This window comes from Dokdonia sp. (assembly GCF_039945015.1).
Lineage (GTDB): Bacteria > Bacteroidota > Bacteroidia > Flavobacteriales > Flavobacteriaceae > Dokdonia.
Genome location: NZ_JBDUXP010000013.1, coordinates 1 through 46,037, shown reverse-complemented (window position 1 = coordinate 46,037; position 46,037 = coordinate 1). Strand labels below are relative to the sequence as shown.

Below are 46,037 nucleotides of genomic sequence, written 5' to 3'. Positions count from 1 at the left end.
TCATTACCAAATCACTACATTATTTCTATGAACTACCGCTCTGTTATTCTCTCTACAAATACTCCCTCTCAAAGCGGGTGCAAATGTACAACTATTTTTTCCTACCAAACAAACAAAAAATAAAAAAAATTAATCTTTTTTCTCCTACTCATTCAACATTCAAAACATCAATACAAAGAACTCTTTTCCCGAAAGCGGAGTGCAAAGATAACACGCCTTTTTTAATTAAAAACTAAAAAATAAATCTTTTTTGAAAAAAAATGCAAACACCTAAAAAACAAGCCCGTAAAGATGTTAATAATTATAGATTAAAACGGCATATCAGAAACACTCAAAAGACTCTTTATTTTACAATGATCACAACACTAACTAGAGTCTACTGTTCAATACCCTGTGCTTGAAAAGATTGCAGTTCTCCCTGATCAAAACCAATTGATATTTGAATAGGATTACAACACACTTCACAGTCTTCTACATAGGAAGTACTCACCGAAGGGTCTAGAAGCATCGACACTTCTTCCCAACAATATGGACATTGAAAAAAGTGTTCTATCATTATATTAAAACGCTATATTCAAGAGTTGCCCTGTAAGCTGCAACACTTGTAGCTCAGTTAATTTTGCTGTGTACTTTGCAGCATTCTTTGTTACTTGAGCATTTAATAAGTTTAATTGCGCTTGTCTAAACTCTACACTTGTTATTTGACCAAGTTTTAAACGCTCTTGAGAACGTTTAAAATTATCTTCATTGGTAAGTACATTTTGCGTTTGCAAAGCATAGATCGCAAGGGCGTTCTTATAATCTCCTTTTGCATTTGAAATATCACGTCGTACTTGTTGTTCTAATTGTAGTTTTAAAAGCTCCTGACTCTCTCTAAAAATCTTAGCATTTTTAAGAGCTACAATAGATCTTCCTCCATCAAAAATATTCCAACGTAAACTCGCTCCTGCTGTCAGCGAGTTTGATGTAGCTGTTGTACTAGGAAAAAACGCAGATGCAGGATTATTAGAACGATTCCAACCATAACTTCCTGTAAGTCCAATTGTAGGAAGAAACAAAGCCTTTGCGCCCTTGATCTGATAATCACTTATTATGATATCTTGCTCCGATTGCTGTAAGGTCACATTATTCTGAGGCGCTTGTTCTATATAACCATCTATTATAAGTTCATTTATAAAAGTAACCGTTGTATCCGTTATAAAGGTATTTTCTAAATCTCTATTAAGAACAACATTAAGATCTCTTTGTGCATTACGAAGATTTTGACGCGCATTGAGTACATTAATACTATCTGTTGTAATATCCACTTCGGCATTTAATACTTGTAATTTATTTACTTGTCCATAATCAAATTGATATTGGGCGCGTATCGCTCTATCTTTACTTATACGCAATGCCTGCTCAAGCACTCCTACATTTTCTTCTATACGCGCCACTTCATAGTATACAGAAAAGAGTTGTAACATAGTATTCTCTATTGTCTCCCTAGCTTCAAGTTGAGTTAAATTATATTGTTCTTGTAACTGCTTGTAATTGTAGTAGCGCCCTAATCCATCAAAAAGTGTATAATCTAAATTTATAGATGCGTTATAACGTGTTGTCTCAGCTGCATCTATCTCTATATTAGGTCTTGGGTTTCCATCTGCACCTGTTGCGCCACCAAAATCTGTGGTACTCGAAGTACGATCAAAGTTTGTTCCTGCATTACCAGTTAAACTAGGAAGGTATCCAGCGTTTAAAATGCTTGTGTTATTTTCTGAAATTGCTACTTGCTTTTCAGCTAATTGAATTCCAAAGTTATTTTCAAGCATTAAGGATACTGCTTCATCTTTTGATAATGTTTGACGCGGTATTTCTTGTGAGTACGCTTTCGCGAAAGCGGAAACAACAAGAAGAGCAACTATAATTATTTGTTTACGATTCATAAACGGATTCTTCTGACTGCAATTCTTCATTAGTTTTAAAAGCTTCTTCTAAATCATCTTCTGTGGGCAGAAAATGACGTTCTTCTTTTTGTTCTTTTATAGCTCGCTCAACTTCTTCTTTTGAGACTTTTTTGTCTGAATTGAACAACACTAAATTGTACGTCCACAGAGTATGTTTTTTCACCCAATTACTAAAGGATAGGAAAATAGGTAGCATGACTAATGTTAGAATTGTAGCAAATCCAATTCCATAAGCAATAGAAATCGCCATAGGCTTCAAAAATTGTGCTTGCCTACTTGTTTCAAAAATCAGAGGTGCCAATCCAGCAATCGTCGTAATAGAAGTTAAGAAAATAGCTCTAAAACGAGAACGTCCTGCCTCATAGATAGCATTATCAAATGTCATTCCTGATCGTAAATTACTATTAAATCTTCCTATAAGAACTAATCCATCATTTACCATAATCCCAATAAGTGCTATAATACCTAGCATAGACAAAATATTAATCGGAAATCCATGAATCCAATGTCCCCAGGCTACCGCAGGCAAACTAAATGGAATAAGCAGCAACAACATTAACGGCTGACTATAACTTCTAAAGGTAAATGCTATCGTTATGTATATAAGAAGCAATACTGCTAACCCAACTGGTTTTGCCGATCTTATTAATTTTCCTGCTTCTCTATTTTGCCCTTCATAGGATGGCGTCACTGTAGGATATTTTGACAAGATTTCTGGCATTACTACATTTTGGATTTCTGCCATCACATCTGTCGCGCTGGTTGCTTTTGGGTCTTTAATATCTGCCGAGACCTGTATTTCTCTACGTCCATCCAAGTGGTTTACCGCTACATCTCCTCGTTCTATAGTATAAGTAGCAATTTCAGACAATGGGATAAGGTCTCCAGACAAAGTAGAGATACGCATATCATCCAGATCATTAATAGATGATCTATTATCTCTATCATAACGCACCCATACCCGAATTTCATCCTGCCCTCTTTGAAAACGCTGTGGTTGTATTCCAAAAAATGCAGATCGAACCTGAGACATTACATCTCTTAAATTCAACCCTAGTGAATATGCATAATCCTTAAGTTCCAATCGAATCTCTTTAATACCAGCAGGATCATTATCTGTTACATCTTTTAAGAGTTGGTTACTTTCTAAATTTTGTTTTAACTCTGCTTTGACTGCTTTTAACTCTGAGATATTATTTCCAAGCAAAGAAACAGAAACTGGCCGTCCTCCAAAGTTCCCTCCCGTTCCGTAAACTAAACTCTCTACTCCAATGACTGGTCCTACTTTTTCGCGTAAGCGATTTGTAACTACATCTGATGTAATCTCATTAGGCCTTTTTTCTCCAGGAAGTAAATTAATAGTTAATGATGCAGTTGAAGCTCCCGGACCTAAGTTTTTAATGAGATTTTCTACAAGAACCCTATCATCATTTCCCGTAAAATATTCTTGAGATAACTCTTTATTTACTTCTACCGCTTTACTTTCTATTAAAGAAATAATACTATCGGTCACTCTCTCATTTGTTCCATTAGGCATTGCAAGAGTAATTCTAATCTGATCACTCGCTATCTGCGGAAAAAACGCTCCTCGTATAATTCCCGCATCTAGACTCCCTTTTGTTAACATCATAAAAACAATGAAAAGAGTGAAAATAAAAAACTTATATTTTAGTGAAAAACGAAGTAAAGGGCTATACAATGTATCTCGCAACCAACGCATAATTGCGTCACCGAATGTATTGACATATCGTAATTTTGAAAACAATCTTCCTATTGCCGACTTCGGTTTTTCTTGTTTCCGTAATGCCTTAGAATGCGCAAGGTGTGCTGGAAGAATAATGAGTGCTTCTACCAAAGAAACAACTAGTGTTAAAATAACAACTACTGAAACTTCTCCGAAGAAATCTCCTATACGTCCATCTAGAAACAAAAATATTCCAAATGCCAATATTGTTGTAATAATAGCTGAAATAATAGGAGGAATTACCTCCATCGTTCCATCTACTGCAGCTTGAATAGGTGTTTTACCTCTCTCATAATGCTGGTATATATTTTCAGCAATCACAATACCATCATCTACTAAAATTCCAATAACAATAATCATCCCAAATAGAGACAATACATTAATAGTCACGTTAAAGTAACTAGCAAACATGAACATTCCTAGAAATGCTACTGGGAGGCCAAAAGCAACCCAAAAAGCGAGTCTTGTATTTAAGAAAAGAGATAAAAAGATAAGCACCAAAATCATCCCTATAATTGCATTTTCCGTAAGCAATTCAGTACGTTGCACCAGTGTAATAGAGAGATCTGTTACAACATTTAATTCTACGTTGTTATATTTCTGATTAAACTCTTCTATATATTCTTTTGCCTTTTCTGCCGATGAAATAAGGTCTTCTGTATTAGTACTTGTAATTGTTACATTTACCGCAAGCTCTCCATCATAAAAATTTGCATTGGGTGTCTCAGCAAAACGATCACGTACAATTGCCACATCTTTTAAACGAATAGTTCGTCCTGTAGCATCTGCTCGCACAACAAGGTTTGACAACTCATTTCCATAATATGAACGATTGTTTGCTCTGATCAAATACTCTTCTGCCTCTGTCTTAATTGTTCCTCCAGTAGTTAGAATATTTGCTCTTGCTACAGCTTGTGACACTTCATTAAATGATAAGTTATAAGCGAGTAAGCTATTTTCATTTACGGCAATTTCTATTTCTTCTGCAGGATATCCTGTAACATTAATCTGAGAAATTCCATCTATCCCTCGCAAATCATTTTCTACCTGTCGTCCTATTTGTTTAAGTGTAGGTAGTGGGATATCGGTTCCACTTATTGCAAACGATATTGTTTGTCGTATTGCTTCTTGCTTTGCTACGACCAGAGGTTCCATTCCTACTGGGAAAGATGGAACTCGATCTACAGCGTTCTTAATTTCAAGAAGCATAAAATCGATATTCTTTCCTTTTTCAATCTCTACATTTATGTTTCCACTATTTTCTCTTGATGTAGACGTTACCCGCTCTACACCATCTAATCCCTTAAGATTATCTTCAATCTTAAGCACAATCCCTTCTTCGACTTCTAAAGGAGAAGCTCCGGGATATGTCACATTGATATTAATATTTTTTGACCCTACTAAAGGAAAAAAGGAAGATTTAAGAGCTAACGCTCCTGCGATACCAAATACAAAAAATGTGAGTACTACAACATTTACTGCGACATGGTACTTAATAAAGTAAGTAATAAGTTTACGCATAATTATTGAAGTATTTCTCCTGATTTATCAAGCTGTGTTTCTTTTATTGTTACCCCATTCTTCTCTCGATATATTTGAACCAACATTCCCGCATATGCACCAGGTATAGGTTTACTAACAATTGTTGTCCCATTAGGAATCCCTTTAACAATCATTGATCTTTCTGAAAAATAAACAGGTTTTACATCTATAAGATCCAATATAGAATCTCTTACTACAAATAATTGATCATTAGGTTGCAAAAGAGTTCTATTTAAATTTACCGCATTTGCTTCTTCTTTTGCGTTTAAAATTGCCTCTAAATACATTCCTTCTCTTAAGTTTTCACCTCTTACTTCTATATATGCATTGATCGTTTGCGAAGCTTGATCTATATTTCCATTAATACGAGCCACTGCTCCTTCATATCTCCTTTCTCCATCAATTGTTCTCAGATCCACTTTCTTTCCTATTTGCAAAAGATCTGCATATCGTTTACTAATAGCAACTTCAAGTTCATAAACTTTTGTATCGATAAACGATCCTAACTTTTGCCCTGGTCTTACTAGAGTTCCCTCTGTAACTAATGCTTCTGTTAAAATTCCGGTGAAAGGCGCTGTAATTCTATACTTACTTAATCGCTGCTCTAGATTCTTTACATTATAATAGTTTGTAATAATATTACGTCCTGTGATAAAATAATTTTCCTTATCAGAACTAGCTTTAGGAAGCGAAGGAACTGCTTTATTTATATCAAAATTAGCAAGGTACATTTGCCACTTTTCAAAAGCTTCTGGATAATCAAGACGTAAATCTGGCATTATTGCCGTGATTTGATTATAAAGATTACTTTTTTGAGATTGCACAGTAGCATAATATTCTGCACTGTTTAGTCGCAGTAATGTTTGCCCTTTTGTATATACTTGACCAGGTTTAAATAACTTCCCTCCTTTTTGAAGCACTCCTTGTACTTCTGAGAAAAGCTCTAAACGTCTTTGTGCTACTAGATTTCCGTTTGCTTCTATTTCTATAGGAACCATTCCATTCGAAATGGTATCTATAAAAACAGTCTTGACAACTTTTTTAGGTTTTGGACGTTCTTTCTGATTACTTTCTATAATTTTTTGAGATGCAAAATAAGCTCCTACAACAAGAAGCACTCCCAACAAGGATAATATAGCTTTACGCATGAAATTTGAGTTACATTGGAATTAGAAAGCAAACTATCTTTCTAATTGTGCAAAGCTATAAACCGCAATATAGAGAAACGTTAAAAAACTGCTAAATTTAAATGCAGAAAAAAGACTATGTAAGCGCGTCAATTTGCTCAGAAGTTACCTCCCAATCTTCCATTAATTGATCGAGTTCTTTCTTTTTATTTTGATAGTTATCAAAAAAGTCAGGTTGCGCGACTGTCTCATCATAATTGACTTCCATTTCTATATCAATAGCCTTAATTTCTCGTTCAAGTTTATTGATTTGAGATTCAATTTTACTGAGTTTATTATTAAGTCCTTTAAGTTTCTTTTGATCTTCGTACGATTGCTTATTATCTTTCTTGACCGCCGTTTTAACAGGTTGATCATCTCTTTTTTCAATTTCGCGTAAGCTTTCAACTTCACGTGCATCTAGATAGTAATCTATATCTCCTAGATATTCCTTAACACGATGGTCTTTAAATTCATATACTCTATCTGTGAGTCCTTGTAAAAAGTCACGATCATGAGATACTACAATAAGAGTTCCTTCAAAACTCTTTAATGCAGCTTTAAGTACATTTTTAGATTTAATATCTAAGTGATTTGTAGGCTCATCCATCACCAACACATTAAAGGGTTGCAACATCATTTTTGCAAGTGCCAGTCGATTACGTTCCCCTCCAGAAAGCACACGCACATATTTATCTACCTCTTCTCCTCTAAAGAGAAAAGATCCTAAAATATCACGAACTCTTGGTCTCGTTTTCTCATCGGCAGCATCAATCATAGTATCTTCTACCGTCTTACTACCATCTAGATACTCTGCTTGGTTTTGAGCAAAATATCCTATTTGTACATTATGACCGAGTTTGAGTTTTCCTTTATGCTCTAATTCACCTACTATAATTTTTGCTAGTGTAGATTTACCTTGTCCATTCTGACCTACAAATGCAGTTTTTGTATCTCTCTCTACCAATAAATCTATTCCTTGAAGCACTTTCTTTTCTCCATAATTCTTTGCAATAGCATCAGCTTCAATAACTACTTTACCAGGTGTAAGAGATATTGGAAACTTAAGCGTCATTACACTATTGTCATCTTCATCTACTTCAATACGATCTATCTTATCTAATTTCTTGATAAGTGATTGTGCCATAGTCGCTTTAGAAGCTTTTGCCCTAAACTTTTCAATAAGCTTCTCAGTTTGCTCTATCTGTTTCTGTTGATTTTTCTGTGATGCTAGTTGTTGTTCACGTAATTCTTGGCGTAAAACTAAATACTGACTATACGGTTTGGGGTAATCATATATACGACCTAGTGAAATTTCAATAGTACGATTTGTCACATTATCTAAAAACATTTTATCATGAGATACAATAGCAATAGCACCTGAATAGTTTTTCAAAAAACCCTCTAACCAGATAATAGATTCTATATCTAAATGGTTTGTAGGCTCATCCAGCAATAAGATATCATTACTTTGCAATAATAATTTTGCCAATTCTATACGCATACGCCATCCTCCAGAAAAAGTATCTGTAAGCTTATTAAAATCTTCTCTTTTAAATCCTAGTCCCTGAAGAATACGCTCTGTATCACCTTGATAATTATACCCTCCATGTATTTCATATTGATGCTGTATCTCATTAAGGTCAATCATCAATTGATTATAACTCTCGCTTTCATAATCGGTACGTTCAGAAAGCTGTGTATTTGTATCTTCTAGTTGTTTTTCTAATTGTTTTATTTCTGAAAAGGCTTCATATGATTCTTCTAAAACTGTACGACCTTCTATAAAATCAATATCCTGTTTAAGAAACCCAATTTTAATTTCTTTTTCAATAGCAATAGATCCTGTATCATATTCTTGTTCTCCAGAAATGATACGTAACATAGTAGATTTACCTGCTCCATTTTTACCTACAAGCCCAACTCGATCACCTGTGTTAAGTCGATAGGTTATTTCTTCAAAAAGATATTCTCCTTGAAAGGATACTGAAAGATTATGGATGTTGAGCATTTCTTAACGCAGTTTTGCTGCAAAGATGCTTAAATTTGTATTGTAAATCAACTTCCTCATGGCATTTTTAAAAGGAACAAAAATGAATAGTATTTTATTAGGTAAATGTCCTGTTTGTCATAATGAATCTATGTACAAGCAATCCAATCCCTACAAGCTCTCCCAAACATTAGAAATGCATGAACGTTGTTCTCATTGTAATACAAAATATAAAATTGAGCCTTCTTTCTTTTATGGAGCTATGTACGTAAGTTATCCTGTAGGGATTATTTTTGCTGGAATTGCTTTTGCTATTACTTACTTCTTTTTTGAAGCTACCTTAGTAAATACTTTTTTGACTATTGTAGGTACTATGGTTATTTTTCTACCAGTGATTATGAGACTTTCACGAAACATCTGGATCAACTTCTTTATGAAGTATGACAAAAGCAAAGATCAGTTTATTGAGTCTTAAACTTTTTAGGAAATCTTTTTATATCAATTTCTTTTGGTAGCGCAATATCATTTTCCAAATAGTCAAAAAGATATCGAGCAAGCATAGGTGACATCATAATACCTCGTGTCCCTAAGCCATTAAATAATACTAACTGCGAATATTCTGGATGCACTCCCAACAATGCTCTACGATCTCCTACCGTAGGTCGCATACCCACTTCTTGATCTATAATTTCATAATCACAAGAAATAAGTCCCGAAAGCTTATCGACAAGTTCTTCTCTAGCTTCATTACTAGGAATTGTATCTTTATCTACCCAATTAAAAGTAGCTCCTACTTTATACAGATCATTCCCTAAAGGGACAATAAAAAAAGAAGTTTTTATCGCAGCAGTTAATCTAAGTTCTGGGGCTTTGATAATAAGATATTCTCCTTTATTTCCAACAAGAGGAAGTTCTTTAAAATAAGGGTTATCTTTCATTCCGTACCCTTCGGCAAAAACAATCTTCTTTGCTTTTATATCTTTATATAAAACTCCATTTTTAATAATTTCAATTTCCGAATGGTCAAATGCCGCTTTCGCGAAAGCGTTCTCAGTAACAAGATATTCTTGATACAATCTTTGCAATTCTTTAATGTCTATTCTACCTGTACCTTGAACTTCACCATAACTATAAGGTGCTTTAATATATGCATTTGTATCAGGAATCAATACAGGGGAAATAAAACGTTCTAGTTCGGGTTTATCTGAAGCTGTAAACCAGTTATTTTGATCCTCGACAGAAAAAAACACTTTCCGAACGGGCATTTTATAAATAAAACTTGCCTTTAATCTCTCTTCTAGGTTTTTAAAATACGGGATTGCTAAATCCAATTGCTCTACTGCTTTCCAAGGCAATGTATAGCGTTTTAAAATTACAGGGTTATATAATCCTGCTGCAATACGACTAGCTCCATCCCCTCCTTGATCATAGACCATAAAAGATTTATTTGCTTCTTTTAATTGCTCACAAAAAGCAATTCCAGCCAGCCCTAATCCAACAATAATATAATCTACTTCTTGCATACAGCAAAGATACTACCTATAAATTAGCAGTATAGGGCGACAAATATTTATTTTAAAATTAAGGCATAAAAAAACCACTTAGAATATCTCTAAGTGGTTTTTTATTTTCTATACTAAAATTACATTAGTAATTCCAAAGATCTTGTTCAAGATTACGAATCGTTTCCTTAATACGAGTAGATTCTAATAATTGCATCATTGCATTATTATTAATATACTCCTTTACTTTACGATCTCCCTGCACATTATCTTCTCTATAAATAATACCACTAAAACGTCTACTATTTAATAAGTGATCAAATGATATAGGCATCGAAGTATTTTTCCTATTAAAGGCTTTTGCTTCATGTAATATCTCTCTTGCACCTGGAAACCAAACCCAGAATAATTCTAAAGGCTCTTGACCGAATTCATCTTCTGATCCTATAAAGTTAATATCTGTTGAAACTGGCGCAATACCTAATAAACGATATTTTAATTCACCTTGACGTTTATCAACATACCAATACCCTCTCATATGATATGCATTGATATCTTGAGCAGTTATTGTTCTAGTCTCTATATTATAATCAGAAATAGGCAATCCTTCATTGAGCTCTCTATAACCATCTTGAGCAGTATCTATCACTTTTAATGCTGCAGAGATATCATCTAATGTAATTTTATTTGTAAAATATGAATCATCATAGATTGCATCAATTTCACCATTCTTAATGTTTTTCATTAGGACTTGGTATAATGAGCGTCTATCCGCACCTATGTTTATCGTATCGATAGGGTAATACAATGGAAAGTTTACTCTTTCATCAAGATCAACTACTTCCCAGGTATTTTTAGCCCAAAGAACATCTCTCTTTTCTACATATCCATATGGAAGTGGCGCATCATTGTCATTTGCCTTTTGTTCATCTGTAATTTCGAACATTTCATCCGGAGTCTTTGCATTAAGGATATTTCCTTGCGCATACACCGACGATGTCATTACAAAAGCAAATGCTATTAGAACTAGATTCTTAAGATTCATAATTATAAAATTATTAGTTTGTTAACTCAATAAGAACAGGAGAAACTTTCCCCATTTTATATCCAGTATTTCCTTGTATTTGAGCTTTAATTTCAAATATTTGGACTGTCGATCCTCTTTTTGCTTTGGCAAGAGCAGCTTTTGCTTGAGCGTTTAATTTTGTTCCTTGTACTAATACTGTTGCAGAACCAGGAGCTTTAAATTTAAAGCTACTTACCTTAAGGTTAAGCTCAAAATCGAAATCTGGTAATGCAGCACCTACAGGCGCTCCACCTACTGCTTCTCTAGTCATTTTTAATGCTCCAGAATCATCATTACGCATGGTTCCAACAGGGCGAGGAATATTCTTAATACGGAACGTAGCCTTATCACTTACAGTACCTCCTCCATCAGGAAGTGTTGCTGACACATTAATAGTAACTTCTTTTCCAGTACCTGGTGACATCATATATTTAGATCCACTCACTGGTCTAAGTCCTGCTCCATTTGCTTTCACTTTATTATCTGCAACACCTGCAAATGTAATTGTCATTGGGTTTTGTACCCCACGATAAACAACATTCATTTTATCTGCAGCAATTGTCGCCGAATTAGGTTTATTAATCGTTGTGAATTTCTGATCTACCACTACCTCAATCTCCTTACCATCTTGTGGATAAAATAAAGATCCAGTAATATTATGATCACCAACTCCTCCTGTACCAACTCCTAAAACTAGCTTACCACCGTCAAAACTAATTTTGTCACTAGGTATAGCGCGACCATCTAACTTAAGCTCAACACGAGCTGGTTTTGTAGATGCATCTACACGACCTAAAGAAAGTACTCCATCAAAAGTAGAACCAGTATAATAGGCTCCTTTTGAAGTAGTCATAACAGTCTCATAGTTATCTAACTTTGCTAATTCCTTAAGATTACCAGAAAGCAATTTAGATAACAACTCATTTTCAACAACTTTGATATCATTTTGAATTTGAGTCATCTTTGTAAGTGATGAAATTGTTGGAAAACCAACAAAATTATATTCTAAATAGTTCTGTTTTTTATTGTCTCTATTTAGTATATCACCTGTACTAAAATCTGCAGCAATTTGATCTGCTAATTTTTTGTTACTATCTCCTATCAAAGATATCATACCATTACGATACGTATCCATTTGATCCAAAAATTGTTTTCCTTCAGGAGATACCTTCCCACCTCTATAGTAAGTTTTAGCTAAGAAAGTAGTTTTATCCATAGACTCAAAATCCTTTCTATCCTCCACTTTGTTACCTTCAAAAATCATCTCTTTTTGAGATTCTAGATAATCGTAAAAAGTCTTGGAAAAGTTAGAAGCGTTTTGAGCTGTTGCAGCAGCAGCTGCAAACTCATCATTCTCCCCCGCTTTTTTCTTCAAGTCATTAAGAGCTAGATCATTTTTAGTATTAAAACTATTATTAGCTCTATCCAATTTTGTGTTTATCGACCCGAATGCCGATAGCACTTCTTTTGACATATTTAGTGCTAGCATCGCTATAAACACTAAATACATTAGGTTAATCATTTTCTGCCTTGCAGATAATTTTCCACTTGCCATGTCTTTATATTTTTTAAGATTTAGTTATTAGTTATAGTAACTAACTTAAATTATTTAGACATTGCAGATAACATACCTCCATACACTCCATTAAGAGAAGAAAGGTTTGTCGCAAGACTTTCCATTTGTTCTTTAAGCTTCCCAGCATTTTGGGTTACTTGCTCATTGATCTCAGCTTGGCGGCTAGAAGATTCAACTTGTACTTTATATAAGCTGTTTAATGATTCCATTTGAGCTGCAGCAAGTGCCATCTCTTCGCTATACTTTTTAGTAGAATTCATTGCCTCTACCGTAGGAGAGATTTCTTTTGCTGCTCCTTCAAAGTTACGGATACTACTTCCTAAGCTTGCCATTAACTCACCGTCAATTTTAGCTTCTTTAAGCATTGTATCTAATTTTTGAGAAAGAAGACCTTCAGCATCTTTTGGAGCTTCTTTTTTTCCTTTTGTTTGACCTCCGGTTAATTCAGGGTACACTAATGACCAGTCAAGATCTTCATCTACCGATTCAAAAGCTGAAACAACAAATACTCCTGCTTCAGTAATAAGACCTATAATAAGCATTAAATCTCCATAAGGCCAGTGCATTATTTTAAAAAGTGCGCCAATAATTACAACTGCTGCTCCTAGTCCGTAGACCATGTTCATCATTTTCTTACCAGTTTTTGTTTTTGCCATGATAATTTAGTTTTTTTAGTTAAGGTTTAGATTTAGTTAAATATAATTTGGGGTAATAAATAAAATACTATTTAGGTGCTTTACGCAAGTTCACCTTTTCATCAAGTCCTAAGAAATCCTGCACTGTTCTGAAACCAATGTAACTACGCGCTGAGTCTTGGTATTCATAATCACGAGAACTTACTTGAAGAAAATAAGCTACATCTTTCCAAGAACCACCACGTATTACTTTTCTTTTATTAGAAATGTCATTTACATTAGGGTTCATTGTAGACATATACTCATATGAGTTAGGGTCATAAGAAGACGCTACCCATTCTGATACATTCCCTGCCATATTATATAGGTTATAATCATTAGGGTCATATGCATCTGCCTCTACTGTATAAAGTGCTTGGTCTGCACCATAATCTCCACGTAAAGGTTTAAAGTTTGCTAAGAAACATCCTCTATCGTTTTTTGCATAAGGACCTCCCCAAGGGAAATCTCCTCCTTCAAGTCCACCACGAGCAGCAAATTCCCACTCAGCTTCACCAGGAAGTCTAAAACGATTTACAAATTGTCTTTTCTTAGTTTTTTGATATTCATTTTTGTATAGTGTTCTCCACTCACAAAAAGCCTTTGCTTGCATCCAGTCTACTCCTACTACAGGGTAATCACCATAAGCATCGTGCCAGAAATAATCATTATGCATAGGCTCATTATAAGAATATGCAAAATCTTTAATCCAAACAGTAGTATCAGGATACACTTTCACACGTTCTGTTTTGATATAATCTTTACGTTTACCTCCTTTAACCCTTGCAGCTGCCTCTATATCTAGATACGTATATCTAAATTCAAGCTTATCCACATCAATGGTACGTTGCCCATTATATGCTTCTTCAAGAGGAATGTACATCGTATCCATTACTTCCGTATAGTATTCATCTGGGTAATCATTTGTATCCCAGATGATATCTATATTTTTATTAAGCTTACGACCTTCAAAGCCAGTCTCGCCTAATCCATAATAGTTATCATACATGTATTGTTGGTAAGGATTCAGATTATCTGTATCTCCATCTGCAAATGCAAAATCTCCGACACCTCCACTTCCTGGAGTTTCGCCTAGATCATCTGCCATAATTGCAAGTTTTGTACGTATTGTTGAGTCTCTAACCCAATATACAAACTGTCTATACTCTGAATTTGTAACTTCTGTTTCATCCATATAGAATGAACGAACAGTAACTGTTTTTGTAGGGGCGTCTTCTACAGCGGCGATATCATCGTCACTTTTTCCCATTATGAACGCGCCTCCTGAAACAAGAGTCATTCCGAATGGTTTTTCTGGATGCCAGCTCTTGCCTTTAACTCCGACAAGCTCTCCTCGATCTCCTTTGCCACAACTGTATAACAAAGTCATTATCGCAATAAATGCAACACACTTTTTCATAGGATATAGGTTAAGTATTCTAGATTTTAGGGAGTAAACCTATTTATTTATTTTGAAATAAACAATTTATTTTCCTAAAACCTTTCATTCTATTTTTAGTTAGTACTGGTTATACCTCATTCTTCTTACGCGCTTTAAACCATCTTTCGGGGATATTTTGATTACAACCGTCTAAATAGTCTTGATGCGTGCAAGGTAATAACGTATGCCTTTTTAATTTATTATTCAAACCTGAAATAAATGGTATTTCTATCCACCATCTTTCAGTCTTCTCACTCTTATAAAATGTAAGTACCTCATCATCAACTGGTACTTGATAAGTAATAAAATTACCCTTTTCTACATCTAAGTCTTCGTTTGTTCTATAATTAACGCCTTCTATAAAATACCAAAGCATTTGAGCCACAAGCACAGCAGCAGTTTCTTCCTGCGAATCGTTCTTGTATTCAAAAATACCAAAGGCACTTACTTTATCACTAATTCCTGCATAACGACAAATTGCACAAACTTCTTTTCCTTCAAAACCATTAGGCGTTTTATTATGTCTATAGCTTAATTCGCTACTTTTTATAGATCCCATATCTACCGACACAATATCTGCATCTCTCATTACAGGCTCTACACTCTTAATGTGAGCTGTTACATTCCCTAAACGATAAGCGTCAAAATGGAGGCGCTCCATCAAGTCAATCTCTTCTTGAGGATTAAAATAGGTCTGAAAGCCAATATTACTATAATTAAAAAGATTATAAGGCTGATCTACAATAATTCTACCTACATATGAACGATGTTGTAATGGTTTACTTGTGTCTCCTAGATCAAAACGGCTATCTACATTTACCAAATTCACCATTTGATCTAGTTTATCATATGATCTATAAATAGGGTATACTAAATCTTGACTTCCTCCCAAAAAGATAGGAATAATTCCTTTTTTAACGAGCGTTTCTGTAATAGTTCGTATTGCAAAATAGGTGTCTTCTACACTTTCTCCTTTATCTATATCTCCTAAATCTGCTATAGCTGTATACCAATTTCCAGGAAATAATTCATAAAAAGCTCTTCGTATTTCAGTAAAAGACAGAGATTCCCCTAAATGATCTTGATCTCTTCTATTTTCGCGCAAGCCAACAAAAGCAATCTTAACATCATTTAAATCTGGAAAACCATGCTGCTCACTATGGACTCTAATTGTATTCCCTATACATTGATGATGAAGCAATTGAATATGTGCAATAGCCACATCGGCAACAGGCAATAAAAAGTCAAAAGCCATAATTTATTTCTTTTTTGCAGTTGCTTTTTTACGAGTCGTTTTCTTTTTAGGCGCTTGTTTTTCGATGATATCCTGCACTTCTTCTAAAGTAAGTTTTGCTGCATCGACTGTTTTAGGTAATTCAATTTTAATCTTACCTTTTATAATATTTGATCTACCCCAACGCGCTTTTTCTACACGTATCCCTTCTGCTTCAAAATTATGGATTACTTTGTCAATTTCTTTTTGCTTCTTATCTTCAATAAGCTGAACAATATCTGCATCAGAAAGATTATCAAAATCATATTTCTTATTGACATTGATAAACATTCCATTCCATTTTATAAATGGCCCAAAACGTCCTGTTCCTTTTTGAACTGGTAAATCCTCATGTGTATATATAGGGGCATCTGCTGCTTGTTTTTCTTTTATATATACTATAGCTTCATCTAGATCAACATCCATAGGATCTCTACCTTTAGGCAATGAAACAAATACTTTTCCAAAACGCACATATGGACCAAAGCGTCCATTATTAACTTGCACCTCTTCTCCTTCGTATACACCTAGATCTTTAGGTAATTTAAAAAGGTCCATTGCCTCTTCATAGGTAATACTACCTAATTGTTGATCTGGTCCTAGACTTGCAAATTGAGGTTTTTCTTCGTCCTCCACAGTACCTATTTGCACCATAGGTCCAAATTTACCAAGCCTAACACTTACAGGTTTTCCAGTCTTAGGATCTGTTCCTAAAACACGCTCACCTACTTCTCTATCTGCATTTTTCTCTACATCTTTAACGTGGGGATGAAAGTCTTTATAGAAGTCTTTCATCATTGTAGTCCACTCTTGTTTTCCTTCGGCTATATCATCAAAATCTTGTTCTACTTTTGCTGTAAAGTTATAATCAAGAATATTCTCAAAATGATTTACTAAAAAGTCATTTACAACCATTCCCACATCGGTAGGTACTAACTTCCCTTTATCAGAACCAACTGTTTCTGTATGTTTCTTTTCTGAAACTTTTCCCTGAGAGAGTGTCAACACGTCATAAGAACGTTCTTTTCCATCAACAGTACCTTTTTCTACATATTTACGATTTTGTATTGTCGTAATGGTAGGTGCATAAGTGGATGGTCTTCCTATACCCAACTCTTCAAGTTTCTTCACTAGAGATGCTTCTGTGTATCGGTATGGAGGTCTTGTAAAGCGTTCTGTGGCCGATATATAATTATTTGAAAGTGCCTCACCTTCTCGCAAAGCTGGTAATAATCCTGCTTCCTCAGTGTCTTCATCATCATGTCCTTCTAAATATACTTTTAAGAACCCTTCAAATTTAAGTACTTCTCCATTTGCTGTAAGATTATCAGTCCCATTTGAAGATGCTATTTGAACATTTGTACGTTCTAGTTTTGCTTCGCTCATTTGCGATGCTATAGCTCGCTTCCAAATAAGTTCATACAACCTCGCTTGATCTCTATCAATATTAACAGTATGGCGAGAAAAATCTGTTGGACGTATTGCTTCGTGAGCTTCTTGTGCTCCTTTTGATTTTCCTTTATAATTACGTTCTTTACTAAAACTTTCTCCGTACGCCGATATGATTTCTGCTTTTGCTGCATTTTTTGCATCAACAGATAGGTTAACACTATCGGTACGCATATATGTTATTAATCCTGCTTCATACAATCGTTGTGCAAGTGTCATTGTCTTACTTACCGAATAATAAAGTTTACGACTCGCTTCCTGTTGCAATGTAGATGTTGTAAATGGAGGCGCTGGAGATTTTAAAGCTGGTTTTGTTGTAAGTGATGCTACTTTAAATTGTGCTGTAGCATTTTTTGAAAGAAAATCTTGTGCTAGACTTTTTGTTGTAATATTCTTAGGCAGTTTTGCTTTTAAGGATTTTCCGTTCTCATTTACAAATTCTGCATCTATTCTATAAGAGGCTTCTGCTGAGAATTTTTGTATTTCTCTTTCTCTCTCTACTATTAAACGCACAGATACAGACTGTACACGACCTGCAGAGAGCCCTCCTTTTACTTTACGCCATAATACTGGAGATAACTCATATCCCACAAGACGATCCAATACACGTCTCGCTTGCTGCGCATTAACAAGGTGGTAATCTATTTTACGAGGATTTTCTATAGCTCGCTTAATAGCGGTCTTTGTAATCTCATGAAAAACGATACGTTTTGTACGTTCTGGAGTTAATCCAAGTTCTTGCTCCAGGTGCCATGCTATAGCCTCTCCTTCACGATCTTCATCACTAGCAAGCCAAACCATTTCTGCTTTTTTTGCAAGGTCTTTTAGTTTTTTGACTACTTTTTTCTTATCGTCTGAGACAATATAATTTGCCTTAAAATCACCATCTACATTAACGCCTAATTCTTTAGAAGGTAGATCTGCAATGTGACCAAAACTACTTTCGACTTTATAGTCTTCTCCTAAAAATTTTTCAATAGTTTTAGCCTTTGCTGGTGACTCCACAATGACGAGATTCTTTGCCATACTTTCCTTTTTTGGGATTACAAAAGTAGATTAAATATTTAATTAAAATTTTCAACTGCACTAATTCTTTAAAAAATACACAAGAAAATAAGTTCAAAAATACTTGTTTATCAGTTAATTACGCTTTCGCGAAAGCGTATAAAAAGAAATTTTTAAGCTCCTATTTGAGCAATTACATCCTCATCTTCGTAAAAACCAACAACTTCTTTATATATTATATATCCAGGAAGGTATACAAATGAGATCGTAAAATAGATTCCTATAACGCAAGCCAATAATCCAACCAAACCTGCTAAAATACCCGAAACCAACATCAATCCAAAAGCAATACCCCATTTGGCATTTCCTAATTTAAAAGCTGCTTTATAAATATCATTAATGCTTAAGTCTGGATAAAACGCAAAAATAATAATAGCAAATTGCAAAGGAATTAGAACATAAAAGATAGGGAGAATACAAAGCATTACTGCGAGTATTGAGATTCCTATATGCGCCATAGATAATATAAATATCTTTTTAAGGTGTTTCTTCTTAAAAAACATTCCAAAATTAACTCCTTTTTCCGTTTTCTTATTTCTGTCTTTCATTCTAACGATTCTATAAAAAGCAGCTTGAAGTCCAAAATTAAATGTTGCTAAAACAACGATCATCACTAAATACATCACAACAAATACTATCAAAATAAATATACTTGCACCATTAAGATCTTCTCCTGGTTGGTCTGGAGCTACAAACCCTAATACAAGTAGTGGTATATACAGAATCATAGACATACCATACTGAACGAGAATACCTAATAATTGCAATAGTAATCCTTGAAGCCATACCTTCTGATATAAATTAAAAGCATCACTAAATACATTTCCAAAATCTACAGATGGATTTCGTTGTATTTTTTCTAAGAGTTGTGGAAATGTCATGAATTCTTTTTTTGAACAAAAATAGCAGAATTAACAACATATTAAATACTTTACTACATATCGCATTAATTGATGATAGCCGCTATCCTTAGAAAGATCTTTTTATAATCATTGCCGCATACTGTAGCCGTCCTTCTCTAGCAGTTTCTTTTGTACTAAAATTATACTCTATACTATATGTCGTACGACCTCCCCTATATACTATTCCCGATTTCAATCTACCTATAGATGACAATGCATCTAGAGTAAATGGAGAATCATCTCCTAACGGATTCCCTTCTATTAAGGCATTATTAATCACATATCTATATGCAACACCTGCATATCCATAAAATTCATGAGTACTTCCTATACGATTAAAAGCTGAGCTCGAACTGATAGAAGCTCTTTTCCCGATAAAGGCACGCACTTCCTGTTCTATGTATGATAATCTTGTTCCTAAAGATATTGTGGATACTAAAGCAAGATCTTTAAAGAGAGTAGCTTTATCCAAATGAATATCTGCAGCATAACTTCCTTTAAAATTAAAGTGTACGCTATTTGCTATTTGGCCTTCCCAAACAGGAACAAATGTATCTATAAATTTGTGGTAAGCAATCTGTATATCTCCTGCTAATGATTGAGGACCCGCTAGACCAAACTCTCCTTGTAGTGACCAAAGATGAGTCTTTTCTGTTTTAGATATTTGTCCAGACACAAATAGATAACCAGCATATGGCCGCTCTAACAAATCAAAGTTCCTCTCAAAAAGTTCTCTCGGGGTGTATGTTTCTTGCCCTAATCTTATATCCAACTGTATTGGAGTATCCTTTCCTCTTTTAAAAAGAAAGTCACCTTTGAGTAAACGACTATATCCTATAAAAGTCCCTGCTGTATAATACCGATCAATAGCAAAAATAAAATCATTGTCATGTTGCAATGAAATTTCTTGAGTATAGGTTTCCTGAGACAAGAGAGAAAAACTACATAAAGAAAAAACACATAGTAGTATTATACTTCTATAATGGGGTAGACGCTTAATAAATACATTCATACAATAGGTAACGTTTCCCATATAGTTTTTGAGTCAATAACGCCTTAGTCGAAAAAAAATATTGACCTTATTTATAATAACATATTTTTAATTCTTCCCTTGATTTGCAAGAAGTGTATCTATGTGAACAAACTCATAATCTAACGGTTTATCTTTTCTTTTTGAAAAAAGTAATACTTTATTCCAATCCTTTGGATACCATAGTCCATTCCCTAAAAAAATAATCCCTTGATCATCTACATATTCAAATTCAGATGTTTTATATCCTAAGTCTCCTCCAACCCAAGTTACCTGAACTCCTCTGTTTTTCAATTCTAAAAGCTTAGGGTAAACCTCTTTCTGGAAGTTATTCGGATTATGGCAATGATAACAATCTCCTTTATTTGCATTACAAACTTTAGGTATTCTAGCATCTAACACTGGATGATCATTCATAAAAATCAATTTATGACTCATCAACAATACAGAAGATGTTTGCAATGTATCTAACACAGAAAACAAAAAATCTTTCTGTTTACCTACAATAGAGCTTAAGCTGTCTTGAGAGTTTAGGGTTATAAAAGTAACATCATCTCTTTGATATGCATGATATTTTTCTCTTAATGTTGTAGCATAAAACTTTTTATCAGAGGTATTATCATGATTACCTACACTCCATAATGTGTTAGGGTTTTTAAAATCAAAAATACTATCTAGATGAGGAGTTATTGTTTTTCCAGAAAAAGAACTCCAAGCTAAATCCCCTCCTAAAAGAGTCATATCGTATTTTGAAAAATCGATATCGTATACTTTCTTATACACACTATCATTAGTTTTAACACGTGTGTGTGCTATATATATAAAGGAACTGGAAGTCTCTACAGAAGGTTGCTTACAGGAAACCACAACGAGCATAAAAACAATTAAAAGAAAACCTTTATTCATAATACGATTGTTTTAAAAATTATCACTTTTCAATGAAGACCGAATGTAATAAAACTAAAGATAAACCAAAACTAAAAATTAAGACTGCCACTTTGTCACAATACACTGGAAACTGTATCTTTGCACGATCATTGACAATTAATACAGGAGTCAATCAATAGAATGGAGAAAATAATAGACGAAAATAAACAAGGAGAAACATTAACTGTAGAGGGAAATGTAAAAAATACTAAAAAGCTTTTTATAGAAAGCTACGGTTGCCAGATGAATTTTTCTGATAGCGAAGTTGTTGCTTCTATACTTGCAAAAGAAGGATATAATACAACACAAGATCTTGAAGAAGCAGATCTAGTCCTTGTAAACACTTGTTCTATACGAGAAAAAGCAGAGATTACCGTACGTAAACGTTTAGAGAAATACCAAGCTGTTAAGAGAAAGAAAAACTCTAAAATGAAAGTCGGTGTTCTAGGATGTATGGCAGAACGTTTAAAAAGTAAATTTTTAGAAGAAGAGAAGATTGTAGACCTTGTTGTAGGACCAGATGCCTATAAAGACATTCCCAATTTATTAAATGAAGTAGAAGAAGGTCGTAATGCTGTAAATGTTATTCTTTCCAAAGAAGAAACATACGGAGACATTTCTCCAGTACGACTACAAACTAATGGAGTAACCGCTTTTGTATCTATCACTAGAGGATGTGATAATATGTGTACTTTTTGTGTAGTTCCATTTACTCGTGGTCGTGAGCGTAGTCGTGACCCTCAATCTATTCTAGAAGAAGTACAAGATCTTGTTTCTAAAGGATATAAAGAAGTAACCCTACTTGGGCAAAATGTAGATTCTTATTTATGGTATGGTGGCGGACTCAAAAAAGACTTTGAAAAAGCTAGCGAAATGGCAAAAGCCACTGCTGTAAACTTTGCTCAGCTTATGGATATCGTAGCAACTACACACCCAAAATTACGTATTCGTTTTTCTACGAGTAATCCGCAAGACATGACCCTAGATGTTATTGAAGTCATGGCAAAGCATAAAAACATATGCAACTACATACACTTACCCGTACAAAGTGGAAGCGACCGTATTCTAAAACTCATGAATCGTCAACATACAGCTGCCGAGTACAAAGAGTTAATAGATAACATAAAACGCATTATCCCAGATATTGGAATTAGTCAAGATATGATCACTGGGTTTCCTACAGAAACAGAAGAAGATCACCAAGACACACTAAATCTTATGAATTATGCAAAGTATGATTATGGATTTATGTTCTATTATTCAGAACGTCCTGGAACACTTGCCGAACGTAAAATGGAAGATGACATTCCTCTAGAAACAAAAAAACGTCGCCTACAAGAAGTGATCGATCTACAAAGAGATCTTTCAAGAGACAATTTAAAAAATTACTTACACAAAACCATTGAAGTTCTTGTTGAAAGACAATCCAAAAAGAACACAGACGAGTGGAGTGGTCGTAATGATCAAAATATTGTCGCCGTCTTCCCAAAAGGAAACTATAAAATAGGTGATTATGTAGATGTCAAAATCACAGAATGTACCACAGGAACACTTATAGGTGAAACTGTAGGGTATTCACAATATTGGCAAGAATAACGAATAAGAGTACGCTTTCGCGAAAGCGTATACAACAACATTCCCATATTTATGGGCATTACATATGGAAAGTATTCAAGCAATAAAACAACGATTTGGTATTATAGGAGATGACCCTAAACTAAATCGTGCGACAGAAAAAGCAATTCAAGTAGCCCCCACAGATATCTCTGTATTAGTTACTGGGGAATCTGGTGTTGGTAAAGAAAGTATTCCTAAAATCATTCATTCATTATCACACAGAAAACATAATAAATACATCGCAGTAAACTGTGGAGCTATTCCAGAAGGAACTATAGACAGTGAACTTTTTGGTCATGAAAAAGGCGCTTTTACAGGTGCTACACAAACACGTAACGGATATTTTGAAGTAGCAGATGGCGGTACGATCTTCCTAGATGAAGTTGGGGAACTACCCTTACCTACTCAAGTACGTCTATTAAGGGTTTTAGAAAATGGTGAATTCTTAAAAGTAGGATCTTCCAAAACGCAAAAAACAGATGTGCGTATCGTTGCTGCAACAAATGTCCACATGTTTGAAGCTATCAAAGAAGGAAAATTTAGAGAAGATTTATATTATAGATTAAGTACTGTCGAAATTAATTTACCTCCATTACGTGAGCGTAAAAACGACATTCATTTGCTATTTAGAAAATTTGCGTCAGACTTTGCTATGAAGTATAAGATGCCCACCATTCGTCTTGATGAGCAAGCTATACAATTACTATTACAATACAGATGGTCTGGTAATATTAGACAATTACGTAATGTAGCAGAACAAGTCTCTGTTTTAGAACAAAATCGTTCTATCAATGCAGACACTATCCGTCATTACTTACCAGACACAGGGAGCAAATTACCTGCTGTTATAAATAAAAAAGAACAATCTGATTTTTCTAATGAACGTGAGATTTTATACAAAGTTTTATTTGATATGAAGTCTGATCTCAATGATCTTAAAAAGCTTACACTAGAGCTTATGAAAAGCGGCAACACGGCAGATGTAAGAGAAGAAAATGAGTCGCTTATTAAGAAGATTTATAGTGAAGATACTGAAGAAAACACGTATGACTCGACAGATTCAGTAATGGAAGTATTACAGATTTCTGAACAAGCTACTCCAATTACTCCAACCATCCAGCCCGAATCCAAAGAAGATCCATATCACTTTGCTGAGGAGATTCAAGAAGAAGAAACACTCTCATTACACGATAAAGAATTAGAACTTATCAAAAAATCCTTAGAACGTCATAAAGGCAAACGTAAAGCTGCCGCAGATGAACTAGGAATAAGTGAACGTACCCTATATAGAAAGATCAAACAATTTGACTTATAATTTTATAAGATCATTGTATATTGCTTAACCAATTTTAACATACACTATCCGTTGTATTAGTATGAAAAAAACAATTACTATTCTATTTGCACTTAGCTGTTGCTTTATTTTTCAAGGATGTGGTATATACTCATTTAATGGAATTTCTATAGATCCAGAAATAAAAACATTTCAAGTAAACTTTTTCAGAAATGAAGCCCCTATTGTAGAGCCTGGTATAGATAGAACATTTACACTAGCATTACAGGATTTAATTCAAAATCAAACAAATTTAAGCCTTGTAAGTAACAATGGAGAACTTCTCTTTGAAGGAGAAATCACAGAATACTACATCGCTCCTCAAGCCTCTACATCACAAAACACAGCCGCTCAAAACAGACTTACTATAAGTGTAAACGTACGTTACTACAACAACAAAAAAACAGACGGTGAAGATGATTTTGAAAAACGTTTCTCTTTCTTTTCGGATGTCCCAGCGACAACACAATTAATAGGAGGCCCTCTAGATACAGCACTAGAAGAAATTTTTGAACGTATTACACAAGATATCATAAATGAATCATTAGCAAAGTGGTAATGAAAACACAATCATTTACATATCTGTTAGAACATCCAGAACAAATTACAGCATCTCAAACAACTGATATTCGAGCTATTATTGACGAATTTCCGTTTTTTCAAAGTGCCCAAGCATTATACCTTAAAGGGCTTAAAAATCAAGATAGTTTCACCTACAATAAAGCATTAAAAGTAACAGCTGCCCACACAACAGATAGATCTGTATTATTTGAATATATCACTTCTGATATCTTTATTCAAAATGACATAAGTACTCAAATCAAAAAACAAGATACCCATCTAAGGAATTTTGATATAGAAGAGATGCAAGACGTCTCCTTACAAGTACAAGAAGAAGAACAAGACAAAGCTTCCCAGATACTTGACCCAAATCTTTTTGTAGAAAAAGAAAACTCAGAAATTACAAAGCAAACACCACAAGAAGTGCTCTCAGTTGGGAAACCACTCAGTTTTAATACAAATGAAGCACACTCTTTTAATGAGTGGCTACAACTTTCTAAATTTACATCTATACATAGAACTTCCTCTTCAGAAATAGAAGAAGATACCTCTACCTCAACTCCTGATACTATTCATAAAACCGAATTTTCTAAAACTATAGAGCGTAAAGATTCGACAGATGACATTAAGAAACGTAAGCAAGAAATTATTGACTCTTTTATAGAGACCAATCCAAAGATTGATTTCTCACCAGCATCATTTAAAGAAAAAAAGAACTTCGCAAAGGAATCACTCATTTCTTCTGAAGCCCTAATGACAGAGACTTTAGCACGTGTTTATGTAGAGCAAAAAAACTTTAAAAAAGCAAAGCAAGCCTATCGCATTTTAAGTTTGAAATATCCAGAAAAAAGTGGTTTCTTTGCAGACCAAATTCGAGCAATACAGCAATTAGAAGAAAATAAAGAATAAAGAATCATGAGTACCACATTTTATATATTTTTAGCATTAATCATCATAGTAGCCTTTTTACTAGTTGTAGTAATTATGGTACAAAACCCTAAAGGAGGAGGATTATCTTCTTCTTTTGGAGGAGGAGGAACACAACAAATGGGTGGTGTTCAAAAAACAACAGACTTCCTAGACAAAGCAACTTGGGGATTAGCAACATTATTATTGGTACTTATTTTATTAAGTAACATCTCTATCTTTGGATCTAGAGGAAACACAGAGTCTCAAGTATTTGATGCAGATGCTGTAGAAACCACAACTCCTTTAGAAGTACCCGTAACAGATGACCCAGCTCCGACTACTCCAGAAAATTAGTAGTCTTATAAAATCTAACAAAATGCCAACTTTTTCAAGTTGGCATTTTTTGTTTATCAACCATCTGCTGTAAATTTGTCAGCACATAATAACTGGCATAATTTCTGTCTTTTACTCAAACATAAAAAATAACTTATTTAACCTTAATAAATACGACTCAAAAAATGGCTTTAAACATTAAACCACTTGCCGATCGTGTAGTAATAGAACCACTACCAGCAGAGACTCAAACCGCATCTGGATTATACATTCCTGATTCGGCTCAAGAAAAACAACAAAAAGGAAAAGTTGTTGCTGTAGGCTCTGGCAAAAAAGACTATGATATGACTGTAAAAACAGGAGATACTGTTATTTATGGGAAGTACTCTGGCACCGAACTTAAACTAGACGGAAAAGATTATATGATCATGAAGGAAGAAGACATCCTTGCCATTGTATAAAACCCATTAACTACAAAATCTATATCATAGATACGTAGTACGCTTTCGCGAAAGCGTATAAATCGCAAATCAAACAAAACAATAGTTAGAATAACCAATAAATCTTCGCAATGCGGAGATGACAATCTAAAAAGATTATCATGGCAAAAGACATAAAATTTGACATCGAAGCACGTGACGGTATAAAGCGTGGCGTAGATGCACTCGCAAATGCAGTAAAAGTAACATTAGGACCAAAAGGGCGTAATGTCATTATAAGCAAATCATTTGGAGCACCTCAAGTAACGAAGGACGGGGTAACTGTTGCAAAAGAAATAGAACTAGAAGATGCTCTTGAAAATATGGGAGCACAAATGGTAAAAGAAGTAGCTTCAAAAACAAATGACCTTGCTGGTGACGGAACAACAACCGCAACAGTACTTGCACAAGCGATCGTAAAAGAAGGACTTAAAAACGTTGCTGCTGGAGCAAATCCAATGGATTTGAAACGTGGTATTGATAAAGCAGTACTTGCTATCACAGAAAATCTAGAAAAGCAAACCACAAAAGTGGGGAACTCTTCAGAAAAAATTAAACAAGTAGCTTCTATCTCTGCAAATAATGACAATGTCATTGGAGAACTTATTTCTGAAGCATTTGGAAAAGTAGGAAAAGAAGGTGTAATCACTGTAGAAGAAGCAAAAGGAACAGAAACCTATGTAGATGTTGTAGAAGGAATGCAGTTTGATCGTGGATTCTTATCTCCATATTTTGTGACTAATAGTGAGAAAATGCAAGCTGAACTAGACAGCCCATACATCCTACTTTTTGACAAGAAAATTTCTTCTATGAAGGATTTACTTCCTGTATTAGAACCTGTAGCACAAACAGGAAAACCACTTCTTATCATTGCCGAAGATGTAGACGGAGAAGCACTAGCAACTCTTGTTGTAAACAAACTTCGTGGCGCTCTTAAAATCGCTGCTGTAAAAGCACCAGGTTTTGGAGATCGTCGTAAAGCTATGCTAGAAGATATCGCTATCTTAACTGGAGGAACCGTAATCTCTGAAGAGCGTGGATTTACATTAGAGAATACAACAATAGATATGCTTGGTACTGCTGAGACAGTAACTATAAACAAAGACAATACTACTGTTGTAAATGGAGCTGGAGACAAGAAAATGATCAAAGCACGTGTAGGAGAAATAAAATCTCAAATAGAGACAACTACAAGTGATTACGATAAAGAAAAACTACAAGAGCGTCTTGCAAAACTTGCAGGTGGTGTTGCTGTACTTTATGTAGGTGCTGCTTCCGAAATCGAAATGAAGGAGAAAAAAGATCGTGTAGATGACGCATTACACGCAACTCGTGCCGCTGTAGAAGAAGGTATTGTTGCTGGTGGAGGTGTTGCACTTGTACGTGCAAAATCAGCACTTGAAAAAATAAAAACTGAAAATGCAGATGAAGCAACAGGAGTACAAATTGTAAACCGTGCTATAGAAGAGCCATTACGCACCATCGTTTCTAACGCTGGTGGAGAAGGATCTGTTGTGATTTCAAAAGTAATGGAAGGCAAAAAAGACTTTGGTTACAATGCAAAAAATGGAGAATACACAGATATGATTAAAGCTGGGATCATCGATCCTAAAAAAGTAACTCGTGTTGCTTTAGAAAACGCAGCTTCTGTATCGGGTATGATTCTTACTACAGAATGTGCACTTACAGACATTAAAGAAGATGCTCCTGCAATGCCTCCAATGGGAGGTGGCGGAATGCCAGGCATGATGTAACAGTAGCGTGGCAAGTAACTTTTTAGCTACTTTCGGGTAGACAACTAGTTAGTACATATTATAGAATAAAAAGGTCTTTGTTTCATTACAAAGACCTTTTCTTTTTTGATCAAATGGATAAATTTATGATATCGTATCTTTTCTTTGTATGCTTTCGCGAAAGCGTATAAAGACACTTCATAATTCTTATCTAAAAAGCCGTACATTACAAACTCAAAACAGTATTATATGCTTACCAAACTGATTGTCTTAGGATTATATTTTGCCATTCTTGTAATTATTGGTGTTGTTGCATCTAGAAAAGTAAAAGGCGTAAGCGATTTTTATGTAGGAGGTAAAAAACTAGGGTATTGGGCTGTAGCCTTCTCAGCAAGGGCCACTGGGGAATCTGGATGGCTTCTTTTAGGACTTACAGGAATGGGAGCTATTGCGGGGTTTTCGGCATATTGGGTTGTTCTTGGAGAAGTATTAGGAGTAGGGATTTCTTGGTTTTTTATGGCCAAACGCTTTAAACGAGCTACAGACAAATATGACTCGATTACTGTACCAGATTACCTAGAAAGCCATTTTAATACTGGGAGTAAAACCATACGTAAAGTTGCCGCAACTGCACTCTCATTATTTGTGGTTATTTATGTGAGTTCGCAAATAGATGTTACTGGAAAAGCATTTGAATCTCTATTAGGAATTAACTACTTTACTGGAGCCATTGTAGGCTTTATCATTGTGATGGCCTATGTATATGTAGGAGGATTTCTAGCAGCTGTTTGGTCTGATTTCTTTCAAGGTGTACTCATGTTCTTTGGACTCGTATGTTTGCCATTTATTGCGTGGTTATCTATTGACGATGGAGGCAGTATTGTAGAAGGTCTTACGCAGATAGATCCAAATCTTACCAGTATTTGGGGAGATACATCAAACCTAACACTTACGGTATTTACCATCTTAGGATTTGCAATGATAGGCTTAGGTTTTCTAGGATCGCCTCAGATCTATGTTCGATTTATGGCTGTAAAAAATGAAGCAGAAATAGATAAAGGAAAATGGGTAGCAATTATATTTACATTACTTACAGACTTTGCTGCTGTCACCATTGGTTTATTAGGCCGTTATTTATACACTTCTGTAGGACAAGATCCAGAAGCTATTCTTGGCCCAGCAGGAGAAGGAGTATTAATTATGTTGATAGAAGGTTTATTACCACTAGCTATTGTAGCAATCTATATTGCCATTGTATTATCTGCAATCATGTCTACTATAGACTCTCTTATTGTTGTTGCTTCAAGTGCATTATCTAGAGATTTTTATCAAAAAATCATCAATCCTGATGTAGCACAAAAGAGACTTACTAAAATCTCAAGATTAATAACATTGGCATTAGCCTTAGTAGCCTTAATTATCGCATTATCGGTCGCCGTATTATCACCTGATCGAACTATTTTCTGGTTTGTTATTTTTGGGTGGTCCGGTATTGCAGCTACTTTTTGCCCTGTTATTATTCTGTCATTATTCTGGAAACCGTATTCAGAAAAAGGAGCGCTCGCTTCTATGATTACTGGATTTTTATGTGTGCCTTTATTTAAGTTTGTAATTCAATCTATAGATGGTATTGGGATTTATTTTGAAAAACTAGATGTGCTTGCCCCCTCTTTTTTATTATCGATAATAGCTGGAATCATTTTTACTAAGTTATTTCCAAAAACCAAATAGCATTTATTACCAGTATTAACAAGGGTTTTCCGTATGGTTTTATTTATTTTTGCATCTCAATGAAAAAGAAGCTTTTATATCTAATCATATCCTTGTTTTGCCTTACTGCTTGTGAGGAAGCTCTTGTAGCAATACCAGATAGCAGAATAAACGATTACGCATTATATGATGCACAAGGAGGATTCCATAGACTTTCTACTTATAATGATAGTAAAGCCATTGTACTATTTGTTCAAGGCAATGGATGTCCTATAGTACGCAATGCATTATCTGATTTTCATAAAATTGTTGACGATTATCAACCTAAAGATGTCACTTTTTTTATGATCAATAGTAATATGCAGGATTCTAGAAATACGATTGCAAAAGAAGCTAGTGATTTTAATCTTAAAGTTCCTGTGTTACACGATGCAACTCAACTTATAGCCGATGCATTAGATATTTCTATTACAGCAGAAGCAATCATACTAGATCCTACTACAAGAGAAATTATTTTTAGAGGACCATTAAACAACAGACTTGATTATGAAACTCAAAAATCTAAACCTACCGAAACTTATTTAAGAGATGCGCTAGATGCAATACTAATAAATCAAATCCCTGTAAGTAAACAAGAAGTTACAAGAGGTTGTAGAGTCACTAGACGTCATACTATAGAAAAAGACACCCTTACATTTACAAAAGACATTGCTCCTATCCTAACAAATCATTGTGTACGTTGTCACGTAGATGGAGGCGTTGCTCCTTGGTCTATGACAGATTATGATAAAATTGTAGGATGGTCTGCTATGATCGAACAAGTTATTCTAAGTAAACGGATGCCACCTTGGAAAGCAGATCCTACTATTGGCACTTTTAAAAATACATTTGAAATTGCAGAAGAAGATCGCAGAAAGCTAGTGCGTTGGATCAAAAATGGAATGTCTTATGGAGAAGGAAATGACCCTTTAAAAGCGTTAGCTCCTAAGGACGCTCTTGTTTTAGAGACGACAATGGTTCCAGACACGACAATTGTTCTTAAAAAAGAAATCATTCCTGCAAATGGATTTATAAATTATCGTCACCAAAAAATTAAACTTGATTTCCCTGAAGGAAAGTGGCTTGCTGGTGTTACTATAGAAGCTGGCAATAATAAAGTAGTACATCATTCTACATTATCAAGTTCTATCAGACCCAAACTAGCCGTTGATCGTCCGGAAAGACCTTGGATAGACAATTTAATTGCAGTCGTTTTAAGCGGAGCTTCAAACACCATTATTTACCCAGAATCATCTGGAGTTTACATTGCTCCTGATAATACATTAATTGTTCAAACACATTATACCACCACTGGTAAAAAAGAAGAGGATATTACTAAAATCCATCTTTATTATCACAAAGAGAAGCCTAAAAAGCAATATTTTCCACTCGCAATTTCTACATACGATTTTAAGATTAAACCTTTCTCAAAAAATACTCAAATAGTTGCCCAAGATAAGATCACAGAAGATATATTTGTTCATAGTGTGCTTCCTCATATGCATTATAGAGGAAAAAGCATGAAACTGACAGCTACCAAGCCTGATGGGGAAATTATAGATCTGATTTCTGTTCCTGATTACAACTTTAACTGGCAATTATTATATACATATGAAGAACCACTATTCTTACCTAAAGGGTCTATTATAAAAGCAGTAGGTTTTTATGACAATTCTTTTCAGAATCCCTTAAATCCTGACCCTACAAAAGAATTATCATTTGGATATCAGAGTACAGACGAAATGTTTAATACTTCTGTAAATTATACTATTGCAGATGAAATACCTGTTTCTAGTACAGATACAATAAACAATACATCTTACAAATAATGAAAATAAATAAACTCGCATATTTAATTGTAGTACTATTTGGTTTATTTTCTTGTAAGGAAATCCCTGTATCAATACCAGATGGCAGAATAAATGATTATGCATTATATGATACACAAGGAGGGTTTCATAGGCTTTCTACCTATAATGACAGCAAAGCTATTGTACTATTTGTTCAAGGCAACGGGTGTCCTATAGTACGCAATGCTTTATCTGATTTTCATGAAATTGTTGACGATTATCAATCTAAAGATGTCACTTTTTTTATGATCAATAGTAATATGCAGGATTCTAGAAATACGATTGCAAAAGAAGCTAGTGATTTTAATCTTGAAGTTCCTGTGCTTCATGACAACGCTCAACTTATAGCCGATGCATTAGATATTACTATTACTGCAGAAGCGATTATACTAGATCCTACTACAAGAGAAATCATTTTTAGAGGACCACTAAACAACAGACTTGATTACGAAACTCAAAAATCTAAGCCTACCGAAACCTATTTAAGAGATGCGCTAGATGCAATACTATCAAATCAAATAGCTATAAGTAAACAACAAGTTACAAGAGGCTGTAGAGTCACTAGACGCCGTACTATAGAAAAAGATACACTTACATTTACAAAAGATGTAGCTCCTATTCTAACAAATCATTGTGTACGTTGTCATGTAGATGGAGGTGTCGCCCCTTGGTCTATGACAGATTATGATAAAATTGTAGGATGGTCTGCTATGATTGAACAAGTCATGCTAAGCAAACGGATGCCACCTTGGAAAGCAGATCCTACTATTGGTACTTTTAAAAACACATTTGAAATCGCAGAAGAAGATCGCAGAAAGTTAGTGCGTTGGATCAAAGATGGAATGTCTTATGGAGAAGGAGACGATCCTCTAAAAGCATTAACCCCTAAGGAAGCACTCGTCCCAGAAACGACAATGATTCCAGACACTACAATTGTTCTTAAAAAAGAAATTATCCCTGCAAATGGAGTTATAGATTATCGTCATCAAAGAATTAAGCTTAACCTTCCTGAAGGCAAATGGCTTGCAGGAGTTACTATTGTACCCGGCAACCCAAAAATAGTACATCACGCTACGCTTGCCAGTTCTTCAAAACCTAAACTTGCGGTTGACCGTCCAGAAAGACAATGGATAGACAACCTAATTGCCGTTGTAGCTAGTGGCACATCAAAATCTACTATTTTTCCTAATGGTTCAGGGATTTATATAGATAAAAATATTGAATTAATTATACAAACGCATTATACAACTATTGGAAAAGAAGAGGAAGATATTACTAAGATCCATCTTTATTTTCATGATGAAAAACCTGAAAAAGAATATTTTTCTTTAGGTGTCTTTTCTGATGATTTTAAAATAAAACCCTACGAGAAAAGCACTCCTATTATTGCTGAAGATAAAATCACAAAAGATGTTTATGTACATAGTATTTTTCCGCATATGCATTTTCGTGGGAAGCAAATGAAAATTATTGCTACAAAACCTGATGGCTCTGTTATAGATTTAATTTCTGTTCCTGATTTTGATTTTAACTGGCAACTTGTTTATAATTATAAAACTCCTATTCTTTTACCTAAAGGAACGGTTATAAAAGCGGCTGGTATATTTGATAATTCTTTTCAAAACCCATTAAATCCAGATCCTTCTAAGGAGGTCATATTCGGATATCAAAGTAGTGATGAGATGTTTATGGGGCTTGTAAATTATACCATTGCAGATTAGAAATTATAAAGGTACTAGATCATTTTCATACATGTACGTAAGTTACTTTATAGTGTCTACACTAAGAGTATTGTATAACCCGTTAGCCCTATATTATGAAGTTACAACAATACCTCTTTCTCGCTAGTTTATTACTATTATTAAACTCATGTCACGTAGGGCGTTTTTTTTATTGGAACTTTGCCGATACTGGTGATCTAGATAGATTTGATAGTGTTCCTATAGAAAAAGGAGATACTCCCTTTTATTTTAAAGAACCATCTATAGATCAACACAATCTTGTTCCTGAAACGGTATCATACAAAAAAAAGACTGCCGTTCCTTTTGAAGAAGTGCTAGAAAAAAGTGGCACAACCGCTTTTCTAATCGTAAAAGATGATCAAATCTTATATGAAAAATATTTTGATGATTATACAAAAGCAACAGATCATCCTTCCTTTTCGGTTTCAAAATCATTTATCTCTGCGTTAATAGGTATTGCTATAGAAGAAGGCTACATAAAATCACTAGATGATCCTATTAGAAATTACCTGCCAGAACTTGACCCTTCTTTTGACCCTGTTACCTTAGCACATGTAATTAATATGCAGTCAGGAATAAAGTTTAGCGAAGGTTATTTCAATCCTTTTGGGGAAGTAGCAAAGTTTTACTATGGTACAGATTTAAAAAAATATGTCAATAAATTAAAAGTAAACACAACACCTGGAGAAACCTGGAAATATAAAAGTGGAAATACGCAACTATTAAGTCTTGCTTTAGAAAGTGCCACACAAAGACCTTTACAGGAATATTTCCAAGAAAAAATATGGCACCCTTTGGGTATGGAGTATGATGCCTCTTGGAATATAGACAGCAAAAAAAATCAAACAACAAAAGCATTTTGTTGTTTAAATGCCAAGGCTAGGGATTATGCAAAATTTGCTAGATTATACCTTAATCAAGGTAACTGGGATGGCAAACAAATTGTTCCTAAAGACTGGGTAGTACAAACGACTTCTTTTACAGATGGGATAAATCGTTACAGATACTCACATCATTGGTGGCGTAATATAACAAAAGATGATTATGTCCAATCTCAAGAGGATACTACAAAATTTAAACTTAAAGAAGTTAAAGCTCCTTATGAAGATTATCAGGCTAGAGGTATCTTAGGACAGTTTATGTATATCAATCCAGAAAAAGATATTGTTATTATACGTCTAGGAGATAAATTTGGAGGCGTCAACTGGTCTACTCTTTTTAGGAATATAGCAGAAATGAATTAGCTCCAAAAATCAATCATCATGTCTCTTTAGCCATTGTCTTACAGAGATAAAAATAAGGGTAAGTAATACCGGTATAATCACGGTAAGATCTCTACGAGACGCATATGTATTTTCCAAGTTATTTTCAGTTAGATACAATTGCAGATTGCGTTCCCATATAATATACATAACAATAAAAGCTATTGTTAGTACTTGTACCATTGTTATTTTCTGTTTTTTCATTCTTTAAAATACAAAAGAAAACTTACTTAATCTCTTTATCTACCAATCCACATTTAAGCATTTGATCTCCAAAATAGGGATTACGTACTTCATTAGAATTTGACAACCAATAAGCACCTTTCCCATTAAAAGCCATAGGACAATACTGCTTGTATATCGCTCCAGATGTAATCTTATTTCCAGAAACTAAAACTTCCATGATTTTTGACACATTCTCAAAAGCTATACGTTGTTCTTTTACATCTTCACTCCCACTCATTTTAGTAAGCGCTTCGATTAAATTTTCTGTTTTATATTTTTCAGATACTTTAGTCAGCATTGTTGTTGCAGCAATTTTTGCTTTTGAAGCATCTGTATTTACCAAACTCGCTTTAAGATCTAGATATGCATTATAGGTTTCTGTAAATGTCGAATCTTCAAATGTAACATCAACTTTTGAGCTTGTTTCATTTAAGTCTCCAGTTTGAGCAATGGGCTCATGTGCTGTTTGCGAAGGTGCTATTTTTACTTCTGGCTCATTATTTTTACAAGAAAAAAAGGCCATAACTGCAAGAAGACAAAAAAACTTTTTCATACTACTATAATTTGCCTACAAAGATACAAACCGATTAAGAATTATGAACCTTACGATAGTAATAAAAAGCAGGCAATAACATAAATAATAGGATAGGTTGTATTAAAAAGCGCCTTACATAAAACAGTGGCAGATATTCTCCAATTCCTTGTGTAGTAAGCATTATTTTGAAGGTGATCATTAACAAAACAAAGACAACCACATAAAACAATGTTGCAAACGTAATAATTCCCCGTTCTTTAAATGCCATCCATAATATTACAAGTGACAGTACTGTGTTTATGGTATATCTAAAGAAAAGATGTAGGAATAATTTCCCTTCTTCCATATCTGGTAATATTGTTACGCGATAATTTCCTTTAAAAAATGCAATGAGTGGATCATAGAAGAGTTCGCTTTCGCGAAAGCGTAAAAAGGCAAATCCCAAAAGGCATAAAAAAACAACGGTAATACGTATAGCTTCTTTCACGACTTAGGTTGTTTTTTATACGATCGAATCCAACCTAACCACAATAAAAAGACCGTACCATAGATTACGGCAGGAAAAATAGTACCATGTAATAGCTCTGTATATTCTGGATATTCATAAATCCCAATGGCAAGCAATCCAATACGAGTTACATTCATCCCATAGATAAGAACGACACCTCCAAAAATAAATAAGAGTGTCCGTTTTTTTCCTTCAAAAAAAGCCAACATAAAAGAAACAAAAAGCAACATCACACTCACAGCGTTACATCCTTCTACCACACGTGCAAGTACTTTATTATCTACCATTAGATTCATCGCTGGCTCTACCTTACTAGGTACGACCTTCATATCATATCCCATAGCATTAATAATAGACTCGCTTTGTTTTGCTACCGTATGTGTAATAATATCTGGATAATAGGTGTCACTAGCTCCGTATTTGAGGTACATATTATAAATAAAAACAAGCACAAAATAACTTCCCACAAACGTGAGGATAAAACGCAGTACCGACTTATATTTGTTTATTAGTTTAAACACTTTATATAATATTATAGCTATTTAAGTTTTCAAGGCAATCATACCTATCTAAAATTAAAATAGCATTTGGCTAAAAATACATTAAAAATGGCTTTTGAAGATTTAAAAAAAGAAGTTAATTTAATAATTTCAAAAACACAGCTTTCTGCAAAAAATCGATTAACTGAGATATGCGAAGCTTTACGTACATCAATCCCCTATTACAATTGGGTAGGATTTTATTTTGCAAACCACGAAACACAAACACTACATTTGGAAACATATGTAGGGACGCCCACAGATCATATCATAATCCCTTTTGGAAGAGGAATCTGTGGTCAAGTTGCTGTTTCCAATGAGAACTTTGTGGTTCCAGATGTTACATCTCAAGACAATTACATCGCTTGTGGTCTTGATGTAAAAAGTGAAATTGTAATACCGCTTTTTAAAGACGGAAAAAACATTGGTCAAATAGACATTGACTCTGACTCACTAGATCCATTTACAAAAGAAGATGAAATTTTCTTAGCGTGGGTAAATGAGCAAGTAGTTACCATTTTATAGTAACTTAAGACCTTATAAAAATTAAAATCCCCATGCATTGAGCATGGGGATTTTAATTTTTATAAGGTCTTAATAATTTACATTCCTGTCCTAATAGCTTCTACAGGGTCTAGTTTTGATGCAGCTATTGCTGGGATAATACCTGCGAGTATTCCTATAAAGAATGTTACAGAAAAACCTAAAAGTACATTAAAAGGTGACAGTACAAATGTAAAGTCTCCCGCAACACCAGAACTATTTAGACCTAAAGCAATCATCCAGACTAAGAACATTCCTATTATTCCTCCAAGAATAGATAGTAATATAGACTCAAATAAAAATTGAAATAGTATAAAACGGCGTTTTGCACCTAATGCTTTTTGAATCCCTATAAGGTTTGTACGTTCTTTTACACTCACAAACATAATGTTTGCAATACCAAAACCACCTACTAGCAAAGCAAAACCTCCAATCCCCCATCCTATACCTTTCAGGGCACCAATAAGCCCATCAATAAGGTCTGTTAATCCTTTAAACTGATTTGCAAAAAATGTACTTATTTCACCTATTTTAGCACCTCTTTTTGCTCTAAGTTTTTGATCAAGAGTAGCTAAGAATCCTTCATTATCCACACCAGACTTTGGAAGTATAACAACTCTAGGAAATCCAGATTTACTTTCTCCATAAATTTTCCTTGTTAAATTTACTGGAGTTATAACAACTTCATCTTTTGAATCTCCAAGACCAACACCTTCTTTTTTTAATACTCCAATAACAGTTAATTTACGGCTAAAGACTTTTATCTTTTTACCAATAGCATTTCCATTTTTTCCAAAAAGTTGATTTTTCACCTCATCACCTATCACTATGACATTAGAGCCACTTACAGATTCTGCTTCATTAAAAAATCGTCCTTCTTGAAATTGTAATGCTTCAACATCATAATACTCAAAAGTTGTAGCAACTACTTGAACTCTTTCTAAAGTCTCATCTTCATATTTTATATTCTGTTGAGGTACGTTTATAAGGTAAGACATTGCCTTAGCATCTGGTAGAGCACGTCTTAAATATTGATACTCATCATAAGATATTAATGGGAATTGCTCTCTTTTCCAACGCGGTATCTCGGTAGGGCCAAAAGAAGCATGACATAATATAATTGTGCTTTGATCTAGAGAAGAAAGACTTCCCTTAACTTGTTTTTCTAACGAATCTACAGCAGCAAGCACTCCTATAATCGAAAAAATACCTACCGTAACTCCCATAAGAGAAAGGAACGTACGGAGTTTGTTATTACGCAATGCATTTATTGCAAAACGAAAGCTTTCTTTAAGTACACGTAAGTAAATAAACATCGATCTATTTTGGAAAATTTAAAGATAAGACGCCTAGACTTAAAATATGTTACAAAAGAGCCAAATTTAAATAAACAAACCATGCGCTTTAAACTGTTAAATTGCTATTTTTGCCACATATCCAAAATCACATAAAATTTCTGTAATGAGCGACGTAAAAAAAGCGAGTGCCGCTTTAGTTTCTGTTTTTAGTAAAGAAGGTCTTGCACCTCTAGTTCAAAAACTTCATGACTTAGGAGTTACTCTCTATTCTACTGGAGGTACTCAAAAATTCATTAATGATCTTGGCATTCCTGTCGTTCCTGTAGAAGATATTACATCATATCCATCTATTTTAGGTGGTCGTGTTAAAACATTACATCCTAAAGTTTTTGGAGGTATTCTTAACAGACAAGATCATGAAGGGGATGTTTCTGAAATGAAAGAGTATGAGATTCCACAATTAGATATTGTCATTGTAGATTTATATCCTTTTGAAAAAACAGTAGCTTCTGGAGCACCAGAACAAGACATTATAGAAAAAATAGATATTGGAGGTATCTCTCTTATACGTGCCGCTGCAAAAAACTTTAAAGACACCCTTTGTGTTTCTTCGGTAGATGATTATGCAGAAGTATTACAACTTATTACCGATGGAGAAGGAACAACAACACTAGCAGATCGTAAACGATTTGCCGCAAAATCGTTTGGTGTATCTTCTCATTATGACACTGCTATTTTTAATTACTTTAATGCAGATCATGAGATTCCTGCTTTAAAGGTAAGTGAGCACAAAGGAAATGTATTGCGTTATGGAGAAAATCCACATCAACGCGGATTCTTCTTTGGTGATTTTGATGCTATATTTGATAAACTTCACGGGAAAGCGCTTTCATATAACAACTTACTTGATGTAGATGCCGCTGTAAACCTCATGAATGAATTTATAGGAGAGGCTCCTACGTTTGCTATTTTAAAACACAATAATGCTTGTGGCTTTGCACAAAGAGATACCATGCACACTGCTTATGTAGATGCACTAGCCGGAGATCCTACAAGTGCTTTTGGAGGTGTCCTTATTGCAAACAACACCATAGATAAAGCAACTGCAGAAGAAATACATAAACTATTTTGCGAAGTTGTGATTGCACCTTCTTTTGATGAAGATGCCCTTGAAATATTAAAAGGCAAAAAGAATAGAATTATTCTTATTCTCAAAGAAGTAGCATTACCTGGAACTATGGTACGCACCTGTCTTAATGGAACCTTAGTTCAAGATAGAAACACAAAAACAGATACCGAAGCAAATTTAACACAGGCAACACATACTAAACCCACAGAAAGGGAGTTAGAAGATTTACTGTTTGCATCTAAGATTTGTAAACACACAAAATCAAATACGATAGTTCTTTGTAAGAACAAACAGCTTTGTGCTAGCGGAACTGGGCAAACATCCAGAGTAGATGCTTTACGCCAAGCTATCGAAAAAGCAACGTCTTTTAATTTTGATCTTCAAGGAGCGGTGATGGCTAGTGATGCTTTCTTCCCATTCCCAGATTGTGTTGAAATAGCAGATAATGCAGGTATCACAGCTGTAATCCAACCAGGAGGATCTATAAAAGATCAACTTACGATAGATTATTGCAATGATCACAAACTATCAATGGTGATGACTGGAATACGTCATTTTAAACATTAATAGAAAATGATGTCATACGCTTTCGCGAAAGCGTAAAAAAACACAATATTATTTGTACATTTAGAGAATACGACAAACCAACATAAATATTTAATACCCTATTCCGCCCTATGGGATTTTTTGATTTCCTGACAGAAGACATTGCCATTGACCTTGGTACTGCAAATACACTAATTATTCACAATGATAAAGTCGTGGTAGATAGTCCCTCTATTGTTGCACGTGATCGTACAACAAAGAAGATTATTGCTGTAGGAAAAGAAGCTGCTCAAATGCAGGGGAAAACACACGAAAACATAAAAACCATTCGCCCACTTAAAGATGGAGTTATTGCAGATTTTGATGCAAGTGAGCAAATGATAAGTATGTTTATTAAAGAAATACCTGCTCTTAAGAAAAAATTATTCCCGCCAGCATTACGTATGGTCATCTGTATTCCATCTGGAATTACAGAAGTAGAGATGCGAGCTGTAAAGGAAAGTGCCGAGCGTGTGAATGGAAAAGAAGTACATCTTATTCACGAGCCTATGGCTGCAGCTATTGGTATTGGTGTAGACATTATGCAACCTAAAGGAAATATGATTGTAGATATAGGTGGAGGTACTACCGAAATTGCAGTCATTGCTTTAGGAGGAATCGTTTGTGACAAGTCAGTTAAGATTGCAGGAGATGTATTTACAAATGATATCATCTATTATATGCGCACACAGCATAACCTTTATGTAGGAGAACGCAGTGCCGAAAGAATTAAAATACAAATAGGAGCTGCTACAGAAGACTTAGAAGTACCACCAGAAGAAATGAGCGTACAAGGTCGTGACTTACTTACTGGAAAGCCTAAGCAAGTACAAATATCTTTTAGAGAGATTGCAAAAGCGTTGGACAAATCTATTCTTCGTATAGAAGATGCAGTAATGGAAACATTATCACAAACTCCTCCAGAACTTGCTGCCGATATTTATAACACAGGAATTTACCTTGCAGGTGGAGGATCTATGTTACGTGGCCTAGACAAACGACTTTCTCAAAAAACAGATCTTCCTGTATATATAGCAGAAGATCCATTGAGAGCTGTTGTAAGAGGGACAGGTATCTGTCTCAAGAACATTGCAAAATATAAGAGCGTACTCATTAAATAACAAGTGCTTACCCTATGCAGCAGATCATCAATTTTTTGATAAGGAATAAAAACTTCCTGCTGTTTGTCTTTTTATTTTTTATCTCGCTTGTATTTACCATACAATCACATTCATATCATAAAAGTAAATTTATAAACTCTGCAAATTTCTTTTCAGGAGGACTTTATGAATCTGTGAGTAATGTGCAAGGATATTTTAATCTTAAAACATACAACAAACAATTATTAGAAGAAAATGCCCGCTTGCGCGAAAGCGTACAAAGGCTTACTTCTAGTAATAAAGTTGATTCATTAAGCCAGGTATTTCTAAATCCAACAGATACTCTTGACGTACAATTTAATTATATACCCGCTAGAGTATTAGATAATTCCTATTCAAGAACAGATAATATCATTACCCTAAAAGCAGGACGTAGAAATAGTGTACAAGCAGATATGGGAGTTATTACTAGTCATGGGATTGTAGGGATTGTAGAACGAACCTCTACAAAATACAGCACTGTATTATCTATATTAAATAGCAGTTTTGAAACCAATGCAAAGTTACGTTCTTCAGATCACGTAGGAACATTAAAGTGGGATGGACAAGATCCTAATATCATGAAAGTAACTGAAATGCAAGAACAAGCTCCTATAAAGATAGGAGACACTATAGAAACAAGTGGTAAATCGGCTATTTTCCCAAAAGGGATTCCTATAGGAACTATAGAAAATTTTCATCTTGACGGTAGTAAGAACTTTTATACATTATCTATCCGCTTGTTTAATGACATGACCAATTTAGGACATGTGTATATTATAAAGAATAATGACAGAGAAGAAATAAAAACGTTAGAAAACGGCATCACAAATGAAGAATAGTGTTCTTGTAAATAGCGTTCGTTTTATAGCACTACTTCTTGCTCAAGTTTTTATATTTAATAATATAAACTTTATGGGATATATTAATCCATATCCATATGTGTTATTTATTCTCGTTTTCCCTTTTAACGCAAATCGCTCTTTGTATCTATGTATTGCTTTTTTAACAGGTCTTACCATGGATATGTTTGGAAATAGTGGAGGTATCCACGCAGCGGCTTGTCTAGTGATTGCTTATTTTAGACCTATCGCACTACGATTTACATTTGGAGTGAGTTATGAATACAATGCCATTAAGCTTCCTAATGTAAGTTTTTATGAACGTCTAATATTTATATCCAGTCTTGTTTTTTTACATCACCTAGTCCTTTTTTCTTTAGAGGTTTTTAACACTTCTAATATACTTTACATCTTAAAAAAGACGTTGTTTACTGGTATATTCACGAGTATTCTTTGCTTAGTATTTAACATCCTTTTTAGTAGTCGTCAACAATGAGAAAACTATTACTTCTTTCTGTCGTCCTTAGTACCGGTCTTTTGTTTATGGGGCGGTTATTCTATTTACAGGTGTATGATACTTCAGCTACGACACTTTCTGAAAACAATGCTGTAAAAACGATATATACGATCCCACAACGAGGACGTATTTATGATCGTAATGGAAAACTATTAGTCTCCAATCAATCATCATATGATCTTATGGTGATCCCAAGAGAGATAAAACCATTTGATACAATATCGCTATCCAAACTTTTAAACATCACCCCTGAGAAACTAAAAAAAGAATTAAAGAGAGCTAGAAACTTCTCTCCTGTGCTCCCCTCTCCTATTGTTTCTACCATGTCACAAGATGAGTATGCATATCTTGGAGAACAGATGCGTAAGTATGAAGGATTCTTTATTCAAAAACGTTCTTTACGTGATTATCAAATAGATTTTGGCGCCAACTTCTTAGGATATATTCAAGAAGTACATCAAGGTATTATTAATCGAGATGATTACTATAAATCTGGAGATTTAATAGGTCGTCAAGGAGTAGAAGAACAATATGAAGAAATATTACGTGGTGTAAAAGGAGTAGAACACTTTCAAAAAGATCGTTTTAGTAGAGTGATCGGACCATATAAAGAAGGTGATTTAGACATCACAGCAGAAGAAGGTAAAAACATTGAACTTACTATAGATGCTGAATTGCAAAAATATGGTGAGCAGCTTATGGTGAACAAACGTGGTGGAATCGTTGCTATAGAGCCTGCAACTGGTGAAATTCTAGCGCTTGTTGCTGCTCCTAATTATGATCCTGCGCTTCTTGTGGGTAGAGAGCGATCTAAAAATTACACACGTCTAGATGCTGATTCTATATCAAAACCTCTTTTTGATAGGGTGCTTCAAGGAGAATATCCACCGGGGTCACCATTTAAAGCTTTGACATCTCTCATTGCTCTTCAAGAAGGTGTTATAGACACGCAAGACAAAGTATATTGTAATGGAGGGTATCGTTATGGAGGAAAGAAGCCATTAGGGTGTCACCATCATAAAAGCCCTGTGCAACTTATAAGTGGTATTGCCTATTCTTGCAATAGTTATTTTGCAAGTACATATCGTAGTACCATAGACAAATACAATACACCGCAAGAAGGTATTGAAAAATGGAGATCACACTTAGAAAGTTTTGGTCTTGGGAATTTTATGGGATATGACCTCCCTACGGGTAGACCAGGTTTGATTCCTAGCGCAAAACGTTATAATAGAACGTATAATTATCCTACCTATCACTGGGGAACAACAGCTACGATCTCTAATGCTATAGGTCAAGGAGAAGTTTTAATGACTCCGATGCAAATGGTCAACTTTACAGCAGCCATTGCAAATAGAGGGTGGTTTTATAAACCTCATATTATTAAAAACATAACGGGTGCTGATACTATTCCTTCAATATATAGAGAAAAACAAATGACAACTATTGATCCACAACATTTTGAGCCTGTTATACAAGGGTTAAATGATGTGTATAATCATGGTACTGCAAGCACTTTAAAAATCCCTGGCATTGAAATCTGTGGAAAAACAGGAACTGCAGAAAATAGTATTAGAATCAATGGGAAGAAGGCTCAACTAACAGATCACTCTGTCTTTGTCGCTTTTGCTCCCAAAGACAACCCTAAAATAGCCATTGCTGTTTTTGTAGAAAATGGGTATTGGGGCTCTCGATATGGCGGTCGTATCGCTTCTATTATGATAGAAAAATATCTTAAAGGAGAAGTGACTCGCAAGGATCTTGAAAATTGGGTACTCACCCATAGTCTTGAAGAAGAGTATGCAAAACCATTAAGTGGTAAACCATTTCCAATTAATGATGGAAAAAAGATAAGCGCTAAATTCTTGGCAGAAGAAAATCAAGAGTTATGAGTACTGGACGAAGTGTAGGTAGTTTTGACTGGGCTCTTATTTTATTGTATCTCGCCCTTATCAGTATAGGTTGGTTAAGTATTTACTCAGCATCATATGATGCTACTGCAGAAACTTTTTTTAGTCTTGATAATTTACATACTAAGCAATTACTCTGGATTGGTTTAGGGTTTGTTATTATTGTTTTTATCTTATTTCTAGATAGTAAATTTTTTGAACGTTTTTCCAGTTTGATTTATGTTGTCTCCATACTCTCCCTCATTCTTTTATTTCCTTTGGGAAAAAACATTAATGGAGCTACTAGTTGGTTTGCACTCGGATCATTCACATTACAACCTAGTGAGTTTGCCAAAGTAGCCACAGCACTAGCGCTTGCCAAATACTTAAGTGATATACAAACCAACATTAAGACATTACGAGATCAATTAAGGGCCTTTTTAGTTATAGCTATTCCAGCATTGGTTATTATACCGCAACCCGACCCTGGAAGCGCATTGGTTTATGCAGCTTTTTTCTTTCCTTTATATAGAGAAGGTATTGCAGCTGGATATCTTATTTTGGGAGCTTCTGTAGTGACATTATTTGTTTTGACATTACTATTTAGTCCTTTATATATTGCGCTAGGTGTCGCAACTATTGCTATTTTATTGTTTCTAAGAAACAGAAAGAAACGACCCGCAAAGTTCTTATATATCGGAATTGTTTTGGCCTGTTCTCTATTTACATTTTCTGTGAATTATATTTTTGAAAATGTATTTCAACAGCGACATAGGGATCGTTTTAATATCGTTTTAGGAAAAGAAGCAGATACGCAAAGTATAGGATACAACACACGTCAAAGTGAGATTGCTATTGGTAATGGAGGTTGGACAGGACAAGGTTTTTTACAGGGTACGCAAACGACTGGAAAATTTGTCCCAGAGCAAGACACAGATTACATCTTTAGTGCCGTAGGAGAAGAATGGGGCTTTTTAGGAAGCGGGCTTGTTGTAGTCCTTTTTGTACTTCTTATTCTCCGAATTATACAGCTCTCTGAGAAACAGAAAAATGAGTTTAGCCGAATCTACGGCTATAGTGTTGCGGGAATTATATTTATTCACTTTGCTGTTAATGTAGGGATGGTGACTGGCTTAATGCCTACCATAGGAATCCCACTCCCCTTCTTCAGTTACGGAGGCTCCGGCTTTTGGGGGTTCACAATTTTACTATTTATCTTTATTAAGCTAGATGGTAATCGAGTGAATGAATGGTAATAAAAAGAAAATAGACTGCTACGCTGTTAGATCATAGAGAATAGATTCATTAAAAAACTAAAAGCCTTTTTTTTTAAAACGGGGTGGTTGTTCTATAGCATTTGTAGTTTTTTCGACACAAATGGTAGAGAACTTTCCGTGCAATTGCAATCTTCTTTATATGTAGTAAGT

At 34.6% G+C, this 46,037-nt stretch carries 39 protein-coding genes; 19 read left to right on the top strand and 20 right to left on the bottom strand.

Annotated features, from left to right (window positions below; all coding sequences use genetic code 11):
* Positions 1-376: 376 nt before the first annotated feature.
* From ABJD27_RS10695 to ABJD27_RS10675, 5 genes are all read right to left on the bottom strand, one after another.
* Positions 377-556 (bottom strand): CPXCG motif-containing cysteine-rich protein, encoded by a 180-nt coding sequence (locus ABJD27_RS10695; RefSeq protein ID WP_348168937.1) that lies wholly within the window; start codon positions 554-556, stop codon positions 377-379.
* Positions 557-560: 4 nt separating this feature from the next.
* On the bottom strand, positions 561-1,925 hold the full coding sequence (locus ABJD27_RS10690) for a TolC family protein (RefSeq protein WP_348168934.1): 1,365 nt from the start codon (positions 1,923-1,925) through the stop codon (positions 561-563).
* The gene (locus ABJD27_RS10685) at positions 1,915-5,211 is read right to left on the bottom strand and encodes an efflux RND transporter permease subunit (protein WP_348168931.1); all 3,297 of its coding nucleotides are present in this window, start codon (positions 5,209-5,211) and stop codon (positions 1,915-1,917) included. Before ABJD27_RS10685 ends, ABJD27_RS10690 begins: the two co-directional genes overlap by 11 nt.
* 2 nt (positions 5,212-5,213) lie before the next feature.
* A complete protein-coding gene (locus tag ABJD27_RS10680; RefSeq protein ID WP_348168928.1) occupies positions 5,214-6,380 on the bottom strand; it encodes an HlyD family efflux transporter periplasmic adaptor subunit in 1,167 nt (388 codons plus the stop codon).
* A 115-nt stretch (positions 6,381-6,495) separates the two neighbouring features.
* Positions 6,496-8,409 (bottom strand): ABC-F family ATP-binding cassette domain-containing protein, encoded by a 1,914-nt coding sequence (locus tag ABJD27_RS10675; RefSeq protein ID WP_348168925.1) that lies wholly within the window; start codon positions 8,407-8,409, stop codon positions 6,496-6,498.
* Between the two features lie 58 nt (positions 8,410-8,467).
* On the opposite strand from ABJD27_RS10675, the gene ABJD27_RS10670 reads away from it, so the two are divergent.
* Positions 8,468-8,863: a DUF983 domain-containing protein gene (locus ABJD27_RS10670; protein WP_348168922.1), complete on the top strand. Its 396-nt coding sequence runs from the start codon at positions 8,468-8,470 to the stop codon at positions 8,861-8,863.
* On the opposite strand, the gene ABJD27_RS10665 is transcribed toward ABJD27_RS10670, so the two are convergent.
* The 10 genes from ABJD27_RS10665 to ABJD27_RS10620 all read right to left on the bottom strand — a co-directional run bounded on the left by ABJD27_RS10665 (position 8,850) and on the right by ABJD27_RS10620 (position 21,272).
* Positions 8,850-9,911: an FAD-dependent oxidoreductase gene (locus ABJD27_RS10665; RefSeq protein ID WP_348168919.1), complete on the bottom strand. Its 1,062-nt coding sequence runs from the start codon at positions 9,909-9,911 to the stop codon at positions 8,850-8,852. The genes ABJD27_RS10670 and ABJD27_RS10665 overlap by 14 nt on opposite strands.
* Positions 9,912-10,035: 124 nt before the next feature.
* Positions 10,036-10,935: a gliding motility protein GldN gene (gene gldN / locus ABJD27_RS10660; protein WP_348168916.1), complete on the bottom strand. Its 900-nt coding sequence runs from the start codon at positions 10,933-10,935 to the stop codon at positions 10,036-10,038.
* A 13-nt stretch (positions 10,936-10,948) separates the two neighbouring features.
* A complete protein-coding gene (gldM, locus tag ABJD27_RS10655; RefSeq protein WP_348168913.1) occupies positions 10,949-12,511 on the bottom strand; it encodes a gliding motility protein GldM in 1,563 nt (520 codons plus the stop codon).
* A gap of 50 nt (positions 12,512-12,561) precedes the next feature.
* Positions 12,562-13,188 carry a gliding motility protein GldL gene (gldL, locus tag ABJD27_RS10650; RefSeq protein ID WP_348168910.1) on the bottom strand — a complete coding sequence of 209 codons (627 nt, stop codon included), beginning with the start codon at positions 13,186-13,188 and terminating at the stop codon, positions 12,562-12,564.
* Between the two features lie 67 nt (positions 13,189-13,255).
* Positions 13,256-14,626 carry a gliding motility lipoprotein GldK gene (gldK, locus tag ABJD27_RS10645; RefSeq protein WP_348168907.1) on the bottom strand — a complete coding sequence of 457 codons (1,371 nt, stop codon included), beginning with the start codon at positions 14,624-14,626 and terminating at the stop codon, positions 13,256-13,258.
* A 109-nt stretch (positions 14,627-14,735) separates the two neighbouring features.
* Complete coding sequence (locus tag ABJD27_RS10640) at positions 14,736-15,902, bottom strand: formimidoylglutamase (RefSeq protein ID WP_348168904.1); 1,167 nt, start codon at positions 15,900-15,902, stop codon at positions 14,736-14,738.
* Between the two features lie 3 nt (positions 15,903-15,905).
* Positions 15,906-18,395 (bottom strand): type I DNA topoisomerase, encoded by a 2,490-nt coding sequence (gene topA / locus ABJD27_RS10635; RefSeq protein ID WP_348168901.1) that lies wholly within the window; start codon positions 18,393-18,395, stop codon positions 15,906-15,908.
* A 152-nt stretch (positions 18,396-18,547) separates the two neighbouring features.
* Positions 18,548-19,315, bottom strand: coding sequence for a hypothetical protein (locus tag ABJD27_RS10630; protein WP_348168898.1), 768 nt, complete (start codon positions 19,313-19,315; stop codon positions 18,548-18,550).
* 88 nt (positions 19,316-19,403) lie between these two features.
* Positions 19,404-20,369: a lipid A deacylase LpxR family protein gene (locus ABJD27_RS10625; RefSeq protein WP_348168895.1), complete on the bottom strand. Its 966-nt coding sequence runs from the start codon at positions 20,367-20,369 to the stop codon at positions 19,404-19,406.
* A gap of 66 nt (positions 20,370-20,435) precedes the next feature.
* Positions 20,436-21,272: a hypothetical protein gene (locus tag ABJD27_RS10620; RefSeq protein WP_348168892.1), complete on the bottom strand. Its 837-nt coding sequence runs from the start codon at positions 21,270-21,272 to the stop codon at positions 20,436-20,438.
* A 162-nt stretch (positions 21,273-21,434) separates the two neighbouring features.
* Between ABJD27_RS10620 and miaB the strand changes: the two genes are divergently transcribed.
* The 11 genes from miaB to ABJD27_RS10565 all read left to right on the top strand — a co-directional run bounded on the left by miaB (position 21,435) and on the right by ABJD27_RS10565 (position 34,843).
* Positions 21,435-22,889 carry a tRNA (N6-isopentenyl adenosine(37)-C2)-methylthiotransferase MiaB gene (miaB, locus tag ABJD27_RS10615; protein WP_348168889.1) on the top strand — a complete coding sequence of 485 codons (1,455 nt, stop codon included), beginning with the start codon at positions 21,435-21,437 and terminating at the stop codon, positions 22,887-22,889.
* A gap of 64 nt (positions 22,890-22,953) precedes the next feature.
* On the top strand, positions 22,954-24,225 hold the full coding sequence (locus tag ABJD27_RS10610; RefSeq protein WP_348168886.1) for a sigma-54 dependent transcriptional regulator: 1,272 nt from the start codon (positions 22,954-22,956) through the stop codon (positions 24,223-24,225).
* Positions 24,226-24,286: 61 nt separating this feature from the next.
* Positions 24,287-24,802 (top strand): LptE family protein, encoded by a 516-nt coding sequence (locus tag ABJD27_RS10605; RefSeq protein ID WP_348168883.1) that lies wholly within the window; start codon positions 24,287-24,289, stop codon positions 24,800-24,802.
* Complete coding sequence (locus ABJD27_RS10600; RefSeq protein WP_348168880.1) at positions 24,802-25,713, top strand: hypothetical protein; 912 nt, start codon at positions 24,802-24,804, stop codon at positions 25,711-25,713. The genes ABJD27_RS10605 and ABJD27_RS10600 overlap by 1 nt, the downstream gene beginning before the upstream one ends.
* 6 nt (positions 25,714-25,719) lie before the next feature.
* Entirely contained in the window at positions 25,720-26,067 is a 348-nt protein-coding gene (gene secG, locus ABJD27_RS10595; RefSeq protein WP_348168877.1) for a preprotein translocase subunit SecG, read from the top strand.
* Between the two features lie 164 nt (positions 26,068-26,231).
* On the top strand, positions 26,232-26,507 hold the full coding sequence (locus ABJD27_RS10590; RefSeq protein WP_348168874.1) for a co-chaperone GroES: 276 nt from the start codon (positions 26,232-26,234) through the stop codon (positions 26,505-26,507).
* A 140-nt stretch (positions 26,508-26,647) separates the two neighbouring features.
* A complete protein-coding gene (groL, locus tag ABJD27_RS10585; RefSeq protein ID WP_348168871.1) occupies positions 26,648-28,279 on the top strand; it encodes a chaperonin GroEL in 1,632 nt (543 codons plus the stop codon).
* Positions 28,280-28,507: 228 nt separating this feature from the next.
* Positions 28,508-29,989, top strand: a complete 1,482-nt coding sequence (locus ABJD27_RS10580; protein WP_348168868.1) for a sodium/proline symporter — start codon at positions 28,508-28,510, stop codon at positions 29,987-29,989.
* A gap of 59 nt (positions 29,990-30,048) precedes the next feature.
* Positions 30,049-31,836, top strand: a complete 1,788-nt coding sequence (locus ABJD27_RS10575) for a redoxin domain-containing protein (RefSeq protein ID WP_348168865.1) — start codon at positions 30,049-30,051, stop codon at positions 31,834-31,836.
* Positions 31,836-33,578 (top strand): redoxin domain-containing protein, encoded by a 1,743-nt coding sequence (locus tag ABJD27_RS10570; RefSeq protein ID WP_348202037.1) that lies wholly within the window; start codon positions 31,836-31,838, stop codon positions 33,576-33,578. Before ABJD27_RS10575 ends, ABJD27_RS10570 begins: the two co-directional genes overlap by 1 nt.
* A 95-nt stretch (positions 33,579-33,673) precedes the next feature.
* The gene (locus ABJD27_RS10565) at positions 33,674-34,843 is read left to right on the top strand and encodes a serine hydrolase (protein ID WP_348172050.1); all 1,170 of its coding nucleotides are present in this window, start codon (positions 33,674-33,676) and stop codon (positions 34,841-34,843) included.
* Between the two features lie 9 nt (positions 34,844-34,852).
* On the opposite strand, the gene ABJD27_RS10560 is transcribed toward ABJD27_RS10565, so the two are convergent.
* From ABJD27_RS10560 to xrtF, 4 genes are read right to left on the bottom strand one after another with little or no spacing between them, the layout of a single operon-like run.
* Positions 34,853-35,065, bottom strand: coding sequence for a hypothetical protein (locus ABJD27_RS10560; RefSeq protein ID WP_348172053.1), 213 nt, complete (start codon positions 35,063-35,065; stop codon positions 34,853-34,855).
* Positions 35,066-35,087: 22 nt separating this feature from the next.
* Positions 35,088-35,639, bottom strand: a complete 552-nt coding sequence (locus ABJD27_RS10555; protein ID WP_348172055.1) for a DUF3347 domain-containing protein — start codon at positions 35,637-35,639, stop codon at positions 35,088-35,090.
* 34 nt (positions 35,640-35,673) lie between these two features.
* Entirely contained in the window at positions 35,674-36,108 is a 435-nt protein-coding gene (locus ABJD27_RS10550) for an exosortase F system-associated protein (RefSeq protein WP_348172058.1), read from the bottom strand.
* Complete coding sequence (xrtF, locus tag ABJD27_RS10545; protein ID WP_348172061.1) at positions 36,105-36,650, bottom strand: exosortase family protein XrtF; 546 nt, start codon at positions 36,648-36,650, stop codon at positions 36,105-36,107. Before xrtF ends, ABJD27_RS10550 begins: the two co-directional genes overlap by 4 nt.
* An 87-nt stretch (positions 36,651-36,737) precedes the next feature.
* Here xrtF and ABJD27_RS10540 point away from each other — a divergent pair, with 87 nt between their 5' ends.
* Positions 36,738-37,193 (top strand): GAF domain-containing protein, encoded by a 456-nt coding sequence (locus ABJD27_RS10540; protein WP_348172147.1) that lies wholly within the window; start codon positions 36,738-36,740, stop codon positions 37,191-37,193.
* 77 nt (positions 37,194-37,270) lie between these two features.
* Here the strand turns inward: ABJD27_RS10540 and ABJD27_RS10535 are convergent, their stop codons facing one another.
* A complete protein-coding gene (locus ABJD27_RS10535) occupies positions 37,271-38,527 on the bottom strand; it encodes an ABC transporter permease (RefSeq protein WP_348172064.1) in 1,257 nt (418 codons plus the stop codon).
* A 145-nt stretch (positions 38,528-38,672) separates the two neighbouring features.
* Here ABJD27_RS10535 and purH point away from each other — a divergent pair, with 145 nt between their 5' ends.
* The 6 genes from purH (at position 38,673) to rodA (ending at position 45,866) form a co-directional block, all read left to right on the top strand.
* Positions 38,673-40,205: a bifunctional phosphoribosylaminoimidazolecarboxamide formyltransferase/IMP cyclohydrolase gene (gene purH, locus ABJD27_RS10530; protein ID WP_348172067.1), complete on the top strand. Its 1,533-nt coding sequence runs from the start codon at positions 38,673-38,675 to the stop codon at positions 40,203-40,205.
* A 110-nt stretch (positions 40,206-40,315) separates the two neighbouring features.
* Positions 40,316-41,344, top strand: a complete 1,029-nt coding sequence (locus ABJD27_RS10525) for a rod shape-determining protein (RefSeq protein WP_348172070.1) — start codon at positions 40,316-40,318, stop codon at positions 41,342-41,344.
* Positions 41,345-41,358: 14 nt separating this feature from the next.
* Positions 41,359-42,204 carry a rod shape-determining protein MreC gene (gene mreC, locus ABJD27_RS10520; RefSeq protein ID WP_348172073.1) on the top strand — a complete coding sequence of 282 codons (846 nt, stop codon included), beginning with the start codon at positions 41,359-41,361 and terminating at the stop codon, positions 42,202-42,204.
* Positions 42,194-42,700: a rod shape-determining protein MreD gene (locus tag ABJD27_RS10515; protein ID WP_348172076.1), complete on the top strand. Its 507-nt coding sequence runs from the start codon at positions 42,194-42,196 to the stop codon at positions 42,698-42,700. Before mreC ends, ABJD27_RS10515 begins: the two co-directional genes overlap by 11 nt.
* Positions 42,697-44,613, top strand: coding sequence for a penicillin-binding protein 2 (mrdA, locus tag ABJD27_RS10510; protein WP_348172079.1), 1,917 nt, complete (start codon positions 42,697-42,699; stop codon positions 44,611-44,613). Before ABJD27_RS10515 ends, mrdA begins: the two co-directional genes overlap by 4 nt.
* Positions 44,610-45,866: a rod shape-determining protein RodA gene (gene rodA / locus ABJD27_RS10505; RefSeq protein WP_348172082.1), complete on the top strand. Its 1,257-nt coding sequence runs from the start codon at positions 44,610-44,612 to the stop codon at positions 45,864-45,866. Before mrdA ends, rodA begins: the two co-directional genes overlap by 4 nt.
* The last annotated feature ends 171 nt before the right edge of the window (positions 45,867-46,037 follow it).

Excerpts from the sequence above, each read along its gene's own strand:
- ABJD27_RS10695 (WP_348168937.1), bottom strand. The coding sequence starts at position 556 with ATGATAGAACACTTTTTTCAATGTCCATATTGTTGGGAAGAAGTGTCG.
- ABJD27_RS10690 (WP_348168934.1), bottom strand. The coding sequence starts at position 1,925 with ATGAATCGTAAACAAATAATTATAGTTGCTCTTCTTGTTGTTTCCGCT.
- ABJD27_RS10685 (WP_348168931.1), bottom strand. The coding sequence starts at position 5,211 with ATGCGTAAACTTATTACTTACTTTATTAAGTACCATGTCGCAGTAAAT.
- ABJD27_RS10680 (WP_348168928.1), bottom strand. The coding sequence starts at position 6,380 with ATGCGTAAAGCTATATTATCCTTGTTGGGAGTGCTTCTTGTTGTAGGA.
- ABJD27_RS10675 (WP_348168925.1), bottom strand. The coding sequence starts at position 8,409 with ATGCTCAACATCCATAATCTTTCAGTATCCTTTCAAGGAGAATATCTT.
- ABJD27_RS10670 (WP_348168922.1), top strand. The coding sequence starts at position 8,468 with ATGGCATTTTTAAAAGGAACAAAAATGAATAGTATTTTATTAGGTAAA.
- ABJD27_RS10665 (WP_348168919.1), bottom strand. The coding sequence starts at position 9,911 with ATGCAAGAAGTAGATTATATTATTGTTGGATTAGGGCTGGCTGGAATT.
- gldN (WP_348168916.1), bottom strand. The coding sequence starts at position 10,935 with ATGAATCTTAAGAATCTAGTTCTAATAGCATTTGCTTTTGTAATGACA.
- gldM (WP_348168913.1), bottom strand. The coding sequence starts at position 12,511 with ATGGCAAGTGGAAAATTATCTGCAAGGCAGAAAATGATTAACCTAATG.
- gldL (WP_348168910.1), bottom strand. The coding sequence starts at position 13,188 with ATGGCAAAAACAAAAACTGGTAAGAAAATGATGAACATGGTCTACGGA.
- gldK (WP_348168907.1), bottom strand. The coding sequence starts at position 14,626 with ATGAAAAAGTGTGTTGCATTTATTGCGATAATGACTTTGTTATACAGT.
- ABJD27_RS10640 (WP_348168904.1), bottom strand. The coding sequence starts at position 15,902 with ATGGCTTTTGACTTTTTATTGCCTGTTGCCGATGTGGCTATTGCACAT.
- topA (WP_348168901.1), bottom strand. The coding sequence starts at position 18,395 with ATGGCAAAGAATCTCGTCATTGTGGAGTCACCAGCAAAGGCTAAAACT.
- ABJD27_RS10630 (WP_348168898.1), bottom strand. The coding sequence starts at position 19,315 with ATGACATTTCCACAACTCTTAGAAAAAATACAACGAAATCCATCTGTA.
- ABJD27_RS10625 (WP_348168895.1), bottom strand. The coding sequence starts at position 20,369 with ATGGGAAACGTTACCTATTGTATGAATGTATTTATTAAGCGTCTACCC.
- ABJD27_RS10620 (WP_348168892.1), bottom strand. The coding sequence starts at position 21,272 with ATGAATAAAGGTTTTCTTTTAATTGTTTTTATGCTCGTTGTGGTTTCC.
- miaB (WP_348168889.1), top strand. The coding sequence starts at position 21,435 with ATGGAGAAAATAATAGACGAAAATAAACAAGGAGAAACATTAACTGTA.
- ABJD27_RS10610 (WP_348168886.1), top strand. The coding sequence starts at position 22,954 with ATGGAAAGTATTCAAGCAATAAAACAACGATTTGGTATTATAGGAGAT.
- ABJD27_RS10605 (WP_348168883.1), top strand. The coding sequence starts at position 24,287 with ATGAAAAAAACAATTACTATTCTATTTGCACTTAGCTGTTGCTTTATT.
- ABJD27_RS10600 (WP_348168880.1), top strand. The coding sequence starts at position 24,802 with ATGAAAACACAATCATTTACATATCTGTTAGAACATCCAGAACAAATT.
- secG (WP_348168877.1), top strand. The coding sequence starts at position 25,720 with ATGAGTACCACATTTTATATATTTTTAGCATTAATCATCATAGTAGCC.
- ABJD27_RS10590 (WP_348168874.1), top strand. The coding sequence starts at position 26,232 with ATGGCTTTAAACATTAAACCACTTGCCGATCGTGTAGTAATAGAACCA.
- groL (WP_348168871.1), top strand. The coding sequence starts at position 26,648 with ATGGCAAAAGACATAAAATTTGACATCGAAGCACGTGACGGTATAAAG.
- ABJD27_RS10580 (WP_348168868.1), top strand. The coding sequence starts at position 28,508 with ATGCTTACCAAACTGATTGTCTTAGGATTATATTTTGCCATTCTTGTA.
- ABJD27_RS10575 (WP_348168865.1), top strand. The coding sequence starts at position 30,049 with ATGAAAAAGAAGCTTTTATATCTAATCATATCCTTGTTTTGCCTTACT.
- ABJD27_RS10570 (WP_348202037.1), top strand. The coding sequence starts at position 31,836 with ATGAAAATAAATAAACTCGCATATTTAATTGTAGTACTATTTGGTTTA.
- ABJD27_RS10565 (WP_348172050.1), top strand. The coding sequence starts at position 33,674 with ATGAAGTTACAACAATACCTCTTTCTCGCTAGTTTATTACTATTATTA.
- ABJD27_RS10560 (WP_348172053.1), bottom strand. The coding sequence starts at position 35,065 with ATGAAAAAACAGAAAATAACAATGGTACAAGTACTAACAATAGCTTTT.
- ABJD27_RS10555 (WP_348172055.1), bottom strand. The coding sequence starts at position 35,639 with ATGAAAAAGTTTTTTTGTCTTCTTGCAGTTATGGCCTTTTTTTCTTGT.
- ABJD27_RS10540 (WP_348172147.1), top strand. The coding sequence starts at position 36,738 with ATGGCTTTTGAAGATTTAAAAAAAGAAGTTAATTTAATAATTTCAAAA.
- ABJD27_RS10535 (WP_348172064.1), bottom strand. The coding sequence starts at position 38,527 with ATGTTTATTTACTTACGTGTACTTAAAGAAAGCTTTCGTTTTGCAATA.
- purH (WP_348172067.1), top strand. The coding sequence starts at position 38,673 with ATGAGCGACGTAAAAAAAGCGAGTGCCGCTTTAGTTTCTGTTTTTAGT.
- ABJD27_RS10525 (WP_348172070.1), top strand. The coding sequence starts at position 40,316 with ATGGGATTTTTTGATTTCCTGACAGAAGACATTGCCATTGACCTTGGT.
- mreC (WP_348172073.1), top strand. The coding sequence starts at position 41,359 with ATGCAGCAGATCATCAATTTTTTGATAAGGAATAAAAACTTCCTGCTG.
- ABJD27_RS10515 (WP_348172076.1), top strand. The coding sequence starts at position 42,194 with ATGAAGAATAGTGTTCTTGTAAATAGCGTTCGTTTTATAGCACTACTT.
- mrdA (WP_348172079.1), top strand. The coding sequence starts at position 42,697 with ATGAGAAAACTATTACTTCTTTCTGTCGTCCTTAGTACCGGTCTTTTG.
- rodA (WP_348172082.1), top strand. The coding sequence starts at position 44,610 with ATGAGTACTGGACGAAGTGTAGGTAGTTTTGACTGGGCTCTTATTTTA.